This is a genomic window from Paenibacillus sp. R-74696 (assembly GCF_055814915.1).
Map to the genome: position 1 here is coordinate 230,685 of NZ_JBPULM010000050.1, position 57,671 is coordinate 288,355.

Annotated in this window: 50 protein-coding genes (1 of these 50 only partly in view); 16 read left to right on the forward strand and 34 right to left on the reverse strand. The window is 48.7% G+C overall.

The window, feature by feature from the left end; genetic code table 11:
• Positions 1-312: the 3' portion of a sporulation protein YhbH gene (gene yhbH, locus ACSR9A_RS29510; RefSeq protein ID WP_473761963.1), read on the forward strand. 840 nt of this gene lie to the left of the window's left edge; only the last 312 of its 1,152 coding nucleotides appear in the window; its start codon lies off the left edge, out of view; its stop codon occupies positions 310-312.
• 171 nt (positions 313-483) lie between these two features.
• On the opposite strand, the gene cysC is transcribed toward yhbH, so the two are convergent.
• From cysC to ACSR9A_RS29525, 3 genes are all read right to left on the reverse strand, one after another.
• The gene (cysC, locus tag ACSR9A_RS29515; RefSeq protein WP_473761966.1) at positions 484-1,098 is read right to left on the reverse strand and encodes an adenylyl-sulfate kinase; all 615 of its coding nucleotides are present in this window, start codon (positions 1,096-1,098) and stop codon (positions 484-486) included.
• Positions 1,099-1,109: 11 nt separating this feature from the next.
• Positions 1,110-1,949 carry an alpha/beta hydrolase family protein gene (locus ACSR9A_RS29520; RefSeq protein WP_473761968.1) on the reverse strand — a complete coding sequence of 280 codons (840 nt, stop codon included), beginning with the start codon at positions 1,947-1,949 and terminating at the stop codon, positions 1,110-1,112.
• 99 nt (positions 1,950-2,048) lie between these two features.
• Positions 2,049-3,086, reverse strand: coding sequence for a glycoside hydrolase family 53 protein (locus ACSR9A_RS29525; RefSeq protein ID WP_473761971.1), 1,038 nt, complete (start codon positions 3,084-3,086; stop codon positions 2,049-2,051).
• A 418-nt stretch (positions 3,087-3,504) separates the two neighbouring features.
• Here ACSR9A_RS29525 and glsA point away from each other — a divergent pair, with 418 nt between their 5' ends.
• Genes glsA through ACSR9A_RS29540 form a run of 3 tightly spaced genes read left to right on the forward strand, consistent with a single transcriptional unit; the run spans position 3,505 to position 5,790 of the window.
• Positions 3,505-4,422 (forward strand): glutaminase A, encoded by a 918-nt coding sequence (gene glsA / locus ACSR9A_RS29530; RefSeq protein WP_473762379.1) that lies wholly within the window; start codon positions 3,505-3,507, stop codon positions 4,420-4,422.
• Positions 4,423-4,439: 17 nt separating this feature from the next.
• Complete coding sequence (locus tag ACSR9A_RS29535; RefSeq protein ID WP_056039724.1) at positions 4,440-4,841, forward strand: DUF4265 domain-containing protein; 402 nt, start codon at positions 4,440-4,442, stop codon at positions 4,839-4,841.
• Between the two features lie 13 nt (positions 4,842-4,854).
• The gene (locus ACSR9A_RS29540) at positions 4,855-5,790 is read left to right on the forward strand and encodes a dipeptidase (protein WP_473761973.1); all 936 of its coding nucleotides are present in this window, start codon (positions 4,855-4,857) and stop codon (positions 5,788-5,790) included.
• A gap of 119 nt (positions 5,791-5,909) precedes the next feature.
• Here the strand turns inward: ACSR9A_RS29540 and ACSR9A_RS29545 are convergent, their stop codons facing one another.
• The 12 genes from ACSR9A_RS29545 to ACSR9A_RS29600 form a co-directional block, all read right to left on the reverse strand.
• The gene (locus tag ACSR9A_RS29545) at positions 5,910-7,079 is read right to left on the reverse strand and encodes a stalk domain-containing protein (RefSeq protein ID WP_473761975.1); all 1,170 of its coding nucleotides are present in this window, start codon (positions 7,077-7,079) and stop codon (positions 5,910-5,912) included.
• 38 nt (positions 7,080-7,117) lie between these two features.
• Positions 7,118-7,783: a hypothetical protein gene (locus ACSR9A_RS29550; RefSeq protein WP_341281648.1), complete on the reverse strand. Its 666-nt coding sequence runs from the start codon at positions 7,781-7,783 to the stop codon at positions 7,118-7,120.
• Positions 7,784-8,067: 284 nt separating this feature from the next.
• Entirely contained in the window at positions 8,068-9,213 is a 1,146-nt protein-coding gene (locus ACSR9A_RS29555) for an MFS transporter (protein WP_473761977.1), read from the reverse strand.
• A gap of 56 nt (positions 9,214-9,269) precedes the next feature.
• The gene (locus ACSR9A_RS29560) at positions 9,270-9,827 is read right to left on the reverse strand and encodes an SLOG family protein (protein ID WP_046228720.1); all 558 of its coding nucleotides are present in this window, start codon (positions 9,825-9,827) and stop codon (positions 9,270-9,272) included.
• The gene (locus tag ACSR9A_RS29565) at positions 9,824-10,606 is read right to left on the reverse strand and encodes an RNA ligase family protein (RefSeq protein WP_473761980.1); all 783 of its coding nucleotides are present in this window, start codon (positions 10,604-10,606) and stop codon (positions 9,824-9,826) included. The genes ACSR9A_RS29560 and ACSR9A_RS29565 overlap by 4 nt, the downstream gene beginning before the upstream one ends.
• A 307-nt stretch (positions 10,607-10,913) precedes the next feature.
• Complete coding sequence (locus ACSR9A_RS29570) at positions 10,914-11,102, reverse strand: CsbD family protein (protein ID WP_473761982.1); 189 nt, start codon at positions 11,100-11,102, stop codon at positions 10,914-10,916.
• An 88-nt stretch (positions 11,103-11,190) separates the two neighbouring features.
• Positions 11,191-11,775: a GerMN domain-containing protein gene (locus ACSR9A_RS29575; protein ID WP_473761984.1), complete on the reverse strand. Its 585-nt coding sequence runs from the start codon at positions 11,773-11,775 to the stop codon at positions 11,191-11,193.
• 42 nt (positions 11,776-11,817) lie between these two features.
• The gene (locus tag ACSR9A_RS29580; RefSeq protein ID WP_473761987.1) at positions 11,818-13,308 is read right to left on the reverse strand and encodes an N-acetylmuramoyl-L-alanine amidase family protein; all 1,491 of its coding nucleotides are present in this window, start codon (positions 13,306-13,308) and stop codon (positions 11,818-11,820) included.
• Between the two features lie 193 nt (positions 13,309-13,501).
• Positions 13,502-15,007, reverse strand: coding sequence for a glycoside hydrolase family 43 protein (locus ACSR9A_RS29585; RefSeq protein WP_473761989.1), 1,506 nt, complete (start codon positions 15,005-15,007; stop codon positions 13,502-13,504).
• A gap of 50 nt (positions 15,008-15,057) precedes the next feature.
• Entirely contained in the window at positions 15,058-16,773 is a 1,716-nt protein-coding gene (locus ACSR9A_RS29590) for a type 2 periplasmic-binding domain-containing protein (RefSeq protein ID WP_473761992.1), read from the reverse strand.
• A 98-nt stretch (positions 16,774-16,871) separates the two neighbouring features.
• Entirely contained in the window at positions 16,872-17,765 is an 894-nt protein-coding gene (locus ACSR9A_RS29595) for a carbohydrate ABC transporter permease (protein ID WP_473761994.1), read from the reverse strand.
• Positions 17,766-17,795: 30 nt separating this feature from the next.
• Complete coding sequence (locus tag ACSR9A_RS29600) at positions 17,796-18,761, reverse strand: ABC transporter permease (RefSeq protein ID WP_473761996.1); 966 nt, start codon at positions 18,759-18,761, stop codon at positions 17,796-17,798.
• A gap of 234 nt (positions 18,762-18,995) precedes the next feature.
• Between ACSR9A_RS29600 and ACSR9A_RS29605 the strand changes: the two genes are divergently transcribed.
• A complete protein-coding gene (locus ACSR9A_RS29605) occupies positions 18,996-19,856 on the forward strand; it encodes a helix-turn-helix domain-containing protein (RefSeq protein WP_473761998.1) in 861 nt (286 codons plus the stop codon).
• A 102-nt stretch (positions 19,857-19,958) separates the two neighbouring features.
• On the opposite strand, the gene ACSR9A_RS29610 is transcribed toward ACSR9A_RS29605, so the two are convergent.
• The 4 genes from ACSR9A_RS29610 to ACSR9A_RS29625 all read right to left on the reverse strand — a co-directional run bounded on the left by ACSR9A_RS29610 (position 19,959) and on the right by ACSR9A_RS29625 (position 25,435).
• Entirely contained in the window at positions 19,959-22,229 is a 2,271-nt protein-coding gene (locus ACSR9A_RS29610; protein WP_473762001.1) for a glycoside hydrolase family 9 protein, read from the reverse strand.
• A 373-nt stretch (positions 22,230-22,602) separates the two neighbouring features.
• On the reverse strand, positions 22,603-23,163 hold the full coding sequence (locus ACSR9A_RS29615) for an RNA 2'-phosphotransferase (RefSeq protein ID WP_473762003.1): 561 nt from the start codon (positions 23,161-23,163) through the stop codon (positions 22,603-22,605).
• Positions 23,164-23,166: 3 nt separating this feature from the next.
• A complete protein-coding gene (locus ACSR9A_RS29620; RefSeq protein ID WP_473762005.1) occupies positions 23,167-24,585 on the reverse strand; it encodes an RtcB family protein in 1,419 nt (472 codons plus the stop codon).
• Positions 24,586-24,643: 58 nt separating this feature from the next.
• Positions 24,644-25,435 (reverse strand): nucleotidyltransferase domain-containing protein, encoded by a 792-nt coding sequence (locus ACSR9A_RS29625; RefSeq protein WP_473762008.1) that lies wholly within the window; start codon positions 25,433-25,435, stop codon positions 24,644-24,646.
• A 394-nt stretch (positions 25,436-25,829) separates the two neighbouring features.
• Between ACSR9A_RS29625 and cysK the strand changes: the two genes are divergently transcribed.
• Positions 25,830-26,768 (forward strand): cysteine synthase A, encoded by a 939-nt coding sequence (gene cysK, locus ACSR9A_RS29630; protein WP_473762010.1) that lies wholly within the window; start codon positions 25,830-25,832, stop codon positions 26,766-26,768.
• Between the two features lie 17 nt (positions 26,769-26,785).
• Here the strand turns inward: cysK and ACSR9A_RS29635 are convergent, their stop codons facing one another.
• The 3 genes from ACSR9A_RS29635 to ACSR9A_RS29645 all read right to left on the reverse strand — a co-directional run bounded on the left by ACSR9A_RS29635 (position 26,786) and on the right by ACSR9A_RS29645 (position 29,867).
• The gene (locus ACSR9A_RS29635; RefSeq protein WP_473762013.1) at positions 26,786-27,904 is read right to left on the reverse strand and encodes a slipin family protein; all 1,119 of its coding nucleotides are present in this window, start codon (positions 27,902-27,904) and stop codon (positions 26,786-26,788) included.
• A 66-nt stretch (positions 27,905-27,970) separates the two neighbouring features.
• The gene (locus ACSR9A_RS29640; protein WP_473762015.1) at positions 27,971-28,132 is read right to left on the reverse strand and encodes a hypothetical protein; all 162 of its coding nucleotides are present in this window, start codon (positions 28,130-28,132) and stop codon (positions 27,971-27,973) included.
• Between the two features lie 307 nt (positions 28,133-28,439).
• A complete protein-coding gene (locus tag ACSR9A_RS29645; protein ID WP_473762018.1) occupies positions 28,440-29,867 on the reverse strand; it encodes an RtcB family protein in 1,428 nt (475 codons plus the stop codon).
• 221 nt (positions 29,868-30,088) lie between these two features.
• Here ACSR9A_RS29645 and ACSR9A_RS29650 point away from each other — a divergent pair, with 221 nt between their 5' ends.
• From ACSR9A_RS29650 to ACSR9A_RS29660, 3 genes are all read left to right on the forward strand, one after another.
• Entirely contained in the window at positions 30,089-31,408 is a 1,320-nt protein-coding gene (locus tag ACSR9A_RS29650; RefSeq protein WP_473762020.1) for a helix-turn-helix transcriptional regulator, read from the forward strand.
• Complete coding sequence (locus tag ACSR9A_RS29655; protein ID WP_473762022.1) at positions 31,395-32,216, forward strand: WYL domain-containing protein; 822 nt, start codon at positions 31,395-31,397, stop codon at positions 32,214-32,216. The genes ACSR9A_RS29650 and ACSR9A_RS29655 overlap by 14 nt, the downstream gene beginning before the upstream one ends.
• A gap of 123 nt (positions 32,217-32,339) precedes the next feature.
• Complete coding sequence (locus ACSR9A_RS29660; RefSeq protein WP_341281637.1) at positions 32,340-32,732, forward strand: DUF4190 domain-containing protein; 393 nt, start codon at positions 32,340-32,342, stop codon at positions 32,730-32,732.
• A 121-nt stretch (positions 32,733-32,853) separates the two neighbouring features.
• On the opposite strand, the gene ACSR9A_RS29665 is transcribed toward ACSR9A_RS29660, so the two are convergent.
• The 4 genes from ACSR9A_RS29665 to ACSR9A_RS29680 form a co-directional block, all read right to left on the reverse strand.
• Complete coding sequence (locus tag ACSR9A_RS29665; protein WP_473762025.1) at positions 32,854-33,780, reverse strand: HNH endonuclease; 927 nt, start codon at positions 33,778-33,780, stop codon at positions 32,854-32,856.
• 97 nt (positions 33,781-33,877) lie between these two features.
• Positions 33,878-34,834: a 3'-5' exoribonuclease YhaM family protein gene (locus ACSR9A_RS29670; RefSeq protein ID WP_473762028.1), complete on the reverse strand. Its 957-nt coding sequence runs from the start codon at positions 34,832-34,834 to the stop codon at positions 33,878-33,880.
• On the reverse strand, positions 34,831-35,394 hold the full coding sequence (locus ACSR9A_RS29675) for an HD domain-containing protein (protein WP_341281634.1): 564 nt from the start codon (positions 35,392-35,394) through the stop codon (positions 34,831-34,833). Before ACSR9A_RS29675 ends, ACSR9A_RS29670 begins: the two co-directional genes overlap by 4 nt.
• Before the next feature lie 268 nt (positions 35,395-35,662).
• Entirely contained in the window at positions 35,663-36,373 is a 711-nt protein-coding gene (locus tag ACSR9A_RS29680) for an S-layer homology domain-containing protein (RefSeq protein ID WP_473762030.1), read from the reverse strand.
• A gap of 566 nt (positions 36,374-36,939) precedes the next feature.
• Here ACSR9A_RS29680 and ACSR9A_RS29685 point away from each other — a divergent pair.
• From ACSR9A_RS29685 to ACSR9A_RS29695, 3 genes are all read left to right on the forward strand, one after another.
• On the forward strand, positions 36,940-39,816 hold the full coding sequence (locus ACSR9A_RS29685) for a 2-oxoglutarate dehydrogenase E1 component (RefSeq protein ID WP_473762032.1): 2,877 nt from the start codon (positions 36,940-36,942) through the stop codon (positions 39,814-39,816).
• A gap of 5 nt (positions 39,817-39,821) precedes the next feature.
• On the forward strand, positions 39,822-41,075 hold the full coding sequence (gene odhB / locus ACSR9A_RS29690) for a 2-oxoglutarate dehydrogenase complex dihydrolipoyllysine-residue succinyltransferase (protein ID WP_473762035.1): 1,254 nt from the start codon (positions 39,822-39,824) through the stop codon (positions 41,073-41,075).
• Between the two features lie 306 nt (positions 41,076-41,381).
• Entirely contained in the window at positions 41,382-41,855 is a 474-nt protein-coding gene (locus ACSR9A_RS29695; RefSeq protein WP_341281630.1) for a C40 family peptidase, read from the forward strand.
• 106 nt (positions 41,856-41,961) lie between these two features.
• Here the strand turns inward: ACSR9A_RS29695 and ACSR9A_RS29700 are convergent, their stop codons facing one another.
• The 6 genes from ACSR9A_RS29700 to ACSR9A_RS29725 all read right to left on the reverse strand — a co-directional run bounded on the left by ACSR9A_RS29700 (position 41,962) and on the right by ACSR9A_RS29725 (position 48,666).
• The gene (locus ACSR9A_RS29700; RefSeq protein ID WP_473762039.1) at positions 41,962-42,870 is read right to left on the reverse strand and encodes an ArsR/SmtB family transcription factor; all 909 of its coding nucleotides are present in this window, start codon (positions 42,868-42,870) and stop codon (positions 41,962-41,964) included.
• A gap of 109 nt (positions 42,871-42,979) precedes the next feature.
• Positions 42,980-44,488, reverse strand: coding sequence for an arabinosylfuranosidase ArfA (gene arfA / locus ACSR9A_RS29705; protein WP_473762040.1), 1,509 nt, complete (start codon positions 44,486-44,488; stop codon positions 42,980-42,982).
• A gap of 220 nt (positions 44,489-44,708) precedes the next feature.
• Positions 44,709-45,974 carry an ATP-binding protein gene (locus ACSR9A_RS29710; RefSeq protein ID WP_473762043.1) on the reverse strand — a complete coding sequence of 422 codons (1,266 nt, stop codon included), beginning with the start codon at positions 45,972-45,974 and terminating at the stop codon, positions 44,709-44,711.
• A gap of 161 nt (positions 45,975-46,135) precedes the next feature.
• Positions 46,136-46,675 (reverse strand): ornithine carbamoyltransferase, encoded by a 540-nt coding sequence (locus tag ACSR9A_RS29715; protein WP_473762045.1) that lies wholly within the window; start codon positions 46,673-46,675, stop codon positions 46,136-46,138.
• Between the two features lie 93 nt (positions 46,676-46,768).
• Complete coding sequence (locus ACSR9A_RS29720) at positions 46,769-47,947, reverse strand: oxalate decarboxylase family bicupin (RefSeq protein ID WP_473762047.1); 1,179 nt, start codon at positions 47,945-47,947, stop codon at positions 46,769-46,771.
• 152 nt (positions 47,948-48,099) lie between these two features.
• Complete coding sequence (locus ACSR9A_RS29725; RefSeq protein WP_473762050.1) at positions 48,100-48,666, reverse strand: Uma2 family endonuclease; 567 nt, start codon at positions 48,664-48,666, stop codon at positions 48,100-48,102.
• Positions 48,667-48,843: 177 nt separating this feature from the next.
• Between ACSR9A_RS29725 and ACSR9A_RS29730 the strand changes: the two genes are divergently transcribed.
• Both ACSR9A_RS29730 and ACSR9A_RS29735 read left to right on the forward strand, forming a co-directional pair.
• The gene (locus ACSR9A_RS29730) at positions 48,844-50,280 is read left to right on the forward strand and encodes a SpoVR family protein (RefSeq protein ID WP_473762052.1); all 1,437 of its coding nucleotides are present in this window, start codon (positions 48,844-48,846) and stop codon (positions 50,278-50,280) included.
• Positions 50,281-50,924: 644 nt separating this feature from the next.
• Positions 50,925-51,323 (forward strand): RidA family protein, encoded by a 399-nt coding sequence (locus ACSR9A_RS29735; protein WP_473762055.1) that lies wholly within the window; start codon positions 50,925-50,927, stop codon positions 51,321-51,323.
• A 66-nt stretch (positions 51,324-51,389) separates the two neighbouring features.
• Here the strand turns inward: ACSR9A_RS29735 and ACSR9A_RS29740 are convergent, their stop codons facing one another.
• A complete protein-coding gene (locus ACSR9A_RS29740) occupies positions 51,390-52,469 on the reverse strand; it encodes a tetratricopeptide repeat-containing glycosyltransferase family 2 protein (protein ID WP_473762058.1) in 1,080 nt (359 codons plus the stop codon).
• Positions 52,470-52,517: 48 nt separating this feature from the next.
• On the reverse strand, positions 52,518-54,554 hold the full coding sequence (locus tag ACSR9A_RS29745) for a beta strand repeat-containing protein (protein WP_473762060.1): 2,037 nt from the start codon (positions 54,552-54,554) through the stop codon (positions 52,518-52,520).
• Positions 54,555-54,978: 424 nt separating this feature from the next.
• Here ACSR9A_RS29745 and ACSR9A_RS29750 point away from each other — a divergent pair, with 424 nt between their 5' ends.
• Complete coding sequence (locus ACSR9A_RS29750) at positions 54,979-55,692, forward strand: AAA family ATPase (RefSeq protein ID WP_473762062.1); 714 nt, start codon at positions 54,979-54,981, stop codon at positions 55,690-55,692.
• A gap of 160 nt (positions 55,693-55,852) precedes the next feature.
• Positions 55,853-57,496 carry an Ig domain protein group 2 domain protein gene (locus tag ACSR9A_RS29755; protein WP_473762064.1) on the forward strand — a complete coding sequence of 548 codons (1,644 nt, stop codon included), beginning with the start codon at positions 55,853-55,855 and terminating at the stop codon, positions 57,494-57,496.
• The last annotated feature ends 175 nt before the right edge of the window (positions 57,497-57,671 follow it).

Consider the following 57,671-nt stretch of genomic DNA (forward strand, 5'->3'; position numbering starts at 1 on the left):
TATCAGAAGGCGCTTGATATTATCGACAGCCGTTATCCGTCGGCCAATTGGAACATTTATCCGTTTCATTTTTCCGATGGCGATAATTTGACCTCTGATAACGAAAAATGCGTGAAGCTCATCGACAAGCTGCTGGAACGGGCCAATCTGTTCGGCTACGGCGAGGTAAATCAATATAATCGCAGCAGCACCTTAATGTCCGCATATAAAAACATAAGCAATAAAAAATTTATGTATTCGATTATTAAGGATAAAGGCGAAGTATATAAGGCGCTTAAAACCTTCTTCTCCAAGCCCGCAAGCGGCGCTTAAAAGCATGCATTAGACTTCGTCCAGCAGGCAGCTGGCACAAGCGAAGTCGATGCTCAAGCACATTACATCAAACGTAAAAAGCTTCCTCTTCGGGCGTTCCCGAAGAAGAAGCTTTTTTTTGCATGATTTTACAGAGCGTATCACAAGAGCATAGGTTGCCCGGTTGTTTTGCTAATCCCGCTCGGTTAAAATACCGCGCTGCTGCAAGCAGCGGATAACGGCCTCAGCCGCAGTATCCGCATTTCCTATGCCCGAAAACAGCTCCAGGTCTGGAACGAGCGGTGCCTCGTAAGGAGCAGATATACCCGTGAACAGCGGAATTTCTCCCCGCCGCGCCTTGCTGTAAAGCCCCTTCGGATCACGCTGCTCGCATATGGCAAGCGGACAATTTACATACACCTCCACATAGGGAAGTGGAGCTGCAATCGCTCGCGCCAATGCTCGATCCGCCTCCAGCGGCGAGACGAGCGCCGCTATGGCAATGCTTCCATTGCTAGCAAACAACCCCGCCACCTCCGCGGTGCGGCGCACATTTTCGCGGCGATCCTCTGCGCTAAAGCCAAGATCGCGGTTTAGCCCATGCCGCAAATTATCGCCATCCAGTACCGCCGTTCGCACGCCGTTAGCTTGAAGCTGTCTATGAAGCGAAGCAGCGATAGATGACTTTCCTGATGCAGGCAGCCCTGTTAACCATACAATGCTGCCGGAATAGGCCACTTGGCCATACTGCTGCAATCCGCCAAGCTCATAAGATTGCCACTGCACATTTGGGGATTTTTGATCCATCTGGCACTCCCCTACTTTAGGCGCTCATTTAGAAAAAGCACCGTCAGCCGAAGCGCTTCCTCCAAATTCGCAGTTGTGAAGGCAAAGGGATGCTTTGCCCCAAAGGTGTGGTCCGCTCCCGTTAGTGTAACGAACGTATGCTGCGGGGCAGCCTCACGCATTTGTTCATAGCCTGATACCAGCCGCTCCGAATCTTGATCCCCCTGTATCAGCAGTGCTGGAACTGCTAGGGTGCCCAGCACCTGTTTAATATTAAACGCCGCTGCATGGCGCTCCAGGTCTTCAAAAAATATAGGCGATATCGGCATTTGCTGCTTTGTGCGCATGTTAGGCACATAACCGACGCCGCGGCTCAGCACCTCCTGCCGAAACGCCTCCGTAAAGAGATTCACGTCGGCTATGCCATTCCATGTTACAACTGCCTGAAGCTGCGGGTGTCTCGCAGCGGCCAAAATACTATTTCCGCCCCCACGGCTATGTCCAAGCAGGGCAATCCGGTTCGTATTCAGCTCCTCGGCGAAAGGAAGCTTCGCTTCCAGCAGCTGCGTGATGATTGTATCAAGATCCAGCTGTTCACGGGAATATGTGTTAACCGCAAATTTATCCAGCTCGTCAAAGTCCGTTTCCCCTACGCCATTGCAGCTGAAATTAAAGGAAATGACAGCATAGCCTTGCCTTGCAAGCTGCTCGCAGGCATAGGGTATAAATCCCCAATCTTTAAACCCTTTGAAGCCATGGGCAACGATAACAACCGGCTTCTTCCCCGGTTCGCCTGACACTCGAACGTCTCCTCGCAGCGTCAGGTTTGATTCCAAATCAATGGTAAAAGGTTTGCTATTTACGGCTTCCACCTACAAACTCCCCCGTTTCTCCAAATAGATTCGTCCTGCTTTCTATTATAAGTGAAATAACAGGGGAATGAATAGCTGGGCTGCTTAGGAGCTAGCTTGCTAGTTCAAGAAACCTTCCAATGCAATCGTCGGCTGGCCGTTTGCCTGCCAAGCGCCTTTATTATAGCCGCCATTATAGCCCGGAGGCGCCTCCGGCTCCCAATAAAAGACTCCTAGCCCCTTGCCGCCAGAAATATTGCGAACCTTCGTCTTAATCGCAGCAACGAAGCTCTTCGTAGCAGCTGGCTGGTTATATTCAAGGCCAATTTCAGAAATGATAACCGGCTTGCCATACCGGGCAATCATATTATTGGCATTGCTGATCGTTTGATCTACCTTGGCCGACCAATCCGAAGCCGATGGATACAGCGACATGCCGATAATATCAAAGGTAGCGCCATTGCTGATCAGCCCCCCGATATTCCAAACGAATAAAGCATTATCATTTCCGCCTGCCAGATGAACGATCGTCTTCGTACCAGAAGAGATTGATTTCACCGCATTGTTGCCGGTATTGACCAGCCATGCGTAGTTCTGCATGCTGACAGTCGCTTTGCCGTCATTCCACAGCATGCCGTTATTCGTTTCATTGCCGATCTGCACCCAATCCGGCGTCACGCCCTTCGCCTGCATCGCCGTCATAACCGCCCGCGTATGGTTCCAGACTGCATCCATCAGCTGCTGGAACGTGTAATTATTCCAAGCAGCAGGCTTTGTCTGTTGCCCTGGATCGGCCCATGAGTCGCTGTAATGCAGCGTCAGCATAATGCTCATGCCTGCATTTTTCGCCCGCTGTGCCAGCGCTGCGGCCCGGTTCATATCCAAGTAACCGTTTGCATAATTACTCGAAGGATTTACGAATACGCGAATTCGCACCGAATTAATCTGGTAGTCATTTTTCAAAATTTGAATAATATCCTTGGTTGTGCCGTTTTTGTCCTTCCAGGTGTAGCCTTGCGCCTCAAGACCGGGAACCCAGCTAATATCCGTCCCTTTCGCAAAGGCAGGAGCCGCTTCGGCCTGCTGAAGCGGCATCTGTACCGTAATAAGGGCGATAATCATCATAGCGAAAACGAGCAGTTTGAGTCTTTTTTTCATTTTCAACATTCCCTCTTCCTTTAATAGTTTGCCGGATTTGTCCCCGACTGGCGTACCCCAAGATTGTATCCGCTTACATAAATGTGTTTCAACAACCGTTCCCTAGCAGGATAGGCTTTCAAGCCTATGGTGAAGAAGCATCAGCAGCTTTGGCAATGGGGGGACTGCCGATTCCTTCACCATATCTTTTCTATCGTTAACTACGGGATACGCTTCTGATTATAAATTCACCGCAAGCAGAAGAACAGGATACAATGTGAATATAATGGATGATTTTACAACATTTCCTGCTTTCTTCAATCATGATCGCCCTGCGTAAGCCTGATGCGTTTCACTACCAAAATGTATTATAATAGAGCCATTCATGCCAAACTGGCGAGCAGGAGGAAACGAATTGACAAATAGCGAGCTTAAACATATGCACTCCCTGCTGCCCAAATGGGTAGAAACATCCCGCCAGCAGGCTCTTCATGGCAAAGTGGCCTCCTACATACCTGAGCTTGCAAAATCCCCCAAGGACGCCTTGGGCATTCATATTGTGGGTGCAGAAGGTCAAGTAGCATCTGCAGGAGATTGCGGCATATCCTTTACTATGCAAAGCATTTCCAAAGTTTTCACGCTCATCCTGGCGTTAATGGATAATGGCGAAGAGGCGGTTTTCGCCAAGGTTGGCATGGAGCCAACCGGGGACAGCTTCAACTCCATGCTCAAGCTGGAGCTTGTGCAGCCCGGCATTCCCTTTAATCCGCTGATCAATGCTGGAGCGATTGCAATTTCTTCGCTGATTGCCGGAAGCAGCCGGGAGGAGAAATCGGCCCGTGTGCTCGATTATTTCCGCAATCTCTCAGGTAATATTACGCTGGATTATGATAACGAGGTATATCTGTCAGAAGCCAAAACAGCAAATTTGAATCGCTCGATGGCTTATTTTCTGAAGGATAAGCAGGTGCTGCAGGGGGAAGTCGAGGAAGTGCTCGACGTGTATTTCCGGCACTGCTCGATCAGCGTCACCTGCGCGGATTTGGCTCGCATGGCGCTCGTTATGGCGCATAACGGAACCGATCCCGTCACTGGAACCCAGCTGATACCACGGCGTTACGTGCAAATCGCCAAAACGTTTATGATTACTTGCGGCATGTACAATGCCTCGGGCGAATTCGCGATTCAAGTGGGATTGCCGGCCAAAAGCGGCGTATCCGGCGGCATTCTCGCGATCGTTCCAGGTCGCTACGGCATCGGCGTCGTCGGGCCATCCCTGCACCGCAAGGGCAACAGCATTGCAGGCGTTCATTTGCTCGAAACGTTGTCGCGAACATTTGACCTAAGCTTATTTTAACGAAGAAGGTGCCTATTATGAATCCATCTGTTGAGCTTGGCATTTCCTTTCATTCCTCCGGGCAGGAGATTGAGATGCTCAAGGTAACGCCGATTGACGATCAGCGCTACCGCATTGAAGAAAATCCATTATTTACGGAAATGGTATCATTCGGTGATATTGTCAAGCTGGAGCAGCAAGGCAACATTTATTTTTATAAAGAGACGGTTCGCAAATCTCGCTTAAGAAGATATTCGTGGCTGCTCAGCCAGGACGTCGCTTCTTCCGAGGAGCTTGCCGATTTCAAAAATCGGGTCGCCGACAGCGGCGGCAACTGGGAAACGATTTTTGGGGGCATGCTCATTATCAATGTGCCGAGCCATATTGACTTTGATCCCGATGTGGAAATAAACAATATTACGGTAAGTAAGGACAGATAAGGGGTATGCGCGAATGAATATTATCGATTTGCATTGCGATGCTTTGATGAAGCTGGCGGATAAGAAAGGCAGCCTTTCCTTCAACGATGCGCCTGAGCTGGATACAAACAAGCAGCGCCTGCTTGCAGGAGGAGTCAAAGTACAAGGCTTCGCCATTTTTGTCATGCCGAACTTGACTGATCAAGAGAAGTTTCAATCGGCGCTCGATCAGGTGCATTATTTTTATGAGGAAGTATTAGGGAAAAATCCGGACATCAAGCACATCAAGGAATGGAAGGATATCGGCAAGCTGGCGGAGCACGAAATTGGCGCTTTTCTCACGCTTGAAGGTGTCGATCCGGTCGGCAATGATTTGCATAAGCTGAATATCTTTCACCGCCTTGGCGTGTTGTCGGTCGGCCTGACCTGGAATTTCGCCAACCTTGCTGCTGATGGGGTGCTGGAGCCTCGCGGGGCGGGACTTTCCTCCCTCGGCCGCAAAATGGTACAGTTCCACAATGAGCACCAGATTTTGACCGATGTCAGCCATTTGAATGAGCAGAGCTTCTGGGACGTCGTGGAAACGGCTGATTATTTGATTGCCAGCCACTCGAATGCAAAGTCGGTGTTCGATCATCCAAGAGGATTGTCTGATGAGCAGGCGCAAGCGCTGTTTGCCAAAAATGCGACCGTCCATGTTGTTTACTATCCCGAGTTTATTAAGCCCGAGTCGGGAGTGATTACGACGATCCCCGATTTAATTAAGCATATTGACCATTACTGCGCTATTGGCGGTGTAAATCAGGTTGGCCTTGGCTCCGATTTTGACGGCATAGGCGCTTACGTACAAAATCTCGAAAACGCCGCAAAAAGCCAAAACCTGATTAACGAGCTGCTTAAGCATTACTCTGAGGAGCAGGTGCGGGGCTTTGCGCATAATAATTTTCTGCGCCGGGTTTCCTCCCTATAATGCAAAAGACGCCGCAGCGCTGCTGTCCTTCCCTTGCGGGCAGGAGATACAAGCGCTGCGGCGTTTTCTTTTTACTTTTTTCTTTATCCCTCTAAACCTTCTACTCGCTAGATCAACGATTATTTACGTTTCCAGACAGAGCCGTCGGAGAAGGCTACTTTATCGATCTGAATGTTTTTCAGCTTTGACGTATTGTAATAGGAGGACAAGTCCCAAGAAAAGGTGTATTGTTCCCCACTTTCCACTCGTACATCATTGCCCCTGCCATAAAAACGGTTAGTATAAGGATATCCGCCTTTTACAGGATCGTCATAAACATCATACGTGCTGAAAGAAAGCTCGAAGGAAACAATCGCTTTATCCGTTAAATTAACCATTTTTATATTGGCTTCAGGATAGTTGTAGGAATCTTTCGTAATACTATGGCCCACAATTTTAAACGGAACATTATTATTTTTCTTAAGCTCCTCTTTCAGCTTCTTCTTGTATTCCTCTTCCTTCTGTTTGTAGAGGGCTCTCATCTGCTTTTCAATCGTGCCACCATTGCCATAAAGCTGTTTAGCCAGCTTATAGCTTTTGCTTACCGTTTCTTCTTCTCCCACCACTATGCTATAAACGGTTCTCCCGAAAAAGGTATAGTTCGTGCCATTCGAATCAAAATTTTCGCCAGGCTTTACAGTCGCATTGTTAAAAGCGGCTTTGCCGCGCGCATTTAGCGATGCTGTAAAATCATAGGCCTGCACAGCGCCACCGGCATAATAATATTCCACATAATTAACAATGATTTTTTCCGTGCCTAAATTTTTCATAGCGGAATTCGTAATTTGCAGCGGCAGGCCCGTATAATATTTGCTTTTGCTCGGGTCTACCGTTTTAATGCTGATTTGCTGACCTTTCGTTTCCATAGAAGCGCCTAGACCATCTGTCAACAGGCGAAGTGGAACCATCGTGCGTCCATTTCGCTCTACAGCAGGCGTGCCTAAAAATACAGAAATGCCATTGACCGTAGCAACAGGCTCATTCAAAATAATCGAAATCGTCATTTCGCCGCTTGAGGCGATGATACGCTTATTGCCCTTGTCCCAGCTGAAGGCAAGGCCTAGTGCTTCAATCGTTTCTTTTGCCGATACAAGCGTTGTGCCGTTCTCGCTTATGGGTGCCTGCGCGTATGCAACTTTCTTGCCGTTAACAAAAACAGTCTGGCTCTCCGCCTTAGCGGCCGAAAGCCCCGTTGGAATTGCCAGCAGCATGACCATAGCCAGCAAAATTGTAATTACTCTCTGTTTCATATCTAATTCTCCCTCTATTTATATATTTCGTGAAAAGACTATTCACTACGCAACGAATAGACGTATTCCTTACCTTCAATAGTAACGATAATATCAATCGGTTTCTTGTCTTTGGCCGCTTCCTTAGGAAGCTCGGCGATAAAATGGAGAACTCCCGTTTTTAGTGGCTCAATGCTCGTTATATTCGTATAGGTAAAGTTGCCTCCACCCGACTCTTCAATGGTTGAAAAGCTTTTATACTCATATTTGCTATCATATTTCACTTGTACAGAGGCAAAATCATCTGCACTTTTGGAGGAGCTGAGCAAGCTTTTGAATTTAAGGACGACATCCAAATAAATATTTTCGGCATCCTTCACCTCGTAATACGTGTAGAAGCTGTCCGGCTTCGGAGGAACGACTTTGGACGTGAATTCTGTCTTCGTGAGCGTCACCTCTGCGAAGTCAGCAATAACGAGCGCTTTTTTCAATTCTAGTACATTGCCAGTGTCGGCGGACGGCTCCGGTTGTGGCGCTGAAGAAGCCTCGCTTGTGGCAGCGGTCTCCGGAGCCTCGGCAAGCTGTGCTTTTAACTTTTCATTTTCAGCACTCAACTGGCTCACTTGCTCCTTTAATTGACTGACCTCTGTGGAAAAATCCTGGGTTTGACTGGCGCAGCCAGCCATGACGAGCATTGCGGCAGCTGCAAAAATAGCTTTTTTCATAATGGTAAATCCCCCCTATCATCTTTAGCTATTAAAATTTCTACATAAAGTGCTAAAATCCTCTATAATCATTCCATTTTACTGAAAATTCATCAATTATTTTTTCGATCTCTGTCATAATTTATCGAACTTCAATCATTAACTGCTCCAATTATGATTTCAAACCGCCATAACAAATTTACCAAAATAACGGACAGAAGCATTTTCAAACAAATAAAAAACGTTGCTTCCGCAAAGGGAAACAACGTTAAAGCATTACGTCATCATTCAATATGCTTAGCGATTTACAAAATCAAATCAGCGAACAGGCCAAACAGCAATAAGTACGCACAAACCGAAAGAGCAATATAAGACCACAGCTTTTCCTTGGTCACCTGGCTGGCCACCGATGCGCCGACCAAGGAAATGCCAAGTGTAGACAGCAGAGCCGCCGCCATTACAAAGAAACCCAGCTTGAAGCTAATGAGCGAAACGACGCCCGCGATTAAAAATCCAGCGCCAGAAGCAAGCTGCATCGCTCCAATCGACGTAATAAAAGCTCTGATTGTTAGACGCTGCGTCGCTCTCCACAAGCTGATTCCCCACAATGAACCGAGGAAGGCAATCGTCGAAATTAGCGACAGCAGCAAGATTTTGCCGAATAGCGCTGCACTCATGCCGCTTCCCTCACGCAATAGATCGGACACCCCATAGCCAAAAAATATTTGGATGGCGCTGCCCGTAAGCAGCCCAAACAATAAGAAGCCTATAATTGCACTAACGATGCCTATTATACCGTAGCTTAAATCTTTAGCTGGATTTAAATTCAGCCCCTCCAGCGGGTTTTTCAGCAGCTTCAGCAAAATTTGCATATCGATTTGCTTAAATGAGCCGGACACATTTTGCAGCAGCTTGTTTGCAGCCTCTGCCGCGCCACTTTTCGCTCCTGCACTTGCGCCAGTCCCGGCACCAGCACCAGCTACGCCTGCCATTCCGGCCGCTTCATTCCTTGATGATGCAGCCGCACCCGCTGTCTCTGCATCAGCTGCTGCATCGTATTCGCTATTGTCATTGCCGTATTCGCCATATTCCCCATACTCGCCGTATCGGTCCCGTTGTTCCGGCTCTTCTCCCAAAATCGCGTGCTCCTGCAAAGCCGATTGCTCCCGCAAAGCCTCAAGCAAACGCGCATCTTCCTCCTGGCGCGCTAGTTCCTCCTGCCTTGCCGCTTCTGCTTGGCGGGCTGCCTCGGCCCGCTGCGCCGCTTCCTCCCGCGCAGCTTGGGCTGCTGCTTGGGCTGCTGCTTGCGCTGCCGCCTGTGACTGCTGCGAATCCCGCGGCTGGCGGAACACATGCACCGCCTGGCTCGCGGGCTCACTCTTTTCTAAATCGAACGGCCGTCCATTTTCCGAATGCTGCTCTTGCTGCTTTTTATCATCCTGTTCTTCCATTTCTGCATCCTCCTCCTGATGTCAAAACCGCCCTAAGCACTGGCAACCTTATTGTGCTAGTCCATATCCCGATAGTTCGCCTCATCAGCAATGCTCTGGATATCATCCGAGCTGATGCTGATATAGCGATAACCGTCGGCCTGCTGCCGGCGAAGCGCACGCTCCTTGAAGTAGCGCGGACTGCCTTCCCCCGCATCCTCATCGTACACGAGCAAAATGCCATCGGTTTTGCGAAACAGCAGCTCATCCCTCGCTTGCAGCTGCCAAATGCCATCATAGGGCTTGTCACTGACCGATGCATAATAATCGACGCCCTTCAGCACCTGCTCGTAATATTCCTTCTTGTCATCCTTCCACTTCTCTTCCGGATTGCTGTACGCCGTAATAATAGAAAGCCTGAGCTGCGGATACTGCGGCTTAAGCGCAATGACTGCTTCACATGCCCACAGATCAACGCCATACTGGCCGGGCGTAATGACCCACTGCAAGCCATCATCGATGAGCGGCAGCAGCTTATTCGTTATCGCCTGCTTAATATAGGCAATACCCTCATGCTTTTGATTAAAAATGTTCAACTCATGCGCGCGGTAGCCCGACACTAGCAAATTGTTCATGCCTTCGGCACATTTCTAAAGGTTCGTTCATAATCCTCGAACCGGATTTTGCGAATCATTTTGCGATCGGCAGTTCGCGCAATGATCCCTTCTGATTTGCCGGCTGCATCCATTCCTACACGAGTGGCCGCAAAATCGCTGAGAAAACGGCTCGTCTCCTCCAGTCCGACTGGAAATGCAGCTCCAGCCAGCTCAGCCAGCAGCGGTGCAGCATCGAGACTCCAGCGCTCAATAAACGCAGCCTTTTTCGCCTCTTGATAAAATGGCTGGCCGCCATGATCACGCCAGTTGGCAATTTGGTCAATGGGCAGTGCCAGCAGATGCTGAAGCTCTTCATGCGACAGCGAAAACAGATCAAACACCCGGTAGCCTTGGCTCCCGCTGGACGTATAATTTTTTGCCGCCTTTGTTTTCCCGCCATAGCTTTCCTGATACATGACCGTCAGTCCGAGCTTTCCATCCGCCAAGCTGGCCTGCATCCGCTCCGCAATCGGAGTTAGCAAGGTCGCCATATTGCCATAAGGATTGCCGATTCGGTCACCCTTGGCAAAAAGCAGCTCCTCCCGTGAGCCAATGAAATAGTCCGTTCCGGCTTCAGTATGCAGCAAAATAATACGCGCATTTTCCCCGTCTACTTTTTCAAAAACATAAACGGGCTTATCCGAATCAAAGGCCTCGCCTTCAGTTAACCTATCGTTTAAACGGCCGCGCTCCCCAAGCTGGTGATAGGTGAGAATACTCGGATATTTCGTTAAGGAATTCAGCTTTGCAAAATCCATGGTTCATCTCCTGCATCATAATAAATCTGTTATCCCATCATAATACCATCGTTTCCCGCTCTTGGTTAGCCCGAGGGCAAGACTTCCCCACCGAAATGCCGCCTGACCACTTATAAAATAGCGTAAAGCATAGGAGCGTTTGCCAACGCAGCACAGCAGCGGCGAACGCTCCTTTGCTGCGTTGGCCCGCTCTCCTCCAGCGCAATCGTTATGCGCCGCAAGAAGCCAGCCTCCACGATTTGTGAAGGCTGGCTTCTTGATGAACGATGCAGCTATAAGCGGCTATAGTCAAGCTTGCAACCGCCATCTATTTGCTGATTTTATTTTTTAGCTCGCCGATTTTTTCTTGGGCAATACCTTTCACTTTATCCAGCTTGCCTTCTCCTTGCAGCGATTCATTGTTCGTCGCTTTACCGATCTGGTCTTTAATCTCGCCCTTTACTTGATTGACTTTGCCTTTTATTTTATCGCCCAAACCATTACTTGAAGCTGTCATATGATCATCTCCTCTTTGGTTATAGGTCTCTTTACCTCTTAAGAGAGATTATGAAACATGGCGATGCAGCAATCGGCTTTCACCAAGCTTATTTCCCTCTCGTGATGGGATGCTCTAAATCGGCATGTCCCATTAAGCTTTCCAGTTGCTTGCCATCGACCAGCAGATCAATCGTTTCAACCTCAACGAATTGAAACAACGTCCATGTTAATGCATCCAAAGCGAGTATTTCACTGCCAGATCCCTGGCGCGCCGTGTCAGGCATATGAATGTCGAGCGTGAGCGCTCCATTTTTAAAATGGACTGATTTCAGCTCGATCTCTTTCGACCAGAGCGGTATCAGCTCGGCATTGTCGCTTTGCTGCAAAGCTTTAAAGGCTGCCGTATATTTCTGAGCAGGTGTGGAAAAAGAAATCTGCACACCCGCTTTATTCAGCTTTTCCCCCTGCGGGTCTGAGAAAAAAACTTCAATGGTCCGCGTCTTCACTTCCGCAGTCGGTACCGGAGCCTCGGCCGTTTGCTGCGGCTCCACGACTGTGGCAGCTGTGACCGTCTTGGATTGTATAGCTTCTAAAGAATCCTCTTGCACCGGATGGGCTGATGACTTGTCCGCGCAGCCTGCAGTCGTCATAACGATTAACAGGAGCGCCGCAATAGCAATCTTTGTGTTCATTCAAACTCCACCTCCCTCGGGAATTGAAAGAAACAAGCTGTACTATTTAATACCCAAATATTCTTTAATTCCCTCAACGATGCCGATTGCCATACGCATTTCCACCGCTTCATTCGTTATAACCGCCAAATCCGACGCGTTGCTCATAAAGCCTGTCTCGAGCAAAACCGCTGGCATGGTTGTCTCTCGTATGACGTGATAGTTGCCGTATTTCACTCCGCGATCTCTCAGTCCAGTCGCTTCCACCAAATAGCGATGAATCGTCTTAGCTAATGGTATGCTCGAATCCCGCGCATAATACGTCTCCGTGCCTGAAGCTGTAGATGTCGTGTAGCCGTTGGCATGCAGGGAGACGAACAAATCGGCATTCAGTGCATTTGCCAGCTTCGCACGATTCGAAAGGCTGAGTGTCGTATCATCGTTTCGTGTCATCACCACATTAATGGCAGACACCTGCTTCAGCAGCTGCTCGACTTTCAAGGAAAGCGTCAGATTGATTATTTTTTCCTGCAGTCCGGTCAGTGCCACCTTGCCCGGCTCCACTCCGCCGTGGCCCGGATCAATAACCACGATTTTTTTGCCGTCCGAGCTGATGGGCGGCACAATCGGCGCACCGCCTACGTCGCCGTCCACATTAAGATCAACGACATAAAGGCCAGAATCATCGCTGACAAGCTGATAGGAGGTCGCCTGTCTCAAATCCAAAACGATGCGAATAGCCGATGGCTCGCGGGTAAACAAAGAGTAACGCACCTTCGTAACATCTGAGCTGTCCGTAATCACAAGCTCGCCCATCTGGCTGTCGTTTAAAGCTTGTCCATCGCCAAACGACGGCGCAAAAGCCGAATTTGGCAAATCAATGACAAGGCGATCCGGCGCCTTCATCGCGAAAATTTTCGGCCCTACTTTGCCGCTTGTCGTGACGATCAGTCGGTTGTCATTAAAGCTGATAGCGCTAACGGTTGACACGCCACTCGGGCTAGCTCCATCAATAATGGTGCCTCCCGTTTCGGAAGGTGGCGGAGTAACTGGGGCCGTTCCCCCCTCATCGATGACCACCTCGGGAATCGGGCTAGTTAAAGTGACCGTCTTCGCCTTGTTGTTCCAGCCTACCTTGAGGTTCATCTGCTCGCCTATGAAGCGCAGGGGAACGAGTGTCGTTCCTTTTTTAATTACAGGAGGAGCATCTATATCTACGGTTTCCGTATTGACCTTTGCCGCTTTCTGGCCTACCGTCATTTCAATGTGCGTGCCTTCTTTGCTAATCGTGACGGTCTGGGTCTGCTTATTCCAGAGCACGTCGTACCCCAAGTTTTCCGATACGACCCGAATCGGGACCATCACTTTTTTGTCAATAATTTCGGCTTTCGTGTTCTCAGGCTGAACAAGCTCCGTTCCGTCCAAAATCACCTTCGTATCCACTGCTGCTGCAAAGCTTTTGTCTGGAAGCGCCAACAAAAAAATAAATAATACCATCAAAAAACTAAGCTTCTTCATCATACTCTCCTGCAAATGTGACTTTTTTTGAATCATTGCAACCTCTCTTCTCTGTAGAAATTCAATTTTTTCCATAAAAGAATAGACGTTATATTTTGGTAAAAGTTGCAAGAGTCCTAACCTATTAGGAGAGTAGATTTAACGGAGCCCTATTAGCTTATTGGATAGTTAAAAAAACGGGTCAAGGCTGTGTATTCGCCTGACCCGCTTTGCTTCTCCAATATGAATTTTAGGTTGGCGCATAATCGAACCAATCAAAAAGTGCCGGGGAACTGTGCTCCGTTTCACAAACGGCATACATCGCAATGAATATTCCCGTAAACCCGCCCGCCACCTCCGTAGAAAGCAGATGCGTTTCTCCTGATCCTAATTCAACGCGAGATTGCTCTTGCTGAAAGGAGAACACAAACCATTCCGGCTGGGACTCAATCATCAGCACGACCGATCCCCATGCGCAGTCTAGCTCGCATTCTGTTTTCATCGAACCAACGCTTCGCCGGAATACAATAATCTTTCGTCCCTCTTTGAGCTTCACGGCCAGATCGTAATGATACCTCTCATTCATAAACACGGTTAGTCCGGCTTCCTCTCCTTCATGTTTCGGTTCGAAATGCAGCAAAGCGGAGATTTTGCATGACATATGGCGCAGACGACGGCCCACGAAGGCGGGTGCGCCGGCAGTATCAAGAGAAACCTTCGTTCCCCGCAGCGTAAGATACCCTGGATTTTCGTAGAGCGACCAGCTGCCGGGCTCCGGATTTCGAAGGAATGTCCAGTCCAAACCAATCGTCGTTTCCTCAAAATCATCCCTGATCTTCTGAAGCGGCCATGGATTTCCTATAAACGCCGGACAATCCATGATCGTCTCAACGCGTCCGCCATTGCCGATGATCGGCCAGCCGTCATCCGTCCAGGTTACGGGCGCCAAAAACGTCTCTCTTCCCAGATGATGCCGTTTGGGATAGGAGACGGGCCTGATGCCCAGAAAAACCGCCCACCAGCTGCCGTCCTCCGCTTGTACCAAATCCGCATGCCCGGTTGCTTGTATGGTGCTGTTCATACTTCTGTGAGACAAGATCGGATTATGAGGGCATGAATCATAAGGACCGTAAGGAGCGCTGCTTCTCGCGATTGTCACCATATGGCCAAATTCAGTCCCACCTTCGGCAATGAGCAAATAATAGAGTCCGTTGATATTGTAAAGATGGGGCGCTTCCGGGTGTGCTCCGCCCGTTCCCTTCCAGAGCAAGCGGCTCTCCGTCAACATTCGACCGGTCGCAATATCAATCTCACATTGATAGATGCCATCTCCCTGATCGCCCGTACATGTAGATTGGAAATAAACTGTCCCGTCATTGTCGAACAATAGAGAAGGATCAATACCGCCCTGAGCAACGCGAATGGGGTCTGACCATGGTCCGACAGGTTGAAGGCTTCGAACAAAGAAGTTACCCATCCCGCTTACGTTCGTCGTTGTCATGTAAAACCAACCTTCATGGTGGCGGATTGTCGGAGCGAAGATTCCGCCCGAGCTCCAGGCGTTTGCAAGCGGCAGTTGTCGCTCGGACGTGAGACAGTGTCCGATCTGGCGCCAATGGACAAGATCCCTGCTGTGAAAAATAGGGATACCAGGAAAATATTCAAATGAACTGGTTACCAGATAGTAATCCTCACCGACCCGGCAAATGCTCGGGTCGGGATGGAAGCCGGAAATGACCGGATTGGTATATTGCACGACGCTGCACTCCTACTCATTTGTAAAGTTAAGCTGTTTAGTCATTGCGATTACGGATTCTGCGCCCAAACCGTCTTCTTCGTTTGCTCGATTTGCCAAGCGACAACTTCGTCGTAACCAAGACCTTTGGCCTTCTCCAGCATTTGCTGCTTCAGTTTGTTGAATTCGGTGTCGTTCTTCGCGATAACCATCTTCCAGGAGTATTCTTTGATTACCTTGCCGACTTCGTTCTGCTTTTGTTGAATGTCGGTAGGAAGCTGAATCGGGGCTTCGCCTGTAAAAGTCTGTTTCTTTATAGCGACCATATTGTTATTGGTGTAGTATTCCTTCTGCGTGCTTACCCCCATCGCATCGCGCCAGCTCAAATCGACCTGATTCGGGTTATGGCCGAGCGACGACGACCACATTTCGCGGTTATACGGCTCACCGGTTTCAGGGTTGATCATCATGCTCGATATTGTGGTGTTATTGATCTTAGACACACCCGAATTGAAGTTGCCTCCGCCGTATTCCTCCGGAACCGGCGTTTCATTAGACGGGAATGCCCCCCAGCCGTAATCGGTCACGTAAGCTTTGCCGTCCTTGATATCCCAAGCAAGGCCCTTCGGGCCATTGTTCACCGTCATAATGCCTTCAGGTGAGTACAACCAGTCAAGGAACATCATAATGCGAGCCGGGTCTTTCGCTTTTGCGCCGATCGACCAAACACGTTCGCCGCCATACGGCGTATAGCCGAACGTAACCGCCTTCTCTTCCGAGAACGGCACGGGCATCAAGCCCTTGCCTGTTGAAAGATGATTCGGGGTATTGTACGTATCGTCCATCCATGTAAACGGAGTAAAGAAAAATTGGCCATCTTTGAGCTTGTTGGAAACGTCCCCGAATTTCTGCGTCACCGAGTCCGGATCAAGCAGGCCCATCTGATTGGCTTTATAATAGAACGCCAGACCTTCCATGTAATAGCTGCTGTCGTCGATAAGACCCTGGTATTTTTGCTCCGACACAGATGTCAGGATCATATCGCTCGGGTTGAAGCCATCGCCATTGATGTAGCCGTAGTAAGCCCCGATGTTCCCTAGATTCATCGAATTGCCGTCCCATTCCGACCAGAGTGAAAATCCGTACGTTTTCCTGCCGGAGTCGCTCTTTGGCTCCAGCTCCTGCATCTGCTTCAGGAGGGGCAAGTAATCCTCCATCTTGGTTATTTTCGGACTGCCAAGCTTCTGATACAGATCCCAACGGATACTCGGACCAAACGTCAGCTTATTGCTTTCGGACGAGCCTTCACCGGAACCGACAGAGTGGCCAATGCCGTAAACGTGCTTGCCGTCGCCGAACTGCTTCCTATTTGCTTCAATCGCTTGACCTGCGTTCTCTTTCATATTATTTCCGTACTTCTCCAGCAAACCGTCCTTGTTCCAGTCCAGCAGCAGGCCTCCTTTAATGGCATCCGTATATTCTTTGCTATTGTTACCCCACACAACAAGATCACCCAAGTCGCCCGAAGCCATCCTTGAAGCAACTACCTCACCCGTGCTGTTCTGGATATTCAGCTTGATATTGAACTTGTCCTTGACGACCTTAGCGAACCAACCCTCTTGCGGTCCAGCATAGCTAGTAAGCTGAGAGAGAACGTTAATCGTTAATTCGGGCAGCTGTTCGCCGCTTGAACTGTCCGTTACGCTAGACGTACCAGATGGTGTATTCCCTCCATTGCTGTTGCCGGTGCATGCTGATAAAGCAAGAACAGCACTCCATACACACATCACGAAAGCCCACCTTTTTCTTTTTGCGAACATTTCATTTCACCTCAGATTTGTATTTTTATATCCCTTGATCCTTCTCTTCGCATTTCAAAAAAAGGTCAACCCTTTACTGCGCCGATCATGATGCCTTTAACAAAAAAACGCTGGAAGAAAGGATAGACGAGCAGGATTGGCGCAACGACGATAATCGTAACGGTCGTCTGGATGGTCATCGGAGTCGGCATTTGAGAAAGGTTGACCTGGCCAACCGTAGCGTTCCTCATCATTTCCGCAAGTGAATTCGCCTCATTCAAATATCGATACAAAATGAACTGCAGCGTGAACAGCTTGGAATCATTAACGAGAAACAGCGTATCGGTAAAGCTGTTCCATTGCCCAACAGCCGTAAATATCGCTAACGTCGCCAGAATCGGAGTTATCAAAGGCATGACAATCTTATAGAAAATGGTTATATAACCTGCACCGTCGATTTGAGCCGATTCCTGAAGCGCGATCGGCGTCGATTCGATAAACGTTTTCACCAGGATAATGTTGAACGGCACGACTATTCCTGGAATGATGTACGCCCAAAAATTATTCATCAGTCCTAAATTTTTCATCGTTATAAACCAAGGGATAATCCCTGCATTGAAGTACATCGTCAGGATAAGAAAGCGGTACCAAAACTTGCGTCCCCACATCTCGCTCCGTGTGAATAGATAACCGAGAAAGGCAGATGCCGCTACGGTCAATATGGTCCCCAGAATGGTCCGGCCCACCGATACAAGCAGAGCTAGCTTAAGGCCCTGAACATGAAACACTTTCAAGTAATTTTGAAAATGTATCCCTTCCGGATAGAACAAGATCAGCCCCCTGCTGCTTAGATCATTGTCGCTAATCGTGTTGATAAACAAATAGTAGAACGGAAATATACATAGCAGCGTAAACAATCCGAACATGGTGTAGTTCAGAATTGAAAACAAACTGAATCGGGATTTTTCCCACGAGGCCATAGTTGGTTCTCCTTTCCTGGCGACTGTGAATTAAATGATCGTTTCTCCCCGGATCATCTTTGATAACCGGTTTGCAATGAAAAGCAAGACAACGCTGACCAACGATTTCAGGATGCTTACCGCCGTTGAATAAGAGAAACTGGAGTTCGCGATTCCGATATTGTAGACGTACAAATCCAGCACTTCGATATCATTCGCGTTGACCGCATTCTGAAACACATAAAATTGCTCGAAGCCTGCGCTGATGAACCCGGCGATGGACAGCAGCAGCAAAACGAAAAAGGTCGGTATCAGCCCTGGTACGGTCACATGCCGCATCAATCTGAACCTTCCTGCCCCATCCACTTTGGCTGCTTCGTACAATTCCTGATCGATTCCGGCAATGGCTGCGATGTACAAGATCGCCCCCCAGCCCAGCCCTTTCCACAAGCCCAACAATGTCATTTTGATCCATATATGACTGTCTGAGGCCAAATAATTGATCGGCTCCGAAATCCATCCTAAATTCATCAGCACTTGATTGACAAAGCCGCTCTGAGTGGAGAAAAGCATGAACACAAAAGCATAGACGAGCACCCAACTGATAAAATTGGGCAGCGTGGTTAAAATCTGAACCATTTTTTTGTACCAGGTTGATTTGATCTCCACCAAGAAGAGGGCGAAGATGACCGGAAATACCGAAGTCATTAGACCTAATATGTTCATCCCAAAGGTGTTACGCAGGACACGCAGCACTTCCGCACGCTGCATTTCATTCGAAACCATTGTGGTGAACCATTTGAATCCAACATAAGGCGACTGGGAAATGCCTAGAGCCGGACTATAATCGTAAAATGCATAAATCCAGCCATACAAAGGCAAATAAGAAAATAAAAAGGCTAAAATCAGGAACGGCAAAGCCATAAAAAACAACCGATAGCTGCCATGCTTGACTGGCTTGCGTAACCGCTTACTTTTTTTCGCAGGCGAGATGATTTTTACAGAATCGAATTGCACGCCATTTCCCCCTTCTTAAAATATAGCTTCTTGCTGCAGGCGGTATGGAACTGCCAGCTCATCCATAACATCATGACAGTCGCTGTGTATGAGGCATACTTAAATCACTCTCCTCATTCCATGTTTCTCTTATCAGATCATATAGCACGCTTTAACATAGAACCTTGATTTTCAGGTCATAGAATAGCATAATATAGACATCAAATACGTTATTATTGGAAGAGGAGGGAGTATTTGAGTGATACCTACTTAGAGTGGTTTACACTTGATAAGGATTTCCCTTTCTTTATTCATTATGGCGGACACGACGATGACCTGGAGCTGCATAAGCACATCGACTTCTCCGAGCTTGTCATTGTCCTGAATGGAAACGCTACGCACATCGTCAATCATGAGACCTTCTTTATTAAGAAGGGAAATGTATTTGTCATAAGCGGCGCAACCTCTCATGCTTACAAAGAACCTCATGATTTTAGAATTTGCAATATTATGTACCGCCCAGAAATGCTGCTATCGGCCGGTCTAGATCTAAGAACTTCCAACGGTTTTCAGTCGCTTTTCGTTTTGGAACCGTTTTACCGCAATATTCACTCGTATAAGAGCAGCCTCAGATTGCCAATTCCCAGTCTGGAATATGTCTCGCTTCTTATCTCCGTTATGATTAATGAATACAACGGCAAGCTTCAAGGGTATCAGACGATGTTGATTGCCCGATTTATGGAGCTCGCAGTCTATTTGTCCAGACAGTATAACCATCAGGAGATGGGCACTGACAGCAATCTGATGCATTTGGCGAATGCCATCTCCTATATGGAAGATCACTATCTCGATCCGCTTACACTGGAAGAAATCGCTGCTAGATCGAATATTTCGGTCAGACATTTGAACCGCATCTTTCGCTCCTATTATCAAACGACTCCAATCTTCTATTTGCAACGACTCCGTTTAGAACGAGCATGCACGTTGTTGAAGCGTACGCAGCTTTCCATTACAGAAATTTCATATGAATGTGGATTTAACGACAGCAATTATTTTACCCGCCTGTTTAACAAAGTGTATGGACTTCCGCCTAAGACCTATAGACGGAGTGTCTAAATATACTTATCAATATGCTAATCGAATAAAGGGGCTCATCCCCCAGTCATCTAATGATGATTGAGGGATGAGCCCCATAATCGCTTAATGCTGACTGTCAGATCAAGGTGTAGTTAGATCACTGTTTGCAAACGCACTGATAAACACTAGATTGGCCGTCGAACCAACAGCGTGCTCATTGGTAGTCCACTCGACAGCGCAATCCATAAAGTTTTTGGCAGGGAAAATGGAAATACCCGGATTGTTGTACTTATTAGCCCCTAACGGCATAAACCCCTTAGGTACTCCTGGTCTAGGGTCATTGTTCATTATCGCGTATACGGTTTGAAGACTGTCCTCACCATGTCCCGTTACAAAGCTCTTTCTCAATGGATTAACGCCAAGAATATAGTTTAATGCGGAAAGCGCCATATTGTTAATGGTTTCGTTATTCATTCCAAGAAGGCTGGAACCAATCAGGGCTTCTGTAGCCGTACCGAGTATCATGTTGTTACTGCCCCAGTAATAATTGCCTTCATATATCGTGTTATTCCAAGCATTGTTTTGATATCTATTGATTTCTTTGTTTAACCAAATTGTAAACTTTTCTTCATACCAGTCCACAGCATTCATGTTGCGGTTATCAGATTCCATGTAATGGAAAAATGCGTAATGCCAGCTGCCGACCCAATCTCCTTGCGGATTCACAAATCTATCCTCACTTTGTGAATAGTTATTCACGAAATAATCGTTATACTTTGCAGCACTGGTAACTCTATACAAAGCTGCGGCAGCCACAAGCCTCGAGTCCTTATCGGAGTCCGTATCATAAGCTCCTGATGGACCTTTAATATTATTGGGATTCTGTTCGAGGTACAACCACGCACTCTTGGCAGCCTCTAAACATTGAGCAGCAAACGCTGAATCGTACTCTGCATAAACCATTGAAGCATGAGCTAAAGCAGCTGCGGCCCAAGCCGTATCATTGGTCGGCCTTATATTGGTGACATTATCTCTTTTATCCCTAATAGCCCTCGTATTATTATCATTATCCATTGACTCGACTTTTGCGTAAAAACCGCCGCTATTAGAGTCCTGCATGTTTAAAATCCATTCCAGCTCCCATCTGGCTTCATCAAGGATATCAGGAATCCCGTTTCCGCTTTCAGGAATATTAAACTGATTATCTGTATAAGAATCTGGAAATAAATCATGCGACCATAATAGAGTCATAACCGTACCCGCTCCGGCACTTACATATTTTCCTTTATCGCCGGCGTCAAACCATCCTTTCGATACGTCTTTTGTAATCGCAGAATTGGATTCAAAAGGTGCAGCCGTATCCATAGGCGTTATATCTGCCCTTGGGAAGTCCGGAGTGTACGCTGGTTCAAGTGCAGTTCCTGAACGTTGATAGTAATAATATCTTGCCGCATCGACTAATAGAGGCTTATATACGTCATCTCCTATTTTAAAGGTAGGAGACTCTTCTATACCTACTGCACTTACAGTAATGTAATAATCACCTGATGCTTCAAGGTCCGTAAATACAGCTTTTAAAACCCTTTCTCCGGAATCAATGTCATAATTCTTAACGAGGACCAATTGCCCACTATAGGCAACTGTGTCATCAGCAGCTCTCCTTACCTGGAAGGGCGTTCCAACATCGGCAGTGAGTTCATCCTCAAAGCCGGAAACATTGGCATATTTTTCGGAGGAATTCCGGAATCCCACCTGATTTACCTTTATAGCCGAAAATCCCGCTTCCTTATCAGGAGAAGTTAATTTGATTTGGTTTAACCATACTGTAAATGGCTCATTGTTTACTTTGTTCAGATGAATAGCCTTTGCATTGTATTCGTCCAGGTCAACCGATGAGTCATTGTAAATATCCTTTAAGGGGATCTTTACATGCTGCCACTCCGTCGTAACCGCAACGTAATCCGTTATCGGTTTTAATACTCTATGTTCAACACCCGATGCACGTCTTTCGACATGGTCATCGCCGCCGATTTTAAATTGTTCCCCGCCATCCTTGCCTTTTACATAAAACTCCAGGTATCCGTTCGGAACATAATTGTGAATATCATGATTTGCCCATTCAGCCATTACAAGAATGGACTCCATCCAATCTACCTGGTTTGTAACACTTAACTTCAATGAAGGTAAATTATCATAGGTTTCTTGCGAGTCAACAGGCAAAGCGCCGTTTACCGTTACCAATCCGCCACTGCTCCCGGACCAGCCATGATAAGTATCTTTGAATACATAATAGTCTGGAAGGTTTCGCCACCCAGCCGGAGCGCCGTAGCTTGCATGTACCACTGTAGTTGGAGCGATTACAGGAGTAATTGCGACTGCAATACTTACGATAATAGCTACTATTTTTTTCATTTTCAGTATTACCTCCCTATTCATTTTCTGATCGCCTTACCTGTTCGTTGATACATCACTACTAATCATCGAGCAAATGATAGACTTCCCGCCTCACCTCCTCTCATAATTGGTTATACCCACAACCGTACATTTGAAGAAAGGTTTCCATACGCCCCTCACCACTAATTGTAAAGCGCTTTCATACTGTTTTCCTTGATTTTCAAGTCATCGAATAGCACAATATAGACAAAAGAAACATCTTAATGAGGTCAACCTCATCAAGATGTTTCCTTTAGACGCGTACGCCCGAATCCATATCCAGCAATATGAAAACCGTGCCTTAAATGAGAAAATGAGCGCTTGTTCCTGCGGAACGATGCGCTCATTTTCATTAAATTTTGTAAGCTATAACGCTGCAGCATTCCGCCGGAATCTCCTCCGCCAGCCAAACCTCATGGCCTGCATAATAAAAAATAATGCCATGCTCCGCAGCAAGCTGCGTATCCACTTCCAAAATCACCAGCTTGCCTTTGCGGCTGCCCGCGAGGGCTGCAAAATCCAGCCCCTCCGACAGATGGCAATACTGGCGGCCCATCGCTTGAATGCCTTCGCGCAAAATCGCCGCCACTACCGCTTCGTTTGTGCCGTGATACAGAATCTCCGGCGGCACCGCTGCCGGATAACTGACCTTTTGCACGCTATGCCCATAACGGGCGCGAATGCGCCCGTCTGCAAGCTCAAAGCGCTGCTTAGATGATCGCTCCACAACATAACGGATATGCGCTTCCGTTATGCTGCTCCAATCCGGCTGCCGGTTAATGGCAGCCAGCAGCTCGCTTAGCAAGCAGGAGCCATCCGCTTCATCGAGCAGAATGCCAAACTTTTCTGGCGCATGCCGCAAAATTTTGGTCATCATTTTGCTGAGGCTTTTTTCCCGTTTATCCGTCAACATCGCTTAAGCCCCCTTAATCGTAGCCAGCGGCTTGCATTTGGCCACAACCTCGGCCAGTCCAGCACCAACGACACTCTCAATAATTTGATCAACATCCTTGTACGCCTGTGGCGACTCATCGACCATCGACTCCAGCGAGCGCTGGTTGAGAACAATTTCATCCTCCAGCCCTACACGCATCGATGCGGCAAACTCTTCAACTGTAATGAGTCGTTTGCTCGCACTCCGCGAGCGGATGCGTCCAGCTCCATGGCAGATGGAGTGATAATTGTCGCGGCCTCCCGGCTTGCCCACCATAATGTAGGAGGAGGAGCCCATCGAGCCGGGAATAAGCGCCGGATGCCCGGTTTCCCTGTATGGTTCTGGGTTATCCGGGTGCTGCGCGGGGAGCGCTCTTGTCGCCCCTTTGCGATGAACAAAATACGAATGCCCCTCATGCTCTTCCTCCCACGCATAATTGTGCATGAGATCATACAGCGTAGACATCTCAAATTTGCTGCCAAAAACATCCTTGCCCGCTTCACGAATCGCATAAGCGATCAAATGGCGGTTGACGACCGCATAATTGAGAGCGGAATACATAAGCTCAACGTAATCTTTGCCAAGCTCATGCGCAAGCGGCGCGAACACCAGCTTTGGATCGGCGGTGCCAAGCCCTTCGGCTTTCATCATTTTAGTCATATTGCTGCTGCAATATTGGCTCACCGAGCCGCCCCATGCGCGCGAGCCGGAATGAATCATAATGACGACCTGACCGTCGCTCAAGCCCCAGGCTTCCGCGATTTCGCGGTTTTCCTCAGGAATTTCAATCGCCTGAATTTCAGCAAAATGATTGCCGCCGCCGAGCGTTCCCAGCTGCCTATGCGAGCGATGCCATACCCGTTCTGGGAACAAGTCCAGCGCACCGCCCTCCACATAAAATTTGCTGCTTTCCACATGCGTCAGCGAAGTCGCTTTGCGCGGTGTATAAGCGTCCGGAATATATTTTTTCGGCAAACCATGCAATCCTTTTTTCACAACATGCTCTAAGCGAATATCTGAAAAATGGCCCCGCCCATGCTCTTCCATCGGCAAATATTTCTCAATCGCCTTCACCAGCTTGCGGCGCAGCTTCACATCCTTCAATTCATCCTTGTGTAAATTGGTCAAATGAACCCGCATGCCGCAGCCAATATCGCTGCCGACAATCGAAGGCGAGACGTAGCCGTCCTCCATATTCCATACCGCAGTCGTTCCAATGCACGTACCAACGCCAACATGAACGTCAGGCGTGTAACCCATATAAACTTGATTCGGTATTTGTAAATTGTTGTTTGCCAGCTCAAAAACCTTATAATCCAGCGCCGCGAACAGCTCTGGCCCCGCATATACATGCACCTGCCCCGAAGGCAGCTTCACTTGTTGATAATAGTTTTGTAACATAATCTAAATTTCCTCGTTTCCTATGCTGCGGCTGCGCCCTGCCGCCTTACCTGTCGCCCTATTCCGCGCCCGGCCCCCATACTTCTCGGAGTGCCGAGCGAAATAGTTCATCCATCGCTTGATCCTGCTTCTGCCCCGGAGCTGGCGCTTGCTTTGCCACTTCCTCGTAATAGGCGATTCGCCTAGCGAGAAAATCGTTTATAACGCCGATTTTCGGCTCCAAATCCAGCTCGATGCCCGCTTTCTTGCGTTCAAGCAGCGTCAGCACCTCACGCTTAAGCAACGATTCCGGCAGCAGTTCATGCACCAGCTCCTCAAAGGACAAGGGCGGTACGCCGCCACGTTCCTCAATCCATTGGCAGGCGAGCACTGGGCGCAGCACGTAGAAATATTTTTTAATTTTTACTTGGTCGCCCTGCAAATACTCACGAAAGTTCCCTTTCGCCATATGCAGGTAATGATAGATGCTGGAGCGCGGCGAGAAGCTCGCCGGAGCAGCCTCGCGAATTTGCTCCGCAACCGTCGTCTCCTCCAAATAGTTGATCGGCGATTGCAGCCATTCCAGCAGCGGCGGGTTCGATTTGCGGAATAAATTCAGCGCTTTTTTCAAATCCCAGCCGTTAATATCGAGCATGTCGCTAATCGGGCGTTCAATCACATCGCGCTGCTCAAAAATCGATAAATACCAATTCGTCTCCCGTACATAAATAAATCTTACATCGTAATCACTGTCCTTCGACGGGAAGCCCCATGCGCGGCTGCCTGACTCACAGGCATACACAATACGCACGCGTTCCTCCACTTCTATTTTGCGCAGCTCGGCTGCTATTTTAGCTTTATAATCGCTCATCCGAAGCCCTCCTTTGTTTTTTGGCAACAAAAAAGAAGCCACGGACATTCGAGCATCGTCCATAGCTTCTTAAGTGAATAGAGCTATTGCAAGTCGGTATAGACAGCGCACAGCTGACCTATAATCCTTCGACTTACAGCAGTTGGTTCCGCTGAGGCCGACCCGCATGGACGATAGATATGAAATTGGTTTGTGGGATAATCATCATATTTATGGACATTTGTTTCGGCCTCCCTTCAAGTTATTTCGTTTATCTTACTTGCGTCCCCAGCATTTGTCAACCCATTTTTAACTAATTTACGATGGATACTGCTGCCTTGCAAATCGTTTGATTATTTAGTACTGTTTAATTCATAGTTAAACAGTTGGATTAAACTAAACAGGAGGATAAAAATTGGCTAATATTCATAAAAATTTAACCGAACTAATTGGAAATACGCCGCTGCTTGAGCTTGTCAATTATGGAAACTCGCAAAACTTGCAAGCAACTGTGATAGCAAAACTGGAGTATTTAAATCCAGCTGGAAGCATAAAAGACCGGATAGGCTTTGCAATGATTAAAGACGCTGAGGAAAAAGGTCTCATTCATAAAAACTCGGTCATTATCGAGCCTACGAGCGGCAACACCGGAATCGGACTAGCTTTTGCTGCTGCAGCTCTTGGCTATAAGTTAATTATTACCCTTCCTGAAACGTTTAGCATTGAACGGCGCAAGCTGCTGCTTGCGCTCGGTGCCGAGCTGATTTTAACACCGGAAGCGGAAGGCATGACGGGCGCTATTAGACGGGCCGAGCAGCTTGCTGCCGAGACCCCAAATTCTTTTATCCCCCAGCAGTTCAATAATCCGGCCAATCCGGAAATTCATCGCAGCACGACCGCAGAAGAAATTTGGCGCGATACGGACGGTGAAGTTGATATTTTCATAGCTGGTGTAGGAACAGGCGGTACCATATCTGGCGTAGGGAGACTCTTGAAGGAACGTAAGCCCGCTGTGCAAATTATTGCGATCGAGCCCTACGATTCGCCAGTACTTTCTGGAGGCAAGCCGGGCAGACATGCTATTCAGGGACTTGGCGCCGGATTTATTCCAGACAACTTCCACAGTCAATATGTCGATGAAATTTTCAAAGTTAAAAAAGAAGATGCGTTTGCAACTGCACGACAGCTTGCACGAACCGAGGGCCTGCTGGCCGGAATCTCCTCCGGCGCTGCTGCATATGCAGCAGCACAAATTGCCAACCGACCAAGCAACGTAGGCAAAACCATCGTCGTTGTGCTTCCAGACAGCGGAGAGCGTTATTTATCTACATCGCTATTCCCTTCTATCGATTAGTATTAGATTTCGCCCTTTCACTCATGCTTTGCGCTCAGCAGCGAATTAAGCTGCTCCAGCATATTGCCGCCGCTGGACAGCGAAATCGTGCCGATTTTCTCGCAAATTTTTTCCATGAATTCAAGCTCCTTGAGACGGTACAGCGTCACATTCTCATCCATCAGCTTCGCCGTGTTCAGCAAGCTGCGGGTCGAAGCCGTCTCCTCGCGGCGGGTAATGAGATTGGCTTGCGCCTTCTTCTCCGCAATGAGCACCGTGTTCATAATATCCTTAATATCGCCCGGCAAAATAATATCCTTCACGCCAGCGGACAAAAACTGGACGCCGTAATCATCACCTTTCTCATTCAAGCGTGACAGCACGAAAGCGGCAATTTCCTGCTTCATCTTCAGCAGGTCATCGAGGCGCAGCGTACCGACATACTCCCGCAAAATCAGCTGCAGCGCAATATACACCTGATCCTCAAACGATTTGATCATCAGCACTTTAAGCGGATCGGTGATTTTGTATTGGCAGACGAAGTTAAGCCGCAGCGTTACTTTGTCTTCTGTCATCATTTCTTGACCAGTCAGATCAAGCTGCTGCTGGCGGAGATCCGTTTTGCGGACGAGCACCGTCGTCGGGCCATTCCAAAAATAATATTTGCCCGGCGCCAGCTCGTGCTGCATGACATTGTTGTAAAACAGCGCCGCCGTCTCATAATTCGCTACCTCCACGCACTGGTAGTAGCCATTTAGCTTCGACATAATCGCGAGATTAATGTCCTTGCCAATCTCAGGCTGGCGGATGTCCGCATGAACAAACGTGTGCTTTTTCAGCACATTCCAGAAAATATGCTTGCCCGCCGTCAGCAGGGCACTAAACTTGCCGTCCACATAGTGCAGCACATATTCATAATCCTGCACCTCAACGATTGTCAGCTGGGCGAGCAGCTCCTGATCCTGCAGAAACAGCTCGGCATCCTTGCCTGGAATTTGAAAACGCTTCGTCACATTCAGCACGATAGCCGTTTCCTCGCGCCATGCGGACAAGCGGTATTTGCCTGGCTGCAAAAGCTTGACGTAGCCACCTTTACGGAACAGCAGTACGCGCTCATCATCCTGTATAATCAATGGATTTTTAATTTTAGTCGTCATATAAAGTCACCTCATTCAGGTTAGTTGATCATTTGGTTGGTTGATTCTTACAATCAGGAATGCTTCCTACGGATAAAGCGGAATCAGGCTTAAGAGCATCGTCAGGCGCGGCAATTTACGCGGTGCTCTGCGAAGCATACAGTCCCGTTCAACTTCAACCGGCCGATCCTTCGCTTTGCCATCCGCAAAATATACCCACTTTCCCTGCTCGGTATCCACCGATTGCATAGCCGTGCCGCAGCGCCGCCGTACAGTCCGGCATGAGCATTCCTGCTGCAAGAGTCCCTAATTTTTTCGCTCCTTGGAAGGGAGTTGATGTGTGCTATAGCATAGCTACAGCTGCTCCAATGCTCCGTATCAAAACGGTTGGGATTCGAACCCGATCTAAAGCTTGTGAGGCTGAAGCTTCATGCACTTTGCAGCACACAAGCGTACAGCGTACGCCCGTACTGCTGGATCATATTGAAATCCATGCCATGGCAAAGCCATAAGCTAGCAACCCAATCTATTATTGAAGTTATCTTAAATAGCAGTGTTAAGTGCCTTTAATGGCAGCCATCGGCTGGCATTTGGCAACGACAGCGGCAAGCGATGCGCCGACCACACTGTCGATAATTTGATCCACATCCTTGTAGGCTTGCGGGCATTCATCGAGAATGTCTTGCAGCGAGCGGTGGTTGACCAAAATCTCATCGTCGCTTCCGACGCGCAGCGATTGCTCGAATTGATCTACGGTGACCAGCTGCTTTGTCGCCCGTCTCGATCTGGCGCGGCCTGCTCCATGGCAGATGGAATAAAAGTTTTTTAAGCCCTCATCCTTGCCGACCATAATATAGGATGCCGTTCCCATCGAGCCTGGAATGAGGGCAGGATGCCCCGTCTCCTTATAAGCAGGCGTATTTAGAAAATGGTTCGGCGGCAGCGCGCGCGTCGCGCCCTTCCGGTGAACAAGCATCGGCTGCTTGCGGTGAAACTCCTTCAGCGCGTAATTATGCATGAGATCATACAGCACAGGCAGCTGCATCTCAGGGCCAAAAACATCCCTGAACGCTTGCTGGACGCCAAAAGCAATCATATGGCGGTTGCTGACGGCAAAGTTCAGCGCCGAATACATCAGGTTCAAATACATTTGCCCTTCATAGCTTGCAATCGGAGCATACACCAAATTCGGATCGGGGCTACTAATCCCCCACTGATTCATCGCTTCTTTAATCACTTTGTTGTGTTCTCGGCCAACCATTGCGCCCCATGCACGCGAACCGGAATGAATCATGACGACGACCTGGCCGTCGAACAAGCCCCATTTTTTCGCCAATTCGCTGTATTCCTCGTTGATGTCCAAATATTGAAGCTCAATAAAATGGTTCCCGTTGCCGAGCGATCCAAGCTGCCCGTGGGCACTGCGCTTAATACGCGGCGGCAAATGCTCCAATGCTTTATGATCAAAGGCGAATGCCGATTGCTCTACATGTGTCAGCCATTGCTCATTCGGCACATATTTGTCTGGCAGCCCTTTAAGCCCATGCTGCACAACGCTCTTAATATCGATATCCTCATAATTCGTATTCGTCCGCTCATGGGTTGGCACGTATTTTTCAATCGCACTAATCAGTGCTCGGCGTACCTCTTTATCTTGAATATCTCGCTTATGCAGCGGCGTTGTGTGAACACGCATCCCGCAGCCAATATCTGAGCCGACTATCGACGGCGAGATAAAGCCGTCCTTCATATTCCACACCGCTGTTGTGCCAATGCATGTTCCTACTCCGATGTGCGCATCTGGCGTATAGCTCATATATTGATTGCGCGGGATGCGCAGATTGTTGTCCGCCATCGTATAGGCATTAGGCTCAAGTGCTGCAAATACTTCATCATTTGCATACACATGCAGCTTTCCGCTCGGAAGGCTGAGCTCGCGGTGATTGGTTCCTTTAAGCTGAATCATTTTCATTGTGTTAGTCATTGCTGTTCCTCCTTCATCCTGATCGCGTCGTTGACGCTCCGTGGCCTTCCTTATGTATCTGATTTTGCCTTAAAATCCCTCCCACGAACATGGCGAAAGTATTACGAGCAGGAAAAATATAACGAATATTCGCGCCTATGGTCTTTTTTGACAACGCTACTAATCCTCCATAGAATAAAACAATAGATAGCGAGAGTAAGCTGGAAGGCAGGGGAACACAGGTGGCTAAAGAAAGCTTCGATAAAGAGATTCAGTTTCTGCGCATGCTTGTCTTGACGAGCGGGGCCTACAATCGGCAGCAATTCGCAGATCGGCTCGGCATCTCCATTCATACATTTGACAAAACGATTAAAAAGCTCAAAGAAATTGTAAACGCCGTCTACCAGCAGCTTCCCGAGGAACAAGGCAAGGAATTTGCCGAGACGGTTCGCTATAGCTATTTCGATTCCGCCGATCATATGCTGCTTTTTCTATTCCGCGCCAAGTCGCTGAAGGAGACCGAAAGCAAGCGTATTTCGCTGCTGCTGGAAGCGCTGCAAAGCGGTCGTGCACTAACTGCCATGGAGTTGATGGACGCCTGCTGCGACAATATACCCGCTGAGCTGGCGCCACCGGATGAAAAAACGATTCGCAGCGATTTGAAATATTTGGAGGAGGTCGGCGTCATCCGCAAAGAGCCGGGGCCTCGCCCGTACCGCTACCGCTTGGCAAACGAGCTGGTGCAGGAGCTGACGGAGGATGAGCTGCTGGATTTATACGATTTTGCCGATGTCATGGCGAATACGCATGTCCCTTCCGTGCAGGGCTATATGCTTCGCGACAGCTTGAAGAAGCATTTGCTGCGCACGCAGGAGAGCGCAGCAACGCTGGACGCTTTTTTATATAAATACCACTTCTACTCCCGCCTGCTGGATGAAGCCCATTTATTTAGCCTGCTGGCGGCCATTCGCGAACGCCGCAAGGTGAAATTTCTGTATTTTTCACCGAAAAAGGAAACCAGCTACGCCTCCCGAAACACCAACCCATTGTTCGAGCGCGATACAACGGGCAAGGAGGAGGTTACCATACCGATTAAAGTCGTATATGACCACCAGTATGGACGCTGGTATTTGCTCGGTTTCCGCGCGGACAAAGTCATTGTGAAATACAGGATGGAAGGCATGACGCAAATTCAGGAGGGCGAAGCAGTGCCGCAGGAGCAATTTGAGCAGCATCTGGCGCAGCTGGAAGCACGCACGGCGCAAAGCTGGCTCATTGATACGGGAAGAACCGTTACGGTGCGTGCCCGTTTCTTCCATCCTGTAGGAGCACCGCAAAACTTCATTAAGGAACGCGTGTTGCTGCAGGGCCAGTGGGGACGCATTAGCGAGGAGGCTGGGGCAGATTCTTTCTTATATGAGATCGAAGTGAACGGCACATTCGAAATAAGGCCTTGGCTGCGCAGCTTCGGCTCAAGCTGTGAGGTGCTGGAGCCGCTCCATTTGCGCAAAGAGATGATTGACGAATGGAAGGAGATTGCTGGCTACTATGAATCCGTTTGAGAAAATTTTCAACTATCAGCTCATGTCCCGACTTGAAGACTCCGGCACCTTTATGGTGACCGGGAATGAACGAAGCTGGCTCAAGGCGATGCTGCAGCATCCTGAAGCGGTGCAGGCTTTTGCGCCTGGAACACTCGCGAAGCTCCAAAGCCTGCTTGAGCAGGACAGCGTGATGGAAACCGCCGGACCGCTCATTCAGAAAGCCGCCAGCAAAGAGCTGCAAGTGTACCATCCGCTGCTGCGCCAGCTTAGACGCTCGATTATGCAGCGCAACCAGATCAAGCTAAGCTATATGATCAAAAACGGCAGACAGAACAATCACCAATTCGGTTTGCCCTATAAGCTGGAATATTCCATGGTAAAAAAAGAATGGTATTTGCTCTGGTACCATCAGCGCCACAGGTCACTAATGAGCACGAAGCTGCAAACGATTCTCGCTATTGAAGATGTACCTTGCCTGCCCGAGCGTTATATACAGCTTACCGCCTCCACCCAGGCACTGCTCGCTAAACGCAGCACTTCCGCCATCATTCAGGTTGTGGAAATGTATAATGCGGAGCTGTCGCGGATTTTGTATGCTTTTTCCTGCTTTGAGAAAGCTGTCTCCTACGATGACCAGCTTAATCGTTATACGATCAAGCTGACATTTCCTAACAATGAAGCCGAATATGTGTTGTCGAAAATCCGCTTTCTCGGCAAGCGGATTAAAGTGACCCAAGGTGATTATTTGCAGCGCCGCATGCGGGAGGCGTCCTCCCTTGCGCTCGCAAGATATGGAGCAGCGAAGGCAGACATTGAGCCAGAATAATCGTTCGATAAGCCCGTTTTGTCCCACTCATTGCCAAGTAATGTATAGCCTTCGGGCAAAAAGAGACGTATAATGATGGAAACCCTGATTTCATCATATTTCCAAGCTTAGGAGGAACCACCCTTGAACGACTATAACAATGGGCATAACTATCAAAACCATGCGCCATTTCAGCCACCATTCCAGCCACCTGTGCAGAAGACGAATGGTGCTGCAATTGCCGCGCTCGTTTGCGGCATTACATCCTTTATTCCATTCATTGGTATACTGCTCGGCATTGTCGCGATCGTAATGGGTATCGTTTCGCTGAATCAAATTCCCAAAACGCGCGAGCAAGGACGCGGCATGGCGATTGCCGGCCTCATTTGCGGAGCCATTAGCTTATTCCTCAGCTTGCTGCTGTTTTTACTTTTTATAATTGGCATGCTGAGCTACGAGGACAGCATGTACAACTATAGCTGGAACGAAAGCTACTACAATGCCTCCATCCAGCTTGTCAACGCATTAAACTTGTAGAGGCTGGCTCCAGCTCCAGCTCTATCTCCACTTCCAACTCTTCCATACTCACAAATAAGCGCCAACATACCGCGCAGCGATTGCTGCCCGCTCGTATGTTGGCGCTTTTCGTATGCGGGAGCTACACTTCCCGCATAAAATCCTCAAGATTTTTGTCTGCCTTCGACTGGTTGCATACATGACAAGCACAAACGCAATTGTCTGGCGTCGTATGGCCGCCCTTGGCGCGCGGAAGCATATGGTCGATCGTATCCCCATACTGCTTGCAGAAGAAGCAAGTATAATTATCCCGCGTTAAAATATATTTACGAAAATCTTTATTGCTGAATAGCCTGCGAATCGTCCGGCGATTCACGACAACAGCGGCATGCTCGTTAACGAGTATAACGGCCAGCTCCAGTTCAATTTCCTGATACCACTGCCTGCCCTTGTCGGTCTTGCCTCTCATCCATACCGTGCCTTGCCCGGAAGGACGCAAATAGGTTGGGTCTGTCGGCGAATGATTCGACGGCTTCGGCAGAGGACGCTGCTTCGGCAAGCGGGCAGCTGTCTTCACTCGCGGCGCCTTCTTCTCCGGCTTGCGTAAGGCGCCTGGCCTGCTCGCCGCGCTGAACTCCTGCGCCACCGCCACCGCCGCTGAATCCGTTACCAGCGGCTGGGCACCAGCTTTCGGGGCGGCTGCGCTGGCTTTCGCAGCTTCCCTGCCGCCCGTCTCCTTCGCGGCTTGCTCCGCTGCGGCGGCTACTGCCGCTGCAGCCTTCGCCCGCCTTCTCCTCCCGCCGCGTTTCCTGCGGGACTTCTTCAGGACGCCAGCAGACGCCGCTTCCGGCCTAGACTCATCTGCGGCGCCTGCTTGTACAACTGGCGCCTCCACAACAGCTACTGGCGCGGCCTGCGAGCTCGCCCTTTCTTTCCTGCAGGAGCGGCAGGCGCCGCGCCGCGAGTCAGGACCCGAGCGCCGGCCGGTACGGCGCAAAAAATCGCCAAGCGGCTTGTCTTCGTTACAGTACGCACACTGCTTGATCGGCGTTTGTATGATTTCTGCCATTGGTATTGTACGGGCCTAGCAAGCGTGAGCCTGCTTACCCGTTATTGTCACCTCAAATTTTTATAGATATGTTTGTTGCCTATTGATTTAAGTAGATTTACAGCTTCATCCGGTAGATAGGCTTATTTTCTAGCCCGCGAATAAATGGGGTCCATGGTTCCGTATCTGGCGTCGTATCCAGAGCATCCTCGACCATTTGCAGCTTGGCATCCATGGCATCAATATGATGCAATGCAACCGCTTCAGCTGTCTGAGGCTGAACCGGACTGCCCCATTCGCCCAAATTGTGATGGGAAAGCACCAAATGCTGCAAGCCGAGCACCTTTTCCGATTCCAAATCAATATCGCAGCGAATAGCTGCTTCCGTAATCCAGTTGGACGCGAGCGAAATATGTCCCATCAGCTTGCCAGACAGGCTGTATTCGGAAACGATGCCGAGCTGGGCGACCATCTCCTCAGGCTTGGCAATATCATGCAGCACAATGCCTGCCTTGATCAAATCGGCATTCAGGAATGGACGCTGCTTGCAAATAAAAGCGCCAATTTCCAGCATCCGCACAATATGATAAGCAAGCCCGGCAAAATACGCATGATGATGCGTTTTCGCAGCCGGATAATGCATCAGTCTGTCCTCGACCTTATCCACGCAATACGTGACGATGGTCCGAATTTCCTGATCGGCAATGCTGGCGGTTACCTGCTTAATCGTATGCACGAGGTCGACTGGACGAACCGGCGCGGAGCGGATGAAATCCGTCAGCGCTACCCCGTCCTCTTCCGTAACCTTGCGCATGCGCGAAATTTTGATTTGCAGCTTCTCCCGGTAGGTGTGGGCGTTGCCTTGAATTTTCACCAGCCCCATTGGGAAAAAGGATTCCTTATCCGCACTTGATACATCCCAATATTTAGCGGATAGCTGGCCGCTGGCATCGCATAATACGATGTCAAAATAATCTTTCGGCGTTGCCCCGTTTGTCTGCTTCACTTCCAGCTCTCTGAGTAAATAAAATCCGGTAAAATCGTCTCCGCTCACCAGTTGGTTAATCAATGTCATAATGACCTGTCCCCGCTTTCCCTTTGACCAAACATCGCCTCAATTTTTTGATTTAAAACATCCAGCAGCGGAAAGCTGCCTTCATGGCCGAGGCTATCTGCCACCGCCTTGTAATACCATTCCTGCTGCTTTCTGCCGCGGTTGAAGCGTTCCCATACCTTCTCGCCCTCCCGCTCATAAGCAGCAAGCGTCGAGCCCATATTATGAAGCTTATCCGCGCAGGCTACCGTTTTGATATCGAGCGGCGCCTTTTTCAAATAATCCAGTTTATATTGCTTCCGCTCTTCCCAAGATAAGGATTTGTCGGGCTCTGTACAGCCAACGACAATACGCGTCACTTCCGGGCCAAAACGTTCAAGCAGCGCTTCCTCCGTCGCCTCCGTATCTTCGAGCGTATCATGCAAAATGCCCGCAGCAACCCACTCCGCTTGGCAACCAGCCTCCATTAATATCATACCCACACCGAACGGATGTGAAATATAAGGAATATTTGACCCTTTGCGAAGTTGATTCCCATGCAGCACCGCTGCGTAATCAATCGCTTTTTGAATCAGGCTCATGAATGTACACCTCCAGGTTCGAGATCGTCCTGCCTTTATCTATAGATGCATCGTGATTTTTTATGTTGAAAAAGCCGGAGTTATTCAGATAAATTCCCTATAACTTTAGTCTAGCATCTTCCTGTATATGCAAACAAGCACGCGTTTAGGCCTGAACGGAAAAATCCATCAATAAAATAGCGTTTTCATGGCATAAACACAGCAAAAAAACCTCCAGCCCACTTCTTACAGCGGATTGGAGGCTCATTGTGTCGTTTCTAAACGCTTCTTACTGTGCTGGCTTTACCCCTTGCTCTTCAAGAGACTGGTCACCCGTCTCAGCTTCGAGCTGCTCATTGTGCTCTTTAATGAATTGATGCGCATTGTACAGCATGGCGGTGGATTCAGCACGGTTTAAAACTTGCTGCGGATGGAATTCACCTTTCTCATCCAAGGCAGTAAGCTTGTACAGCAAAGCGCGTTGTATGGTGCCTTGATATTCAGTCGCAATGTCGCTCTCATCCGAAATAACGATGTACATTTTGATCAACGGATATTGGCCGGTCTTTTCCAGCGCCTGTACGAGGTAATGCGTGAATTGCTCGCGCGTCATTGGCGCATTCGGATCAATATTAGCCGGAATGTCGAGCTCGTTGTAGTGCGCAATGATGAAGCTGTCCGCGTACCAAGCATTATTTTTCACATGATCAAAGATGCCTTCTGCTTCTGGAGCTTTATTAAATGAAATGGCGGCAAGGCTAATTTGCGTTGTCTTCACAATAAGTGAAATACCTTGTGCATTTGTTAAGTTTTCTTCCGGCTGGAACAGCGATTGCGATACGCCATTTACAATGCCGAGCCCTTGCAGCGTCTCAATTTGTGCCTTTTGCGGGGAGGTTGCGATATCCTTAAATGAACTTGCTGCGAAAGCCTGACCTGTCAGCGCTACCGATAGAGCCACGGCAGCAGAAATAGATGCTGTTGCGATACGTTTCTTCATTAGAATCAATCTCCTTTAGTTGTTGAACGCGTTCTAATCCTATAAACGATGCCTGTTTCAAAAAGGTTGCAGTCTCCTTTCGCTTTGGGCGGTTATCCCCTTAGCTCAGAAACAGATGGCCGCTTGCCGCATGAGCAGCACTAATCCTTCAAACCGCCTACACGTCCATTGCAATTTAAAAAAGGACCTTGATTAACTTATGATACGTGTTGAAAAAAAGCGCGCCGTCAGGCCCTTTTCTGAGCTAAGGGGACAACTTATAAAAGAGAAAATTCTCGTTGCCCATAAAGATGGACAATTGAAACTTTTAGCAGGCTGCTTCGTATAAATTGAAAGGGCATACATTTTTTGCTCAAAGCCCTTAACATTCGGTTTTGAATAACCGATAAATGGGAGAGACTGAGAAGATGGACTGGCGGCATTCCGATTGATCTATTTTCAAGATAGTTATGATACATAATCGTTATTTAAGTTTCCATGTCGTTCTGTACTATAATGAAGTCATATGCTAGTTCTGATTCCGTCCATAAACTTACAAAATTCAATGACGGAGGTATCTGTCGAAAATGTCGATTGGCAATGAAACTAACCAAAACCCGTGGGAAGGCTATTATGGTCCCAACTATGGGTACATCCAAGAACAATATGAGCTTTTTAAACAAAACCCTGAAACGGTAACATCTGAATACCGCGATTTGTTTACTCGCTTTGGCGAGCCGCCTGCTTATGCAGCAGGCCAAACTGCTGCTGCACCACAAACGGTAGGCACTGCTTCGATCGATGCGAAAACGCTTCAAAATTTGGTCGCTGCCGGCAAGCTCGTATGGAACATTCGCGCATTCGGCCACTTGGCGGCTGATATTGATCCGCTCGATATCGGACCTAAATCGAATACGAAGATGCTGAGCCCTGAAACGTATGGCATCACACAGACGGATCTGCTGGCTTTGCCTGCTGAGCTCGTATGGACGAATGCCCCTTCCGATGTTGCTAATGCATGGGAGGCTATTCAGAAGCTGCTTAAAGCGTACACAGGCACGCTTGCTTTCGAATTCAGCCATGTGCATGATGAAGCGGAGCGTGCTTGGCTCAAGAAGCGTGTTGAACGCCAGCTGCCTTCTGCTGCACTCAACAAGGAAGAACGCAAGAAGCTGCTCGTCAAGCTATTCGAAGCAGAGCAATTTGAAGATTTTCTGCAGCGCACCTTTGTTGGTCAAAAACGGTTTTCCGTTGAAGGCAACGACGTGCTTGTCGCCATTGTTGATGAATTGGTTCACGAGCTGTCGAATGACGGTGTGAGCCAAATTGCGATGGGGATGGCACACCGTGGGCGCCTTAATATTTTGGCGCATGTGCTGGGCAAGCCTTATACTAAAATTTTCTCCGAGTTCTACAACTCGCCGAACAAGAAGCTTATCCCGTCCGAGGGTTCCATCGGCATCAACTACGGCTGGACTGGTGATGTGAAATACCACTTGGGCGCCAATCGTTCGTTCAAGACTGGCGAAACAGTTGAAACTCGCATTACGCTTGCGAACAACCCGAGCCATCTTGAATTCGTCAACCCGGTTGTCGGCGGCTTCGCTCGTGCAGCACAGGATGATCGCAGCAAGCCTGGCTATCCGGTAACCAACCTGGATTCAGCTGCCTCCATCATTATGCATGGTGATGCAGCATTCCCTGGTGAAGGCATTGTAGCGGAAACATTGAATATCGCTCAGCTGAAAGGCTATACAAGCGGTGGTACGCTTCATGTTATCGTCAACAACCGCATTGGCTTTACAACAGAAAGCCATGATTCCCGTTCGACGCAATACGCAAGCGATGTAGCCAAAGGCTATGAAATTCCAATCGTGCACGTAAACGCTGATGATCCGGAAGCTTGTATTTTTGCAGCGCGGATGGCCAGCGAATATCGTACTCTTTTCAAGAAGGATTTCTTGGTTGACTTAATTGGCTACCGTAAATATGGACACAATGAGACGGATGATCCGGAAACGACTCAGCCTCTTATCTATAAAAAAGTACGGGCTCATGCAACGGTAAGCACGATCTACTCCGATAGATTGATTGCTGCTGGCGCTATTACAGAGGCTGAAGTAGCAGAGCTTAAGCAAGGCGTCGTAGACCGCCTGAAATCAGCTTATGACGAAGTGAAAGCTCGTGATGGCCAAGAGCCTGTTCATCAGACACAAGGACTGCAAGGAGAAAAGGATAACACGACTTCCGTTTCCCCTGTATCCATTGAAACGCTGCAATCAATTAATGCTGAGCTGCTTCGTTTCCCTGACAGCTTCACTGTATATCCGAAGCTGCAGAAGATTTTGGAGCGCCGCACGAATGCATTGAACGAAGGAGAGAAGCTTGATTGGGGCCATGCGGAAACGCTTGCCTTCGCAACCATTCTTGCTGACGGCAAGCCGATCCGACTTAGCGGCCAAGATGTCGAGCGCGCAACATTTGCTCACCGCAATCTCGTGCTGCATGATGCAGTAACAGGCGATACCTTCTGCCCGCTTCACCAATTGCCGCATGCGAAAGCATCGTTCGCCATTCATAACAGCCCGCTTTCCGAAGCTGCTGTGCTAGGCTTTGAATATGGCTATAACGTACACGCGCCGGAAACGATGGTCATCTGGGAAGCGCAATACGGCGATTTCACCAACGTCGCTCAAACGCTTATTGACCAGTTCATTTCCGCAGGCCGTTCGAAATGGTCGCAGAAATCCAGCATCGTCATGCTGCTTCCGCATGGATATGAAGGCCAAGGGCCTGAGCATTCCAGCGCACGTCTGGAGCGTTTCCTCCAGCTGTCAGGCGAGGAAAACTGGACGGTTGCCAACTTGACGAGCGCTGCGCAGTATTATCATATTTTGCGCCGCCAAGCTTCCATAACGGAAAGCGAAGCCGCACGTCCATTGATTATTATGGCTCCTAAGAGCTTGATTCGTAACCCGCGCGTCGCTTCCAACGCTTCCGAGCTTAGCAATGGCTCGTTCAAGCTGGTCGTTGAGCAGCCGAACCTTGGCAGCAGGCCAGAGCGCGTAGAGCGCCTGATTTTGTGCACAGGTAAAATTGCAATCGACCTTGAAGATGCCATTGAGAAGGAACAAGAGAAGGACCTCGATTGGCTGCACATTATTCGTGTCGAGCAGCTTTATCCGTTCCCTGAGAAGGAAATTGCTGAAATTATCGCCCGCTTCCCTCAACTGAAGGAAATTGTGTGGGTTCAAGAAGAGCCGAAAAACATGGGCTCCTGGCATTATGCCGATCCGCGCATCCGCGCGATTGCGCCTGATGGTACAAGCGTAAGCTATATTGGACGCCCCGAGCGTTCCAGCACAGCGAGCGGCTTCCAGCAAGTACACGCTTTTGAGCAGCAGCATATTATTTTGCAAACATTGAAACATAGTCCGTCATTGACATACAACTCAGGGAGGTAGCTACTGTGCAACAAATTATAGTACCCGCAATGGGAGAATCGATTACGGAAGGCACGATTTCCAAGTGGATTGTTAAGGTTGGAGATTCGGTTAAGCAAGGCGATGTGCTTCTGGAGCTTGAAACAGATAAAGTCAACATCGAGATCAGCGCCGAGCAGGATGGCACGATTCAAGAGATTACACGCAGCGAAGGCGATACCGTTCAAATCGGCGAAGCTATCGGCTCCATTGCGGCAGGTGGAGCAGCTCCATCCGCTCCTGCAGCTGAGCCGGCGAAGGCTGCACCAGCTGTTGAAGCAGCCGCTCCGGCGCAAGCAGCACCTATCGCGCCTCCTGTAGCAGAAGCAGACAGCAAAGGCGGTCAAGTTGCCGCTTCCCCTGCTGCAAGAAAGCTCGCAAGAGAAAAAGGCATTGACCTAACACAGGTTCAATCCCGCGATCCGCTTAGCCGCGTTAGCTCCGATGATGTTCGTTCGCATGGCACACAGCCAGCAGCGCCGCAAGCACCGGCTGCTCCTGCCGCTAAAGCGCCAGCTGCGCCTAAATTCCAATCGGCCAAGCCTTACGAGCGCAAAAAAATGTCGCGTCGCCGCGCAACGATTGCAAATCGTCTGGTTGAAGCTCAAAGAACAGCAGCAATGCTGACAACGTTCAACGAAGTCGATATGACCGCTATTATGGATATCCGTAAACGCCGGAAACAATCGTTCCTCGACAAGCATGAGGTTGGTCTTGGTTTTATGTCCTTCTTCACGAAAGCTGTCGTTGGCGCTCTGAAAGAGTTCCCGCTGCTGAACGCTGAAATTGAAGGCGAAGATATTATTGTAAAGCAGTTCTACGATATCGGTATTGCCGTATCGGCTAAAGAAGGTCTTGTGGTTCCTGTTGTTCGTGATGCGGACCGCCTGAGCTTCGCTGAAATCGAGCGTTCAATCGTTGACCTTGCTGGCAAAGCCCGTACGAACTCGCTCGGATTGTCTGACCTGCAAGGTGGTACATTCACAATTACAAATGGTGGTACGTTCGGCTCGCTGCTGTCCACGCCAATCATTAACGCACCACAAGTTGGTATTCTGGGCATGCACAAAATTCAGCTTCGTCCAGTTGCTATCGACGCTGAGCGCTCCGAGAACCGTCCAATGATGTACATCGCCCTTTCCTACGATCACCGCATCGTAGATGGCGCTGAGGCGGTACGCTTCCTCGTTAAAGTGAAAGCAATGCTTGAAGATCCAGAAACGCTTCTGCTTGAAGGTTAATAAGCATAAGTGGTGAACGAATAGATTATGACACGTATAACCCCCATGGCCTTAAAGGTCATGGGGGTTATTTTTTACTTACAAAAAATAACTAATGAATGCGTAATCATTCATCATTCTTCTCATTTAAGCCTGAATTTGAATGAGAAGTTTCTCATCTATTTTTAACAATTGGTATCAAAAGACCATTAAATCTAGTTTTATGGTCTCAGAGGAAATTACTCTCAATTTTAATTGTGGTATTGTATAGCTAAGAACATATTAATAGACAAGCTATCAACCCAGAGAAGAGAGGGCATTCACATCATGAAAAAACTTCGTTTTGGTAAACTGGCTGCATCCCTTGCACTTACCGCATCGCTTACTTTATCTGCTGTTCCTTTTACACAAGCACCGGCAGCTTATGCGGCATCCGCCTCCACCCAATCCAAGATCGTTTCGGTGGCAAAGGGCTTTATGGGAACACCTTATCAATTCAGCGCTCCCACTAGTTCGACTCGCGTTTTTGACTGCTCTTCCTTCACCAAATATGTTTTTGCCAAGGTTGGCGTTTCTTTGCCGAGAAGCTCTAAGGATCAATCAAAAGTCGGCTCGTTCGTATCTCGAAGCAATTTGAAGGTTGGCGACCTCGTTTTCTTCTATTCTCCTATTCATCACGTCGGCATTTATATCGGCAATAATCAAATTATTCATACATACGGTGCCCCTGGAGTGACCGTTACGAGTTTGAGCTCCAGCTGGTGGAGCAAAAATTACGCAACGGCACGTCGCGTGCTTTAGCACCAATTTGCTCTAACTCACACAAACGCCTCTACAAAATAAAAGCCGTATCGCAATCGTCAGAGTCTCCCCCAACCTGACTGCGATACGGCTTTTATTCATGTGCTTATTCCTCGTAATAAACCCGGAACATGATATCCTGATTGTAATTGCCAAAGCCCTTGCCATACAGTGTAAGGCCGCCTACATGCGCAGCATCCTTATCTACCGCAATGCGCAGCGTCCAGTGATTGCGATCCAGTGTAATCTGCTGCACGCTGGTGTCGCTTACCTGCTGCCCATCCACGAAGGTGCCATCCTCCTGCACGCGAATCACTTTGAGCAAGCCATATTGATTCAGGTTGCTATGCCACCAGGAAGGTGAAAACTTGCCGCGGGTCCCCCCGTAATCACCAGGGCTTGTCCACTTGCCAATGGTCGTTCCATTTAGGCTGAAGCTGATATCAGACAGCCAGTTCGGATTGTAGCCTGGAGCCTCGGAGCCCAGCTCCAGCACAAGCTCGAATGCGCTCGGGCGCTGCCCCGGCAGCAAATAATTAGGGATTTTATATTCAACGTATCCTCGGCCAAACCATAAAATGCCCGCATTCATCCGCTCCGGCTCTAGAAAAAAGCGCGGGTCATCGAATTGGCCAATGGCCTTCTCCACCGTCGCGATGCCGCAGGTCGGATGCACTTCATATTCGGTGTAATGTCCAATCGGCACCGTGCTCTCATGCATTTTTTTCACTTCGCGTGTGTGATGAGGCAGCTCGATTTCAATATGCTGCTCGGCGAGCGTGCATATTTTATGCGTGCCTCCCTGCTTGCGCACCATCTTCGTCTCAATGAGATTTGCCTTCTCCAGCTTGCGGATATGCATGGTCACAATCGCGCTGCTGAGTCCCAGCGCCTCTGCAAGCTCTTTGACATTCATCGGGCTTACTGCCAGCAAATCTATAATATGAAGCCGCACATGGCTCGACAGCGCCTCATAGAGCGGCAACCAAGCTATATCTGTATTGGCTTTAATCATCTTGTTCACCCTCCTCTCCCTTATCATCGCATAAAATGAAACGAGAGGGAACAACCGCCTGCTTAGCCCTCTCACCCGAGCTAAGCTTGCGATTGTTCCCCTCTAAAATTTACAATTTAATTCGAATGACATTCCATGACGCTTTATTCAGCACAGCTTGGATTTGCCCTTTATCCGTCAATGCGGCGCTGCCATTCGTGTGCGGCGTAACGCGGTTAGGCGCATCTGCTGTATTGGAAGCGGACAAATCCTCATTTTCCAAAACAATATGCTCCAAAATTCGTCCTTGACCGAAGCTGCGCAGGTCGATATCGAATGCAATACTTTCTTCCAGATGGCGATTCACGGCAAACACAGTAACCTCTTGCTTCTCTTCATTATGCACCGCTACAGCTTCAATATAAGGCACATCTGTAAAATCTTTAGTGTCATGCTTAGGCGAGCTCATGAGCGGTACAAGCACCTCGCCTCTTCCGAACAAGCTTGCGTGCATATACGGATAATAGATCGTCTGTTTCCAGGCTGCGCCGCCATTTGTCGTCATAATTGGAGCGATGACATTGACGAGCTGAGCAATACAAGCCATCTTCACCCGATCAGCACGCTTGAGCAGGCTGATCAGCATGCAGCCGACAACCAGCGCATCCTCCTGCGTATAAATATCTTCCAGCTGCGGTGGAGCAATTTGCCAAGGATCAAGCTTTTTATCCGATTCATTGGAATGGAACCACACGTTCCACTCATCGAAGGAGAGATTGATTTTCTTCTTGCTGCGTTTCTTCGCCTGTACGAAGTCGGCTGTCGAAATGACCGTATTAATGAAGGAGTCCATTCCCACAGATTGCGCTAGGAAATTCGCGGTATCCTTCTCGCGGTTGCCGTAATACTGATGCAGGGAAATATAATCCACGTCATTATAAGCTAAATCCAGCACCGTCGCTTCCCAATCGGGGAAGGTCGGCATGCCGATTGCCGAACTGCCGCAGGCGACCAGTTCAATCGTTGGATCGACCCAACGCATGACCTTTGCAGTCTCGCTGGCGATACGTCCATACTCGACAGCTGTTTTAGCGCCTATCTGCCAAGGGCCATCCATTTCATTGCCGAGGCACCAGGTTTTGACGTTATGCGGGTCTTTGTAGCCGTGCTGCACACGCAAATCACTCCAATACGTTCCAGACGGATGATTAGAATATTCAAGCAGGTTACGTGCCTCATCAGGGCCCCTCGTCCCCAAATTCACCGCCATCATCGCGTCCGTATTCGCTTTGCGGCACCAGTCCATAAATTCATTAAAGCCAATCCAGTTCGGCTCAATCGTGCGCCAAGCAAGCTCCAGACGTCTTGGACGCTGATCAAGCGGGCCAACGCCATCCTCCCAGTTGTAGCCTGAAACAAAGTTTCCTCCGGGATATCGTACAATCGGCACATCCAGCCCTTTTACAAGCTCCAGCACATCGGAGCGAAAACCCTGTTCATCCGCCTGCGGATGGTCTTTTTCATAAATACCGCCATATACCGCCCGGCCCAAATGCTCGATAAACGAGCCATAAATTCTTTTATCGACTTCACCTACTACAAAATCCTTATCAACGATCAGCTTTGCTTGTTTTGACATGTTCAGCTCACCTCATAAGATTAATGTTTTTGTTAACCAGATAATAAATTTACAATGTATATATTCATTAAACACTATGCAGCAACAGAACGCAAGCATGAATTAATAACGCTTCCAATCATTTTCTCCATCTAAAAAAAGACGGTTGAGGAGCTGCTTCGGCAGCCTCCTTCAACCGTCTCTTTCCGCTATACGCTTTCTGACCTGCTTACTCGATTCGCTATTCAGGAGCAGCAGAAGCCCGTTCGATCTGAAGCTCGCATATCGTGCCTTGATTCATTTTACTATGAAAAAATATATTGCCGTTCATGTCCTTAACCATATTCATGACGACCATCAGCCCGAGCCCGGTTCCCCGCTCTTTTGTCGTATAATAAGGCAAACCTAACCGTTTAACCTGGGCTCGACTCATCCCGCAGCCCGTATCGCGGACGAGAATTTGAATTTTATTTCGCACCAGCTCGGTCTGCACCGTCAGCTTGCCACCTTCAGGCATAGCCTCAATGCCGTTTTTTATGATATTGAGCATACACTGCTGAAATTTTTTAACCTCTCCATAAATAATAAGCGGCTCCTTCGATAAATGATAAACCTCGACCGTAATGTTCGACATTGCGGAATAAGGCTTCAGCCAAGGAATAACACCATCTATTTCATCCTGCACATTCAGCAGCAGCCGCTTGTCTTCACTAGGCTTCGAAAAATTTAAATAATCAGTAATAATCGCATTCGCATGATCGATACCTTCAAAAGCATAGGTGCGGTAGCGCTCGAATGTCTCGCGATCGAGCTGCTGGCTACCCATCATTTGAAGAAAACCTCGCGTCGTTGTAAGCGGATTGCGGATTTCATGCGAAATGGAGGCAGCAAGCTGGCCAACGATTTGATTTTTTTCGGAGATGACGAGCATCTGCTCGTACCACTCCCGGTTTTTTACATTAAAATAAATAAAGCTAATCAGCAACGACGAAAACGCCGCTCCAACAGCGATAACAATGAGCTGCACCCTATTAAAATCATGTCCAAGCGCCAAGGAAACACCAATATAGGCCAGCATATGTAACGAGACGAGGAACAGATTAACAAGGCTTAGCTTTTGCTGAGTATTTGGCTTTACCTTAAAGCGGAACAGCAACCCCGTCAGCAGCAGCACGCTAATAGCTGTTCCTGTTGGCAGCCAGTGGTTTCCATAAAGCAAAGTACCACTAAAGAAAAACACCATTCCTGTAGCTACGCCTGGCAGCAGTCCTTCATAAAGCACAGCAAGCGCCAGAGAGACCGAGGTCAGATACAGCGCATACACTAGGGAATCCATTTCCTCCAAGGTCAGAAATACCGTTGTAAATACGACGAGCAGCCCTACAAAAAGCAGCCTCCGTTTCATAGTAGAGGCCAGCGATCTTGGGGCAAAAACAATAAACATGAGTGCAGCCGCCATAATATACAACAGCCCGTGAATGATAGATTCTAAAGTAAGATGAAGCACAATTTTATCCTCATACTCTCTCTCATTTAATAATTTCTTACAAAAATTGTATTTAAAATTTGATAAGATCACAATTTTATATTACTATACATAACCTTTCATTGCCAATGGCCGACTGTTTCCATTATAAAAAAACTCCGGCCCGCCGGCAGGACATGCCTTCAACTATACGTGAAGGCATGTCCCGCCGGCGAAGCCGGAGACTTATTGTAGAAGATGAAGCAGCAGCGCTTTTTGCGCATGCATCCGATTTTCCGCCTGCTGATAAATGACCGAATGCTCCGATTCCACCAGCTCCTCTGCGATCTCAAAGCCCGGATGAATCGGTATTTATCACAACAGCCATTGATGACCGGGACGGTCGCATAACGTGCCAGTTCCAGCAGATCGGCATGATTTTTGAGCCGCGCCATAATGATGTCGCTGTTTCTTGAAACGTAGCGCGACTCGTATTGAATCGGCGAGATGCTGAAATTGCTGCTGTTCCAATCCATCAGGACGGCATAGCCGCCAAGCTGATTAATACCGGATTGAAACGAAAGATTCGTCCTTGTCGAGCTTTTTTGAAAAAGCATCAGCAGCCCCCTGTTATCAGCCGCCTTGCTGTAGATTTGCGGGTTGCGCTTAATCTCAATCGCCTGTTCAATGATACTCAGAAGCTGCTCCTTCGTCGTATGCTCAAAAGATAAAAAATGCTGCAAGCTTAACACTCCCTTCATGAATAAAAATTCATTAATTTGAATTATTATTCATAATAGCGAGTTTGCCTGCATTTGTCCAGCCATAGTCCAGCTTTAAAAGCCCGGATATTTAACAACGGGCCATTTCTCCTTGCGCAGCTTGGATACAAACGCTTCATCTACGTTGAGATTGCTTTTTACAAGCTCTGCTGGAGTAAGCGCCATCCACTGGTTAAGGGAAACGTCTGCGAAGCGGTCGCTTTTGAACATTTCCAGAAACCATAAAGTTGTGTTGCCGGTATTTTGCACATAATGACCGCACGCAAAGGGCACATAACCGACATCGCCTGCCCGCACATCATACGTCCGCGCGTTTCCGTTGCCTGTAAATACAGTCATTCGGCCCTGACCCGATAAATAATATTGCCACTCGTCGTTATTGGGATGCCAATGCAGCTCGCGCATAGCGCCGGGCTTAATTTCTACAAGTGCTGCCGCAATCGCTTTAGATGCTGGAAAATTGGAGGAATCAACGATTCTCACACTGCCTCCAGGCGTAATGATAGGGGTCTGCTTCAACAGCTCAAACTTAAAGGACTGCGGGATTGTTCCGTATGGCGATTCTACCTTCTGGCTCTCAATGGAGCCGGGAACCGAGCTTTTGTATATATAAACCTGATCATCTGGAATATGGTCGAAATCACTCTCAGGCACGCCAAAATTAGCCGACAGCACCTCCTTCGGCGTATGGGCAAACCAATCGGAAATCGAAAGCGTGTTTAAATCCGAGAAATTCCCATCGTCAAACACAAGCAGAAACTCGCAGCCTCCCTCCAGTCCTTGAATCGAATGCGGAATTCCCGGCGGAAAATACCACAAGTCACCCGGTCCAATATCAGCTATGAAGTTCCTTCCATTCTGATCCACCGCTGTAATCCTTGCATTTCCAAGCAGCATGTAGGACCATTCTGCCTGTTGATGCCAATGCAGTTCCCTTACCCCGCCCGGAATTAGCGACATATTGACGCCTGCCAGCGTTGTCGCAATCGGCAGCTCGCGTGCCGTCACCTCGCGGGACCAGCCCCCTTGATTCAACTGCATATGGGCATCTGAAAATGAGAATTTCATATTGGGAACGAGGCCCGCATCCGTTACAGGCGGAACAAACATATCCGGATTTTCCAAATCCCGCATCACATCGCGCGGCCCCAAATCCGGACCGCCTGCTCCATCGCTGCGAATCGGTTGGGGAATATGGGGATATCCTTGCCTCGTATTTTCAGATTCGCTCATAAATGACCAGCCTCCTGTACATGGGTAGACTGCACCCAGCAGTCACTATCTGCCAATATATGCTTGGAGGCTGAAATTATGAGCTTTTCAATACAATCGCTATAGGCAAAAAAAACCGGCTGAGTGCAGCTCCAGTCGGTTTTAACTATAAATTACTCCATATGAAACAGCTTGTTCATAGGTAATTGTAAATCTTTATATATGCTGGATTGAATCACTTCCTGCTCCGTAAACAAATGACGCACCTGATAGCTGCCGTCCTGCAGCGCATAAACATGGACCGTCCGGTTTCCCGGGTCGACAATCCAATATTCCTGCACCCCATATTTTTGATAGAGGTTGAACTTTTCATTAAAGTCCTTCAATGCGGTTGACGGTGACAGCACTTCAATAATTAAAGCTGGCGCACCATTACAGCCCTTCTTTGAAACTTGATCCTTGGAACAAACGACTGAAAGGTCCGGCTGCACGATATGATCAGGTGATTGAAAATCCCCGCTTTCACTGAAAAACACATCGAAGGGCGCCATAAATACATAGCAGTTCTGATTCTGAAAAAACGTACGAAGGGCAAAATAAAGCTCCCCGACAATATATTGATGCAGCGAGGTTGGAGCAGGAGACATATTAAAGGCTTTCCCATCAATAAGTTCCCATGATCCATCCCATGTTAGCCAATCCTTGTAGGTATGCGTTTTTTTCTCATCTGGATGTGACAAGATACTCGCCCCCTCAAATTAATCGTTGATTATATTATTAATATATAAGTATTGTAGCATGCTCCCAGCTCTAGCCAAAATCCATCTTAATAAACTCTTCCCCCAACACGTCATAAACTTGGCCCACTGCACATACCTATGGTATGAACGGTATTATCAAGTACGGGGGGATGGCTGATGAACCAGGATGAGATCCGCGCATTGGAGCGGTCCATCGATGAAATTACGGAAATCGCTCAAGGCTTTGGCCTCGATTTCTACCCGATGAGGTATGAGATTTGCCCAGCCGACATTATTTATACGTTTGGCGCTTATGGTATGCCGACGCGCTACAGCCACTGGAGCTTTGGGAAAACCTTCAACAAAATGAAGCTGCAATATGATTTTGGCCTAAGCAAAATTTATGAGCTCGTCATTAACTCAAACCCCTGCTATGCCTTCCTGCTGCAGGGCAATTCCCTTATTCAGAACAAGCTGATCGTCGCGCACGTTCTTGCCCATTGTGATTTTTTCAAAAATAACGCCCGTTTCAGTACCTCCAACCGCAATATGGTCGAAAGCATGTCCGCTACAGCAGAACGCATTCAGCAGTATGAAATGGATTACGGCCTAGAAGCAGTCGAGAAATTTATCGATGCCGTGCTTGCCATTCAGGAGCATGTGGACTCGGCTATTATTAAGCCATACCAGCTCGATAAAACCCGCTATATTGAAATGCTGACGACGGAGCAGAACCGCTCTGTCAATACGGCGACCCCATCCGAATATGAGGATTTATGGGGACTTGACCCGGATGATGCAAAGCGACAGGATCAAACGCCGCCGCCAAAGCATTTCCCGCCAGCTCCGGAAAAGGATTTGATCTGGTTTATCGAGGAATATTCGCCCCAGCTTACAGACTGGCAGCGCGATATTATGTCTATGATGCGCGATGAAATGCTGTATTTCTGGCCGCAGCTGGAAACTAAAATTATGAACGAGGGCTGGGCGTCGTACTGGCATCAGCGCATTATTCGCGAGCTCGACCTGACAAGCGAGGAAACGATTGAATTCGCCAAGCTGAATTCCTCCGTCGTCGTACCCTCCCAGCACACGCTGAATCCGTATTATTTAGGGCTGAAAATTTTCGAGGATATTGAGAAGCGTTGGGATAAGCCGACGGTAGAGGAGCAGCGGCGCTTCGGGCGCGTGCCGGGCAAGGGCCGAGAAAAAATGTTCGAGGTACGCGAGCTCGATTCAGATATTTCTTTCCTCCGCAACTATTTAACCAAGGATTTGGTCAAGGAGCTGGACCTGTATGTTTTCGAGAAGAAGGGGCCCGAGTGGAAAATAACCGATAAATCGTGGGAAAACATCCGCGACCAGCTTGTTTATTCCAAAGTGAACGGAGGCTTCCCCAGCCTGTTCGTTACAGATGGCGATTTCAACCGTGTAGGCGAGCTGTATTTGCTGCACAAATATGAAGGCATGGAGCTTGATCTGAAATATGTCGAGCGCACGCTGCCCCATGTCGTCCATCTCTGGGGCAAATCGGTCCATCTCGAAACCGTCGTCGAGGACAAAAAAATCGTGTTCAGCTGCGACGGCAAAAAGACGAGCCGCAAGTTTGTTTAATGTTTGACCCTACTTAATGACGTTTTGGGGCATTATCCCCTTAGCTCAGCAAATAATTGCAAAAAATGCGGGAAGCGGCCTTGAGGCAACTTCTCGCATTTTTTACAAGTAATAAGCACAATCCGATTGCCGGCTCGCCCCCTCGCTTCACCTCTCCCTTTCCCTAAACCAGTTCCCTTTTGCTCTGCTTTTGCAGGTTATCCCCTTAGCTCAGAACGTGCTTTGCCACATCCATCGCGAATAAAGGAATCTTTTTTCGAGTAGGCCATTAACCTATTTCCAATTACCCAATCTGTTTTTCTGAGCTAAGGGGATAACAGCCCTAAGAGAATACAACCCCTTTAGCTTTAGCTCAAGCCCTCTATCCTAACGCAGTTCATTAATGGGAATCGGCTTTATGATTCCAGAAAAAACGCTGAATTTGACTCCATCTATCGTTTCGCTTACACTTTAACATAGGTTATATCTTCCTAATTTTTAAGAGAAAGGAGTGTCCGTTCATGAAGAAAAAATCGTTGCTTTTCATATCCTTCGGCTACGGATACTCGACTGCTGTTTTTTTCTAAAAGCCATCTCACGGGTGAAGTGTGCCCAAATTGACTGGTTGAAAATGGCAGAAATCTTAAAATGAGAGGCGAAGATGTATGAATAATTTAGGGATCACCAGAAAAAATCCAGCAGGTATGCCTAGTCCAGTAGGAAATTACAGCCATATTACAAAAATCCCGAGAAATTCAGAGCTGTATGTGACTTCCGGTCAAATCGGAACGGACCAAAACGGCAACATTCCGAACACTTTGAATGAACAAATCGACAATACGTTTGCTAACATCAACTTTTTACTGAACTCCGAACAACTAACCTCCGATCATATTATTAAGGTGAACATATGGGCCACCGAAAAAATAGACTGGGATTATCTCTATGAAAAATGGGCGGAACTATTCGGCATTCAATATCCATCTATGACGATTGGTTATCTTTCGGAATTAGGACTGCCCGAAATAAAAATAGAAATTGAAATATGGGCGGCTAAAGCTTAAATAGGCTGATACAGCAGCAGACTACGGCTATACTTAGTCTGCTGCTGTTTTTTTATATGATTAGTGTTATTCCGCTTTCACCCGCAACGACTTCAGGTAAGCTTTATTTTGCAGCACTCTCGGATCATCTGGTCGGAAAGTTCGGGCAGCCTCATTATGCCGATAGGCCAGCTCGTAATCACCTAAACGATCGTAGCAGACGCATAGCTGAAGATGCGGCAGCCAGGTTGAGCAGGCCATATTGACAAAGCCCAGTCGTTGGTCAGATTGCCCACGTTCAATTGCAAGGTTATACCAGAAACCAGCCGTCTCGAAATCTTTTTGCTGCAAAAAATAATACCCCAGCCGGCAGCAAAATTCCGCCCGCGGACTGCCATATTGAAACGATCTTAATATCGATTCAAGCTCCCGCTCTGTATCTCCAAGCTGGTTATAGCAATCCGCCAGCTTGCCGCATGTCGCCGCATTATCCTCCACCCAGCCTTCGCCCGTCGAAAGAAATTTTTCATAATACAAAATCGCTTGTTCATATTTTTCGTGGTCGCGAAGCTCATTCGCATAATAATAAAGATCACGAGGGGTAAATGTCTCGCCGCGCTCCAGACGTTTTTCATAAATCATTAAATTACGGTCATGGTCATGATGAAGACTGTTATGGATAACGGCAATATCGCTGCTTTCAATGTTTCCCCATACCTCTAAATACTCATGCACCGCGCCAATCCATCGGTAGTTGTTCGCCCTTTTGACAAGTCGGTTGCGGCTAATGCTGGATGCCAGATTGCCATATTCATCGAAGGCTAAATGATAGTTCATTCGGACGGAGTCGGTCTCTGGGTTCAGCGATTCTTTTAGCGCAGCAAGTTTTTCACGATCATTTTCAAGCAGGATATCATCCGCATCAAGCCAAAAAATATAGTCCTTCCCAGCCTTGCTGAACGCATAGTTTCTAGCAGCAGCAAAATCATCCGACCATTCCCTATCAAAAATCAGCTCCGTATAGTTGCTGGCGATGAATTTCGTACGGTCAGTCGAGCCCGTATCTACAATAATAATTTCATCAACTAAATCGTGGATGGAAGATAAGCAGCGGCCGATGGTGTCTTCTTCATTTTTGACAATCATACAAAGGCTAATGGAAATCATTTTGCTCACCTCGATCTTATAATTCGGACTAATAGCAGCCTTCCTGCGTTAGGTCAATTCGTGTATGGACCAAACGATACCATTGGTTGCACCACTGCCTAAGTTCAAGGACAGAGTAAGCCCATTTGCTGCGTAAAATAGACCGATTACATCGCCAGCATTAAGCGTCACGTCTCCAGCTAAAGTGACCGTTCCACTGCCTAGAATCGCTCTTAAGGTTAAGACAAGAGCAATGTTGACATTGAGAACCGGGAACAGCCCTGTGATCAGGGCCGTGGCAATAGGCGAGGTCCGCTGGACAACAAAAGCCGGATTAACGGCTGCTCCAAGGGTAATTGAAAGAACAGCCGTAGTTGCATAGTTGATAGTGGCCTTAATTGCATACCTTCCTGTTACAGGCACCGTATAATTGCCTGTAACCGCATTAAAATTGGGATCGCTAAAATAGGGACTAGCCGTTGACCAATTCGTTAGCTGCGTACTAGCAGAAGTCGAAAGCGTTGCAAGAAACGCTGAAAACCCTTGCGTAGCAAAGTTAGGCCCCGTTGCTCCTGTCAGGCCTGTTGCTCCTGTTAGACCTGTCGCTCCTGTCAGGCCCGTTGCTCCTGTTGCTCCTGTTAGACCTGTCGCTCCTGTCAGGCCCGTTGCTCCTGTCAGGCCCGTTGCTCCTGTTAGACCTGTCGCTCCTGTTATTCCCGTAGCTCCTGTTGGACCAGTCGTACCTGTAATTCCCGTTGCACCCGTTTCGCCTGTGACCCCAGTTGCCCCTGTCGGACCAGTCGTACCTGTTAAACCAGTTACACCTGTAATTCCGGTTGCTCCCGTTGCGCCAGTCGCCCCGGTTACGCCAGTGGCTCCCGTGGCTCCGGTTGGACCAGTTGCTCCTGTTATTCCTGTCACTCCTGTTTCACCTGTAGATCCCGTGGCTCCGGTTGGACCGGTCGCTCCTGTGTTTCCTGTCGCTCCTGTCACTCCCGTAGCACCTGTTGCTCCCGTTAGGCCCGTCGCTCCTGTGTTCCCAGTTGCTCCTGTCTCGCCTGTTGAACCTGTTGCTCCCGTTAGGCCCGTCAATCCTGTGCTTCCCGTTGCTCCTGTCTCGCCTGTTGACCCGGTTGCTCCCGTCGACCCCGTAGCTCCCGTGTTTCCCGTTGCTCCGGTCCCGCCTGTTAACCCGGTTGCTCCCGTTAGGCCCGTCGCTCCTGTGTTCCCAGTTTCTCCAGTGTCGCCTGTTGAACCGGTTGCTCCCGTTGACCCGGTTGCTCCCGTTGACCCGGTTGCTCCCGTGTTTCCCGTTACTCCTGTATCGCCTGTTAACCCGGTTGCTCCCGTCAGACCCGTTGCTCCTGTCTCGCCTGTTGACCCGGTTACACCCGTTGGACCCGTCGCTCCTGTGTTTCCCGTTGCTCCTGTATCGCCTGTTGACCCGGTTGCTCCCGTTGGACCTGTTGCTCCTGTGATTCCTATCGCTCCCGTTTCGCCCGTCGCACCTGTTTGTCCAGTCGTTCCTGTAGGGCCCGTTGTTCCTGTTGCCCCGGTTGGACCTGTCGGTCCAGTCACACCAGTAGTACCAGTCGTACCTGTTGTTCCCGTTTGTCCAGTCACGCCCGTGACCCCTGTATTTCCTGTTACTCCTGTTTGACCGGTTGTTCCCGTTGCTCCTATATCACCCGTCGCTCCGGTTGCTCCTGTCAGGCCAGTGGCCCCTGTATTTCCTATTGAACCTGTTTGCCCAGTCACTCCTGTTATTCCTGTCACTCCTGTTATTCCTGTCGCACCGGTCTCGCCTGTTGAGCCTGTTGCACCAGTATCTCCCGTTGCGCCACCCGTTGGTCCGGTTGCTCCCGTCGATCCGGTTATCCCTGTCGCTCCCGTTATTCCTGTTACCCCGCTAACCCCCGTCGTCCCAGTCGGTCCCGTCACGCCGGTTGCTCCTGTTAGACCCGTCGTGCTGCCAGTCGGCCCAGTAACTCCAGTTGCCCCTGTAGCTCCTGTCGGGCCAGTAACTCCTGCAGCGCCTTCCCCACCTGTAGCTCCCGTCGCTCCGGTAGCTCCAGTCATCCCGAGCGGGCCATCTGCTCCCTTCATCCCTTCAAAGCCCTGCTCTCCCTGCACACCTTGAGGCCCACGCTTGCCATCAGCACCCCTTGGACCCGGAGGGCCAGTCGGCCCTAAAACAGGAACAGGACAGCATTGCGGCTCCGGAAATCTATGTTTATGAGCGGTTTTTCGTTTACAAGGACGTTTTTTCTTATGCTCGCATCTAGCTTTTTTTCTCGGCTTACGTTTCGGATTATCGCATGAGGATATTTTGCTCATTCGCTTCTTATAGGAACCCAACAAGAACATCCCCCTTAAACTTAATAGTCTATATTAGGTCATATGTTTTTCAGACCTTGGACTATCACAATAATTCGCAAAATATTCCCCCCCTTGCCCCTCCACATGCACCCCCACCTTCTATCTGTTAAACTAAAATAAACTACCCCTTCTGCCAAAGGAGCTGAACGCCTTGTATTTACGGAGTGCAGAGCTGCTCAAGGAGCGTATTCCCAATTACAGCACTTATCCCTTTTCCATACCTGTCATCCGGTCAATGAGCAAGCTTCATTTTCATACCCATATCACCTTCTTTGTAGGCGAAAATGGTTCCGGAAAGTCCACCTTTTTAGAGGCTATGGCCTATCAATGCAGCTTTAACACCGCTGGTGGCGGGCGAAACAACATCTACGACGTGGATGCCTCTGAATCCGCACTTGGTCCCTATATCCGGCTTTCCTGGATGCCCAAGCTCACGAATGGCTTTTTCCTGCGCGCAGAAACGTTCTATCAATTCGCCTCTTATCTTGATACAATGCCCGAAAGCCTGCCCTATTACGGGGGCAAATCGCTGCATGAGCAGTCACATGGCGAAGCCTTTCTATCGTTGTTTAAGCACCGTTTTGGCAAAAAAGCGATCTATTTGCTCGACGAGCCCGAGGCTGCGCTTTCTCCAGCCCGCCAGCTCGCGCTGCTTCGCGTCATTAAAGATTTGGAGCACGATGCCCAATTTATCATTGCGACTCACTCGCCGATCTTGCTTGGGTATCCGAACGCGCAAATTTACAATTTTGACGCCAAACCCGTTGAAGAAATTCGCTACGAGGACACGGCACACTACCAGCTAACCAGACGCTTTCTTGAAAATAGAAAAAATGTATTGAACGAGCTGTTCAGCAACGATTAGCAACTCTTCCAACATCCCTTACATAAACTTAACATTTTATGTACTGGTTTTCTCACGCGAATCTATTTCTATTATTTAGAAAAAATAGTACAATTACCTTATGCTTCCAACCAAGGAAGCCGCTCTAATTGAACCAACTACTAGAAGCGGAGGTTTGATGATGAAGGGTAATTTTTTGAAGCGATTGACGGCAGGAGCACTTATCTTAGCAATGTCTTTGTCAGCGGGTACGGCAGTTTCCTTAGCGGAAGGGCCATCTGATCCAGCTCCCGTCCTACAGCCCTCAGGAAGTGCCAACGGCAAAAAAATTCTGTTCGACAATGCCCATGCCCAAACAGCAGGGGCGGCAGATTGGGTCATCGACGGCGGCTTTTCCGATTTTGGACAAGCTCTTGCAGGCCGAGGCTATTACGTCAAGGAGCTTCGCAAAAGCGGCCCGATTACGCTAACAGACTTAAGCGGCTATGACGTCTTCGTTATTCCTGAAGCGAACGTGCCGTTCAAGACGAGCGAGCAGCAGGCTATGCTTTCGTATGTCCAGGGCGGAGGCAGCATTTTCTTCATCGCAGACCACTATAACGCGGATCGCAATAAAAACAGATGGGATTCCTCTGAAGTATTCAACGGCTACAGACGGGGAGCGTGGTCAAATCCTGCGCTGGGCATGAGCACAGCGGAAGCCAGTTCAACCGCTATGCAGGGTGTAGCCAGCTCCGACTGGCTGTCGAGCAACTTCGGCATGCGCATCCGTTACAATGCGCTAGGCAATGTAAACTCAGGAACGATCGTGCCGTCGTCACAATCTTTTGGCATTACTAGCGGCGTTACTTCGGTGACGATGCATGCCGGATCGACCATCGCCATTACAGATCCGACTAAAGCAAAGGGAATCGTCTACATGCAGCAGACTTCGGCTGCTTGGGGCAATGCGGTCGATCAAGGTGTCTATAATGGCGGAGGAATTGCTGAAGGCCCTTATGTGGCAATTGGAAAAAACAGCCTCGGCAAAGTAGCCGTTATCGGCGACTCTTCTCCTGTCGAAGATAGTACGCCTAAATATTTGCGCGAGGAAACAGGCGGCACCAAAACGACTTACGACGGCTTCACAGAAGCAAGCAATGGCGCGCTGCTCGTGCAGCTTGTGGACTGGCTTGCTGTTAAAGAAAGCTACACAGCACTGAATCAAGTAAGCGGCCTCACGCTTGACAATGCAACAGCGCTGCTTGCTATAGAAACGCCGCAAACGTCAACCCAGCCGCAGGCTGAACCATGGGCAACACCGGCTGCCGGCTACAAATGGTGGGACAGCTCCACCTTCAAGCAAGGCTCCTACGGCTATGCCTCAACGTCCCAGCCGCCAACATCCGGAGCTGTAAACGAAACCTTCGAGACGGGCACGAAAGCAGCCTATACGGTAGGTTCGGTTACGCTCGGCTCAGGCTCGTGGACCTTTGATAATGCGCTGCTTGGCGATCTAGCTACAGATAAGAAAAACGGAACCAAAGCCGCGAGAGTCAGGGCAGCAGGCACCATCTATATGAATTTCAATGTGACAGGCGGCGCGACCAGCGTCAAAGTAAAGCATGCGAGCTTTGGCAGTGATACGGGAGCGACATGGAAGCTTCAGAAGTCGCTTAATAGCGGCTCCACTTGGACGGATGTCGGCAGCACTTACTCCAGCAGCCAGTCGTTAACCGAACAGACGATTACTGTAAATGAAAGTGCAGCGGTACGCTTCAAAATCGTAGTCGCCGGCACATCCGGCAGCCGCTTGAACTTTGATGATTTCACCATTGTCCAATAATCCAAGCCTTCGAATTTAGGCCTTCCAAAAACATACAAGCGTAAACGGCATTGCCGTCCTCTGGCGGCAATGCTTTCGTTTCGCGATGAAATATAGAGAAAGTATGACGAAATCATTTACTTTCCTATATTTACAAAAAAGCCCTTCAGGCGCATGTGCAGCTGCATCAAAGCTT

Excerpts from the sequence above, each read along its gene's own strand:
- ACSR9A_RS29665 (WP_473762025.1), bottom strand. The coding sequence starts at position 33,780 with ATGGCAGAAATCATACAAACGCCGATCAAGCAGTGTGCGTACTGTAAC.
- ACSR9A_RS29555 (WP_473761977.1), bottom strand. The coding sequence starts at position 9,213 with ATGGAAGAACAGGATGATAAAAAGCAGCAAGAGCAGCATTCGGAAAAT.
- ACSR9A_RS29610 (WP_473762001.1), bottom strand. The coding sequence starts at position 22,229 with ATGAAAAAAATAGTAGCTATTATCGTAAGTATTGCAGTCGCAATTACT.
- ACSR9A_RS29700 (WP_473762039.1), bottom strand. The coding sequence starts at position 42,870 with ATGATTAAAGCCAATACAGATATAGCTTGGTTGCCGCTCTATGAGGCG.
- ACSR9A_RS29590 (WP_473761992.1), bottom strand. The coding sequence starts at position 16,773 with ATGTGTGTATGGAGTGCTGTTCTTGCTTTATCAGCATGCACCGGCAAC.
- ACSR9A_RS29575 (WP_473761984.1), bottom strand. The coding sequence starts at position 11,775 with ATGAACACAAAGATTGCTATTGCGGCGCTCCTGTTAATCGTTATGACG.
- ACSR9A_RS29535 (WP_056039724.1), top strand. The coding sequence starts at position 4,440 with ATGAATCCATCTGTTGAGCTTGGCATTTCCTTTCATTCCTCCGGGCAG.
- ACSR9A_RS29685 (WP_473762032.1), top strand. The coding sequence starts at position 36,940 with ATGTCGATTGGCAATGAAACTAACCAAAACCCGTGGGAAGGCTATTAT.
- ACSR9A_RS29525 (WP_473761971.1), bottom strand. The coding sequence starts at position 3,086 with ATGAAAAAAAGACTCAAACTGCTCGTTTTCGCTATGATGATTATCGCC.
- ACSR9A_RS29680 (WP_473762030.1), bottom strand. The coding sequence starts at position 36,373 with ATGAAGAAACGTATCGCAACAGCATCTATTTCTGCTGCCGTGGCTCTA.
- ACSR9A_RS29640 (WP_473762015.1), bottom strand. The coding sequence starts at position 28,132 with ATGCAATCGGTGGATACCGAGCAGGGAAAGTGGGTATATTTTGCGGAT.
- ACSR9A_RS29670 (WP_473762028.1), bottom strand. The coding sequence starts at position 34,834 with ATGACATTGATTAACCAACTGGTGAGCGGAGACGATTTTACCGGATTT.
- ACSR9A_RS29615 (WP_473762003.1), bottom strand. The coding sequence starts at position 23,163 with ATGTTGACGGATAAACGGGAAAAAAGCCTCAGCAAAATGATGACCAAA.
- ACSR9A_RS29735 (WP_473762055.1), top strand. The coding sequence starts at position 50,925 with ATGAATAATTTAGGGATCACCAGAAAAAATCCAGCAGGTATGCCTAGT.
- ACSR9A_RS29595 (WP_473761994.1), bottom strand. The coding sequence starts at position 17,765 with ATGGCCTCGTGGGAAAAATCCCGATTCAGTTTGTTTTCAATTCTGAAC.
- ACSR9A_RS29545 (WP_473761975.1), bottom strand. The coding sequence starts at position 7,079 with ATGAAACAGAGAGTAATTACAATTTTGCTGGCTATGGTCATGCTGCTG.
- ACSR9A_RS29645 (WP_473762018.1), bottom strand. The coding sequence starts at position 29,867 with ATGACTAACACAATGAAAATGATTCAGCTTAAAGGAACCAATCACCGC.
- ACSR9A_RS29550 (WP_341281648.1), bottom strand. The coding sequence starts at position 7,783 with ATGAAAAAAGCTATTTTTGCAGCTGCCGCAATGCTCGTCATGGCTGGC.
- ACSR9A_RS29570 (WP_473761982.1), bottom strand. The coding sequence starts at position 11,102 with ATGACAGCTTCAAGTAATGGTTTGGGCGATAAAATAAAAGGCAAAGTC.
- arfA (WP_473762040.1), bottom strand. The coding sequence starts at position 44,488 with ATGTCAAAACAAGCAAAGCTGATCGTTGATAAGGATTTTGTAGTAGGT.
- ACSR9A_RS29755 (WP_473762064.1), top strand. The coding sequence starts at position 55,853 with ATGAAGGGTAATTTTTTGAAGCGATTGACGGCAGGAGCACTTATCTTA.
- ACSR9A_RS29635 (WP_473762013.1), bottom strand. The coding sequence starts at position 27,904 with ATGACGACTAAAATTAAAAATCCATTGATTATACAGGATGATGAGCGC.
- ACSR9A_RS29740 (WP_473762058.1), bottom strand. The coding sequence starts at position 52,469 with ATGATTTCCATTAGCCTTTGTATGATTGTCAAAAATGAAGAAGACACC.
- ACSR9A_RS29655 (WP_473762022.1), top strand. The coding sequence starts at position 31,395 with ATGAATCCGTTTGAGAAAATTTTCAACTATCAGCTCATGTCCCGACTT.
- ACSR9A_RS29620 (WP_473762005.1), bottom strand. The coding sequence starts at position 24,585 with ATGTTACAAAACTATTATCAACAAGTGAAGCTGCCTTCGGGGCAGGTG.
- ACSR9A_RS29730 (WP_473762052.1), top strand. The coding sequence starts at position 48,844 with ATGAACCAGGATGAGATCCGCGCATTGGAGCGGTCCATCGATGAAATT.
- ACSR9A_RS29695 (WP_341281630.1), top strand. The coding sequence starts at position 41,382 with ATGAAAAAACTTCGTTTTGGTAAACTGGCTGCATCCCTTGCACTTACC.
- glsA (WP_473762379.1), top strand. The coding sequence starts at position 3,505 with ATGCACTCCCTGCTGCCCAAATGGGTAGAAACATCCCGCCAGCAGGCT.
- cysC (WP_473761966.1), bottom strand. The coding sequence starts at position 1,098 with ATGGATCAAAAATCCCCAAATGTGCAGTGGCAATCTTATGAGCTTGGC.
- ACSR9A_RS29720 (WP_473762047.1), bottom strand. The coding sequence starts at position 47,947 with ATGAGCGAATCTGAAAATACGAGGCAAGGATATCCCCATATTCCCCAA.
- ACSR9A_RS29675 (WP_341281634.1), bottom strand. The coding sequence starts at position 35,394 with ATGAGCCTGATTCAAAAAGCGATTGATTACGCAGCGGTGCTGCATGGG.
- ACSR9A_RS29625 (WP_473762008.1), bottom strand. The coding sequence starts at position 25,435 with ATGAGCGATTATAAAGCTAAAATAGCAGCCGAGCTGCGCAAAATAGAA.
- ACSR9A_RS29540 (WP_473761973.1), top strand. The coding sequence starts at position 4,855 with ATGAATATTATCGATTTGCATTGCGATGCTTTGATGAAGCTGGCGGAT.
- ACSR9A_RS29565 (WP_473761980.1), bottom strand. The coding sequence starts at position 10,606 with ATGGATTTTGCAAAGCTGAATTCCTTAACGAAATATCCGAGTATTCTC.
- ACSR9A_RS29580 (WP_473761987.1), bottom strand. The coding sequence starts at position 13,308 with ATGATTCAAAAAAAGTCACATTTGCAGGAGAGTATGATGAAGAAGCTT.
- ACSR9A_RS29745 (WP_473762060.1), bottom strand. The coding sequence starts at position 54,554 with ATGAAGGGAGCAGATGGCCCGCTCGGGATGACTGGAGCTACCGGAGCG.
- ACSR9A_RS29560 (WP_046228720.1), bottom strand. The coding sequence starts at position 9,827 with ATGAACAATTTGCTAGTGTCGGGCTACCGCGCGCATGAGTTGAACATT.